The sequence below is a fragment of the Pseudomonas sp. GW823-FHT02C05 genome (genome assembly GCF_058797595.1).
In genome coordinates, this window is sequence record NZ_JBXAJU010000004.1 from 57210 (window position 1) to 114880 (window position 57671).

General features: G+C 62.2%; 46 protein-coding genes and 1 tRNA gene (2 of these 47 cut by a window edge). 27 read left to right on the forward strand and 20 right to left on the reverse strand.

Features of this window, described 5'->3' with window-relative positions; all coding sequences use genetic code 11:
- Positions 1-451, forward strand: the 3' portion of a protein-coding gene (plsY, locus tag AC1RGE_RS21650) for a glycerol-3-phosphate 1-O-acyltransferase PlsY (RefSeq protein WP_019094979.1). It extends 119 nt beyond the left edge of the window; the window shows 451 of its 570 coding nt (coding positions 120-570); its start codon lies off the left edge, out of view; it ends in the stop codon at positions 449-451.
- Between the two features lie 45 nt (positions 452-496).
- On the opposite strand, the gene tsaD is transcribed toward plsY, so the two are convergent.
- Positions 497-1522 (reverse strand): tRNA (adenosine(37)-N6)-threonylcarbamoyltransferase complex transferase subunit TsaD, encoded by a 1026-nt coding sequence (gene tsaD, locus AC1RGE_RS21655; protein WP_011063838.1) that lies wholly within the window; start codon positions 1520-1522, stop codon positions 497-499.
- A gap of 200 nt (positions 1523-1722) precedes the next feature.
- Between tsaD and rpsU the strand changes: the two genes are divergently transcribed.
- The 5 genes from rpsU to AC1RGE_RS21680 all read left to right on the forward strand — a co-directional run bounded on the left by rpsU (position 1723) and on the right by AC1RGE_RS21680 (position 10262).
- A complete protein-coding gene (gene rpsU, locus AC1RGE_RS21660; RefSeq protein ID WP_002551877.1) occupies positions 1723-1938 on the forward strand; it encodes a 30S ribosomal protein S21 in 216 nt (71 codons plus the stop codon).
- Positions 1939-2421: 483 nt separating this feature from the next.
- Positions 2422-4395: a DNA primase gene (dnaG, locus tag AC1RGE_RS21665; RefSeq protein ID WP_019094980.1), complete on the forward strand. Its 1974-nt coding sequence runs from the start codon at positions 2422-2424 to the stop codon at positions 4393-4395.
- Positions 4396-4462: 67 nt separating this feature from the next.
- Positions 4463-6310, forward strand: coding sequence for an RNA polymerase sigma factor RpoD (gene rpoD, locus AC1RGE_RS21670; RefSeq protein WP_011063840.1), 1848 nt, complete (start codon positions 4463-4465; stop codon positions 6308-6310).
- Positions 6311-6426: 116 nt separating this feature from the next.
- Positions 6427-10170: a bifunctional diguanylate cyclase/phosphodiesterase gene (locus tag AC1RGE_RS21675; protein WP_492585003.1), complete on the forward strand. Its 3744-nt coding sequence runs from the start codon at positions 6427-6429 to the stop codon at positions 10168-10170.
- 15 nt (positions 10171-10185) lie between these two features.
- Positions 10186-10262 (forward strand) — tRNA-Ile (locus AC1RGE_RS21680).
- An 861-nt stretch (positions 10263-11123) separates the two neighbouring features.
- Here AC1RGE_RS21680 and AC1RGE_RS21685 read toward each other — a convergent pair.
- From AC1RGE_RS21685 to AC1RGE_RS21695, 3 genes are all read right to left on the reverse strand, one after another.
- Positions 11124-12161, reverse strand: coding sequence for a fimbrial protein (locus AC1RGE_RS21685; protein ID WP_492585005.1), 1038 nt, complete (start codon positions 12159-12161; stop codon positions 11124-11126).
- A 520-nt stretch (positions 12162-12681) separates the two neighbouring features.
- Positions 12682-12987 carry a hypothetical protein gene (locus AC1RGE_RS21690; protein ID WP_492585007.1) on the reverse strand — a complete coding sequence of 102 codons (306 nt, stop codon included), beginning with the start codon at positions 12985-12987 and terminating at the stop codon, positions 12682-12684.
- 219 nt (positions 12988-13206) lie between these two features.
- A complete protein-coding gene (locus AC1RGE_RS21695; RefSeq protein ID WP_492585009.1) occupies positions 13207-15582 on the reverse strand; it encodes a glucose/quinate/shikimate family membrane-bound PQQ-dependent dehydrogenase in 2376 nt (791 codons plus the stop codon).
- A 208-nt stretch (positions 15583-15790) separates the two neighbouring features.
- On the opposite strand from AC1RGE_RS21695, the gene AC1RGE_RS21700 reads away from it, so the two are divergent.
- The 10 genes from AC1RGE_RS21700 (at position 15791) to AC1RGE_RS21745 (ending at position 26823) form a co-directional block, all read left to right on the forward strand.
- The gene (locus AC1RGE_RS21700) at positions 15791-16252 is read left to right on the forward strand and encodes an Lrp/AsnC family transcriptional regulator (protein ID WP_011063845.1); all 462 of its coding nucleotides are present in this window, start codon (positions 15791-15793) and stop codon (positions 16250-16252) included.
- Positions 16253-16420: 168 nt separating this feature from the next.
- A complete protein-coding gene (locus AC1RGE_RS21705; protein ID WP_492585011.1) occupies positions 16421-18103 on the forward strand; it encodes a flavin monoamine oxidase family protein in 1683 nt (560 codons plus the stop codon).
- 111 nt (positions 18104-18214) lie between these two features.
- Complete coding sequence (locus AC1RGE_RS21710; RefSeq protein ID WP_492585013.1) at positions 18215-19009, forward strand: carbon-nitrogen hydrolase family protein; 795 nt, start codon at positions 18215-18217, stop codon at positions 19007-19009.
- Positions 19010-19057: 48 nt separating this feature from the next.
- Positions 19058-21520: a pyrroloquinoline quinone biosynthesis protein PqqF gene (pqqF, locus tag AC1RGE_RS21715; protein ID WP_492585015.1), complete on the forward strand. Its 2463-nt coding sequence runs from the start codon at positions 19058-19060 to the stop codon at positions 21518-21520.
- A gap of 156 nt (positions 21521-21676) precedes the next feature.
- Positions 21677-21751 carry a pyrroloquinoline quinone precursor peptide PqqA gene (pqqA, locus tag AC1RGE_RS21720; RefSeq protein WP_003194766.1) on the forward strand — a complete coding sequence of 25 codons (75 nt, stop codon included), beginning with the start codon at positions 21677-21679 and terminating at the stop codon, positions 21749-21751.
- Positions 21752-21855: 104 nt separating this feature from the next.
- Positions 21856-22767 (forward strand): pyrroloquinoline quinone biosynthesis protein PqqB, encoded by a 912-nt coding sequence (gene pqqB, locus AC1RGE_RS21725; RefSeq protein ID WP_492585017.1) that lies wholly within the window; start codon positions 21856-21858, stop codon positions 22765-22767.
- A gap of 92 nt (positions 22768-22859) precedes the next feature.
- Entirely contained in the window at positions 22860-23612 is a 753-nt protein-coding gene (pqqC, locus tag AC1RGE_RS21730; RefSeq protein ID WP_011063850.1) for a pyrroloquinoline-quinone synthase PqqC, read from the forward strand.
- On the forward strand, positions 23609-23884 hold the full coding sequence (gene pqqD / locus AC1RGE_RS21735) for a pyrroloquinoline quinone biosynthesis peptide chaperone PqqD (RefSeq protein WP_011063851.1): 276 nt from the start codon (positions 23609-23611) through the stop codon (positions 23882-23884). The genes pqqC and pqqD overlap by 4 nt, the downstream gene beginning before the upstream one ends.
- The gene (pqqE, locus tag AC1RGE_RS21740; RefSeq protein WP_019094523.1) at positions 23856-25025 is read left to right on the forward strand and encodes a pyrroloquinoline quinone biosynthesis protein PqqE; all 1170 of its coding nucleotides are present in this window, start codon (positions 23856-23858) and stop codon (positions 25023-25025) included. The genes pqqD and pqqE overlap by 29 nt, the downstream gene beginning before the upstream one ends.
- Positions 24991-26823 (forward strand): S9 family peptidase, encoded by a 1833-nt coding sequence (locus tag AC1RGE_RS21745; protein ID WP_258611245.1) that lies wholly within the window; start codon positions 24991-24993, stop codon positions 26821-26823. Before pqqE ends, AC1RGE_RS21745 begins: the two co-directional genes overlap by 35 nt.
- Positions 26824-26859: 36 nt before the next feature.
- On the opposite strand, the gene AC1RGE_RS21750 is transcribed toward AC1RGE_RS21745, so the two are convergent.
- The 4 genes from AC1RGE_RS21750 to AC1RGE_RS21765 all read right to left on the reverse strand — a co-directional run bounded on the left by AC1RGE_RS21750 (position 26860) and on the right by AC1RGE_RS21765 (position 30022).
- Complete coding sequence (locus AC1RGE_RS21750; RefSeq protein ID WP_011063854.1) at positions 26860-27018, reverse strand: YqaE/Pmp3 family membrane protein; 159 nt, start codon at positions 27016-27018, stop codon at positions 26860-26862.
- 300 nt (positions 27019-27318) lie between these two features.
- Positions 27319-28044 (reverse strand): type 1 glutamine amidotransferase, encoded by a 726-nt coding sequence (locus AC1RGE_RS21755; RefSeq protein WP_103290310.1) that lies wholly within the window; start codon positions 28042-28044, stop codon positions 27319-27321.
- Entirely contained in the window at positions 28044-29327 is a 1284-nt protein-coding gene (locus AC1RGE_RS21760) for an aspartate aminotransferase family protein (protein WP_103290312.1), read from the reverse strand. The genes AC1RGE_RS21755 and AC1RGE_RS21760 overlap by 1 nt, the downstream gene beginning before the upstream one ends.
- The gene (locus tag AC1RGE_RS21765; RefSeq protein ID WP_492585019.1) at positions 29324-30022 is read right to left on the reverse strand and encodes an MOSC domain-containing protein; all 699 of its coding nucleotides are present in this window, start codon (positions 30020-30022) and stop codon (positions 29324-29326) included. Before AC1RGE_RS21765 ends, AC1RGE_RS21760 begins: the two co-directional genes overlap by 4 nt.
- Before the next feature lie 102 nt (positions 30023-30124).
- Here AC1RGE_RS21765 and AC1RGE_RS21770 point away from each other — a divergent pair, with 102 nt between their 5' ends.
- Positions 30125-31054: a LysR family transcriptional regulator gene (locus AC1RGE_RS21770; RefSeq protein WP_346624733.1), complete on the forward strand. Its 930-nt coding sequence runs from the start codon at positions 30125-30127 to the stop codon at positions 31052-31054.
- A 237-nt stretch (positions 31055-31291) separates the two neighbouring features.
- Here AC1RGE_RS21770 and AC1RGE_RS21775 read toward each other — a convergent pair whose 3' ends face one another.
- The 10 genes from AC1RGE_RS21775 to bioB form a co-directional block, all read right to left on the reverse strand.
- Positions 31292-33070 (reverse strand): acyl-CoA dehydrogenase C-terminal domain-containing protein, encoded by a 1779-nt coding sequence (locus tag AC1RGE_RS21775; protein WP_019094528.1) that lies wholly within the window; start codon positions 33068-33070, stop codon positions 31292-31294.
- A gap of 183 nt (positions 33071-33253) precedes the next feature.
- Entirely contained in the window at positions 33254-35050 is a 1797-nt protein-coding gene (locus tag AC1RGE_RS21780; RefSeq protein WP_236203613.1) for an acyl-CoA dehydrogenase C-terminal domain-containing protein, read from the reverse strand.
- Between the two features lie 91 nt (positions 35051-35141).
- A complete protein-coding gene (locus tag AC1RGE_RS21785; RefSeq protein WP_492585021.1) occupies positions 35142-36434 on the reverse strand; it encodes a GGDEF domain-containing protein in 1293 nt (430 codons plus the stop codon).
- A gap of 220 nt (positions 36435-36654) precedes the next feature.
- Positions 36655-38460, reverse strand: coding sequence for a phenylacyl-CoA dehydrogenase (locus AC1RGE_RS21790; RefSeq protein ID WP_011063862.1), 1806 nt, complete (start codon positions 38458-38460; stop codon positions 36655-36657).
- Positions 38461-38756: 296 nt separating this feature from the next.
- A complete protein-coding gene (locus tag AC1RGE_RS21795; protein WP_011063863.1) occupies positions 38757-39053 on the reverse strand; it encodes a hypothetical protein in 297 nt (98 codons plus the stop codon).
- Positions 39054-39160: 107 nt separating this feature from the next.
- Positions 39161-39841, reverse strand: a complete 681-nt coding sequence (gene bioD / locus AC1RGE_RS21800) for a dethiobiotin synthase (RefSeq protein ID WP_011063864.1) — start codon at positions 39839-39841, stop codon at positions 39161-39163.
- Positions 39838-40650 carry a malonyl-ACP O-methyltransferase BioC gene (gene bioC / locus AC1RGE_RS21805; RefSeq protein ID WP_492585023.1) on the reverse strand — a complete coding sequence of 271 codons (813 nt, stop codon included), beginning with the start codon at positions 40648-40650 and terminating at the stop codon, positions 39838-39840. The genes bioD and bioC overlap by 4 nt, the downstream gene beginning before the upstream one ends.
- Positions 40643-41374: an alpha/beta fold hydrolase gene (locus AC1RGE_RS21810; protein ID WP_041120124.1), complete on the reverse strand. Its 732-nt coding sequence runs from the start codon at positions 41372-41374 to the stop codon at positions 40643-40645. Before AC1RGE_RS21810 ends, bioC begins: the two co-directional genes overlap by 8 nt.
- The gene (bioF, locus tag AC1RGE_RS21815; RefSeq protein ID WP_011063867.1) at positions 41367-42545 is read right to left on the reverse strand and encodes an 8-amino-7-oxononanoate synthase; all 1179 of its coding nucleotides are present in this window, start codon (positions 42543-42545) and stop codon (positions 41367-41369) included. Before bioF ends, AC1RGE_RS21810 begins: the two co-directional genes overlap by 8 nt.
- A gap of 123 nt (positions 42546-42668) precedes the next feature.
- Positions 42669-43724: a biotin synthase BioB gene (gene bioB, locus AC1RGE_RS21820; RefSeq protein ID WP_011063868.1), complete on the reverse strand. Its 1056-nt coding sequence runs from the start codon at positions 43722-43724 to the stop codon at positions 42669-42671.
- A gap of 90 nt (positions 43725-43814) precedes the next feature.
- On the opposite strand from bioB, the gene AC1RGE_RS21825 reads away from it, so the two are divergent.
- The 5 genes from AC1RGE_RS21825 to rarD all read left to right on the forward strand — a co-directional run bounded on the left by AC1RGE_RS21825 (position 43815) and on the right by rarD (position 49634).
- Positions 43815-44555, forward strand: a complete 741-nt coding sequence (locus tag AC1RGE_RS21825; RefSeq protein WP_492585025.1) for a ComFC family protein — start codon at positions 43815-43817, stop codon at positions 44553-44555.
- A 65-nt stretch (positions 44556-44620) separates the two neighbouring features.
- Positions 44621-45385 carry a TOBE domain-containing protein gene (locus tag AC1RGE_RS21830; RefSeq protein ID WP_011063870.1) on the forward strand — a complete coding sequence of 255 codons (765 nt, stop codon included), beginning with the start codon at positions 44621-44623 and terminating at the stop codon, positions 45383-45385.
- An 84-nt stretch (positions 45386-45469) separates the two neighbouring features.
- On the forward strand, positions 45470-47374 hold the full coding sequence (locus tag AC1RGE_RS21835) for a PhoX family protein (protein WP_019094533.1): 1905 nt from the start codon (positions 45470-45472) through the stop codon (positions 47372-47374).
- A gap of 158 nt (positions 47375-47532) precedes the next feature.
- Positions 47533-48507 (forward strand): serine/threonine protein kinase, encoded by a 975-nt coding sequence (locus AC1RGE_RS21840; protein WP_492585027.1) that lies wholly within the window; start codon positions 47533-47535, stop codon positions 48505-48507.
- Positions 48508-48746: 239 nt separating this feature from the next.
- Positions 48747-49634 (forward strand): EamA family transporter RarD, encoded by an 888-nt coding sequence (gene rarD, locus AC1RGE_RS21845; protein ID WP_011063873.1) that lies wholly within the window; start codon positions 48747-48749, stop codon positions 49632-49634.
- Between the two features lie 222 nt (positions 49635-49856).
- Here rarD and AC1RGE_RS21850 read toward each other — a convergent pair whose 3' ends face one another.
- The gene (locus AC1RGE_RS21850) at positions 49857-50375 is read right to left on the reverse strand and encodes a glycine cleavage system transcriptional repressor (protein WP_492585029.1); all 519 of its coding nucleotides are present in this window, start codon (positions 50373-50375) and stop codon (positions 49857-49859) included.
- Positions 50376-50919: 544 nt separating this feature from the next.
- On the opposite strand from AC1RGE_RS21850, the gene AC1RGE_RS21855 reads away from it, so the two are divergent.
- Entirely contained in the window at positions 50920-53097 is a 2178-nt protein-coding gene (locus AC1RGE_RS21855; RefSeq protein WP_011063875.1) for a malate synthase G, read from the forward strand.
- Positions 53098-53175: 78 nt separating this feature from the next.
- On the opposite strand, the gene AC1RGE_RS21860 is transcribed toward AC1RGE_RS21855, so the two are convergent.
- The gene (locus tag AC1RGE_RS21860; protein ID WP_015637278.1) at positions 53176-53622 is read right to left on the reverse strand and encodes a response regulator; all 447 of its coding nucleotides are present in this window, start codon (positions 53620-53622) and stop codon (positions 53176-53178) included.
- Positions 53623-53880: 258 nt separating this feature from the next.
- On the opposite strand from AC1RGE_RS21860, the gene AC1RGE_RS21865 reads away from it, so the two are divergent.
- The 4 genes from AC1RGE_RS21865 to AC1RGE_RS21880 all read left to right on the forward strand — a co-directional run.
- Entirely contained in the window at positions 53881-55815 is a 1935-nt protein-coding gene (locus tag AC1RGE_RS21865) for a putative nucleotidyltransferase substrate binding domain-containing protein (protein ID WP_015637279.1), read from the forward strand.
- Entirely contained in the window at positions 55812-56519 is a 708-nt protein-coding gene (locus AC1RGE_RS21870) for a 3'-5' exonuclease (RefSeq protein ID WP_011063878.1), read from the forward strand. The genes AC1RGE_RS21865 and AC1RGE_RS21870 overlap by 4 nt, the downstream gene beginning before the upstream one ends.
- A 268-nt stretch (positions 56520-56787) precedes the next feature.
- Positions 56788-57306: an RNA polymerase sigma factor gene (locus tag AC1RGE_RS21875; RefSeq protein WP_011063879.1), complete on the forward strand. Its 519-nt coding sequence runs from the start codon at positions 56788-56790 to the stop codon at positions 57304-57306.
- Positions 57303-57671 carry the start of a FecR domain-containing protein gene (locus AC1RGE_RS21880; RefSeq protein WP_065365119.1) on the forward strand. 609 nt of this gene lie beyond the right edge of the window, so the window shows 369 of its 978 coding nt (coding positions 1-369); the start codon lies at positions 57303-57305; its stop codon lies off the right edge, out of view. Before AC1RGE_RS21875 ends, AC1RGE_RS21880 begins: the two co-directional genes overlap by 4 nt.

Below are 57671 nucleotides of genomic sequence, written 5' to 3' on the forward strand. Positions count from 1 at the left end.
CACCAATATGCTGCGCTTGGCCGGCAAGAAGCTCGCAGTCCTGACCCTGCTGGGAGATCTGTGCAAAGGCCTGGTGCCTGTGCTGATCGCCCACCTCGCGGGCTTGTCCCTGCAACAACAGGCCTGGGTGGGGCTCTATGCCGTCCTCGGCCATCTGTTTCCACTGTACTTCCGCTTCCGCGGCGGCAAGGGTGTCGCCACCGCCGCCGGCATGCTGCTGGGGCTCTACCCCCCGGCCGCGCTGCTGGCCATCGCCGCCTGGGCGCTGACCTTCTATCTCACTCGTACCAGTTCACTGGCCGCACTGATCGCCACCCCCCTGACCTTGCCACTGCTGGCCTGGCAGGAACCGGAGGCGCTATTGCCGATGAGCGTGCTGACACTGCTGATCGTCTGGCGCCACCGCGGCAATTTACGCGACCTGTTTGCCGGGCGCGAACGGCATTTTTGAATCCCTCAGATGAAAAGGCCTCAGCCCGAGCCTCCCCGCATGAAATCAGAGAGCTGACAACTGCTCCATCGGCCAACGCGCCTGTACGCTGATCGCCAGGCTTTCCTGCTGCCCGGCCTGCAAACGCTGGCAACCGGCAAAGGCGATCATCGCTCCGTTGTCGGTGCAGAACTCGGGACGGGCGTAGAACACATTGCCCTTCATTTCAGCCAGCATCTTTTCCAGCGAAGCGCGCAATGCCTTGTTGGCACTTACACCTCCCGCAATAACCAGACGTTTGAGACCGGTCTGCTTCAAGGCACGCTTGCATTTGATGGTCAGAGTCTCCACCACCGCCTGCTGGAACGCGAGGGAGATGTCGCAACGGGTTTGCTCGCCGTCGTCTCCAGCGCTGACGCACTGCTGCCAGGTGTTCAAGGCGAAGGTTTTCAAGCCGCTGAAGCTGAAATCCAGCCCCGGGCGATCGGTCATCGGCCGCGGAAAGACAAAGCGCCCCGCTACGCCCTGAGTCGCCAGGCGCGCAATCTCGGGGCCGCCCGGATAATTCAGGCCGATCATCTTCGCCGTCTTGTCGAATGCCTCGCCTGCGGCGTCATCCAGGGTCTCGCCCAACAACTCGTATTGGCCGATACCATCGACCCGAACCAACTGGGTATGACCACCGGACACCAACAAAGCGACGAACGGGAATTGCGGAGGTTGCTCCTCCAGCATCGGCGCCAGCAGGTGGCCCTCCATATGGTGCACGCCCAGCGCTGGAATGCCCCAGGCAAAGGCCAGCGCCTGGGCGCAGGAAGCCCCCACCAGCAAGGCACCGACAAGGCCGGGGCCAGCGGTGTAGGCAATCGCGTCGATCTCGGTAGGCACGCAGTCGGCCTCGGCCAGCACCTGGCGGATCAAGGGCAGCATGCGCTTGACGTGATCCCGGGAGGCCAGCTCCGGCACCACGCCACCGTAGGCGCGATGCAGGTCGATCTGGCTGAACAGCGCATCGGCCAGCAGGCCCCGCTCACTGTCGTATAACGCGACGCCGGTTTCGTCGCAGGACGTTTCTAATCCCAGTACTAGCATGGGTTTGCGCCTTGTAGAGGCTGAATTCGAAGGCGCGCATAATAGTCGCCACTCCCGCGCCCGACCAGCGGTTTTCGATCAGAGGCTTTGCATTCCGAGCGTTGAGGGGTTAACATCCGCAACCCTTAAAAACCGACGACCTCAGCCGCGATTTTTGCGACGAGAACGTTGACCCCGGTAATGAATGAAGGTAGCTCTGGATGCCAGCCGTCAAAGTTAAAGAGAACGAACCCTTCGACGTAGCTCTGCGTCGTTTCAAGCGCTCCTGCGAAAAAGCCGGTGTTCTGGCTGAAGTTCGTAGCCGCGAATTTTACGAGAAGCCGACTTCTGAGCGTAAGCGCAAAGCAGCTGCTGCTGTTAAGCGTCACGCCAAGAAAGTTCAGCGCGAACAGCGCCGCGCCGTACGTCTGTACTAATACACAGACGTTCGTTGCAAGCTTCTGCCAAGCCCGGCCCTCAGCCGGGCTAATGGCATTTGCGGAATACGCTTGATGCTTCACCGTCGAAGCCGCCCATGCGACCCAGACGATTCTGCTTCACCACGTCAGACCTGGCTTCTTGCCAGCGGTGCACGTCTTTTCTGACGAGCCTTCCAAGGCTACTGACGAGCACACCCTTATCTGATTCCTACAGACGATCAGCCCAAGGCGCCCTTCTCCAGCGCCCGCTTAATGAGCTATCCGAGGCCAGCCCAAAGCCACTGTCGGACTCAGCGCAACACCTTCAAATAGTCGAATACTGATTGAAACTAACGTCAGTGGACGTTCGGCAGATACACTTCCCGACTGCGATCACGCCGAAAACCAGGGTCGAGCCGCGTAACCTCACGCTTGGCCGCCACCTGAGCTTTCGACAGTGTCGCCAGGGCTATCTTTGCGCGCAGTGATGACGAGAACGCCATGGCCGGGCTTATTCCCCAGAGCTTTATTGACGACCTTCTGAACCGCACCGACATCGTCGATGTCGTCAGTTCGCGCCTGCAAATCAAGAAAGCCGGCAAGAACTACACCGCCTGCTGCCCCTTCCACAAGGAAAAGACCCCCTCCTTCAGCGTCAGCCCCGACAAGCAGTTCTACTACTGCTTCGGCTGCGGCGCAGGCGGGAACGCCCTCGGCTTCATCATGGACCACGACAACCTGGACTTTCCCCAGGCCGTCGAGGAACTGGCGAAGGCGGCTGGCATGGAAATCCCCCGCGAAGAGAGCAGCCGCGGCCAGCGCAAGCCTCGGCAACCCACCGACTCACCGCTGTATCCGCTGCTCACCGCCGCCGCCGACTACTACCGCCAGGCCCTGAAAAGCCATCCAGCGCGCAAGGCTGCGGTCGACTATCTGAAGGGGCGCGGCCTTACCGGCGAGATCGCCCGGGACTTCGGCCTGGGCTTCGCTCCGCCTGGCTGGGACAACCTGTTCAAACACCTGAGCAGCGACACCCTGCAGCAGAAAGCCATGATCGATGCCGGCCTGCTGATCGAGAACGCCGAGACCGGCAAGCGCTATGACCGCTTTCGCGACCGGGTAATGTTCCCGATCCGCGACACTCGCGGTCGGATCATCGCCTTCGGCGGCCGGGTTCTGGGGGACGACAAGCCCAAATACCTGAACTCTCCGGAGACCCCGGTCTTTCACAAGGGCCAGGAACTCTACGGCCTGTTTGAAGCCCGCAAGAACAACCGCAACCTCGACGAAATCATCGTTGTCGAGGGCTACATGGACGTCATCGCCCTGGCCCAGCAAGGCCTGCGCAATGCCGTGGCCACCCTGGGTACCGCCACCAGCGAAGAACACCTCAAGCGCCTGTTCCGCATCGTACCCAACGTACTGTTCTGCTTCGACGGTGACCAGGCTGGACGCAAGGCCGCCTGGCGCGCCCTGGAGGCGACCCTGACCTGCTTGCAGGACGGGCGCCGCGCGCGCTTTCTGTTCCTTCCCGAAGGCGAAGATCCGGATACCCTGGTCCGCTCCGAAGGCACCGATGCCTTCCGCGCTCGAATCAACCAGCATGCACAACCGCTGGCCGATTACTTTTTCCAGCAACTGATCGATGAAGCCGACCCGCGCTCACTGGAAGGCAAGGCCCATCTGGCGACCCTGGCCGCGCCCCTGATCGAGAAAATCCCCGGGGCCAACCTGCGCACCCTGATGCGCCAGCGCCTGAGCGAAATCACCGGCCTGACCAACGAAACGGTCAACCAACTGGCCCACAGCGCACCGCCCGAAGCGCCACCCGCGTACGACGCAGGCATCGATTACGACGCGATGCCGGATTATGCCGACTACCATGAGCCGCACCAGGAGGCGTACGCCCCACAACAAGAGTGGACGCCGAAGAAAAATGCCGGCGGCAAGAAATGGGAAAACAAACCCTGGGACAAGAACGGCAAGGGCAAGCGCCAGGGCGATCGCGACCAGCCACGCGGCCCGCGCATTCCCGCTGCAGTGGAACCGCCGACCCTTTCAGCCTTGCGCACTTTGCTGCATCACCCGCAATTGGCAGAAAAAGTTGAAGATGCCGGGCATTTTGCCGATGACGACAACACCAATACCCAGTTGCTGGTGGCTCTGATCGAAGCCGTGCAGAAAAATCCTAAGCTACGCTCTATTCATCAATTGATGGCGCGCTGGCACGGCACCCAGCAAGGGCATCTGCTCACCGCACTGGCGGAAAAAGAATGGCTGATCGACGGAGATAACCTTGAACAACAGTTTTTCGACACCATTAATAGTTTGTCAGCTCGCCAACGCGAGCGTGTTTTAGAGCAACTTCTCAGGAAATCGCGTCAAAGCGAGCTCAGCAGCGAAGAGAAAAAACAGCTGGTTGAGCTTCTAAAACGCAATGTTCCCGCATCAAACCCGACCTCAACTGGCGCGTGAGGTCATAGCTCGGGTATAATCCTCGGCTTGTTTTTTGCCCGCCAAGACCTTCAGTGGATAGGGTGTTATGTCCGGAAAAGCGCAACAGCAGTCTCGCCTCAAAGAGTTGATCAGCCGTGGACGTGAGCAGGGTTACCTGACTTACGCGGAGGTCAACGACCACCTGCCGGAGGATATTTCAGATCCGGAACAGGTGGAAGACATCATCCGCATGATCAACGACATGGGGATCAACGTATTCGAGAGTGCTCCGGATGCGGATGCCCTTTTGTTGGCCGAAGCCGATACCGACGAAGCAGCAGCTGAAGAAGCCGCCGCAGCGTTGGCGGCTGTGGAAACCGACATTGGTCGCACTACCGACCCAGTGCGCATGTACATGCGCGAAATGGGCACGGTAGAGCTGCTCACACGTGAAGGCGAAATCGAAATCGCCAAGCGTATCGAAGAGGGTATCCGTGAAGTGATGGGCGCAATCGCGCACTTCCCTGGCACGGTTGATCACATCCTCTCCGAGTACACTCGCGTCACCACCGAAGGTGGACGCCTGTCCGACGTTCTCAGCGGGTACATCGACCCGGATGACGGCATTACGCCGCCTGCCGCCGAAGTGCCGCCGCCTGTCGACACCAAGACCGCGAAAGCGGATGACGACAGCGAAGACGAAGAAGCGGAAGCGACCGAAGACGAAGAAGAAGCCGAAAGCGGTCCGGATCCGGTCATCGCCGCACAGCGCTTTGGCGCCGTCGCCGACCAGATGGAAGTCACCCGCAAGGCGCTGAAGAAACACGGCCGCGAGAACAAGCAAGCCATCGCCGAAATGCTGGCCCTGGCTGAACTGTTCATGCCGATCAAACTGGTTCCGAAGCAATTCGAAGGCCTGGTTGAACGTGTACGCAGTGCCCTGGATCGCCTGCGCCAGCAGGAACGCGCCATCATGCAGCTCTGCGTGCGTGATGCCCGCATGCCACGTGCCGACTTCCTGCGCCAGTTCCCGGGCAACGAAGTGGATGAAAGCTGGACCGACGCCCTGGCCAAAGGCAAGAGCAAGTACGCCGAAGCCATCGCCCGCCTGCAGCCGGACATCATCCGTTGCCAGCAGAAGCTGACCGCTCTTGAAGTCGAAACCGGCTTGAAGATCGCCGAGATCAAGGACATCAACCGTCGCATGTCGATCGGTGAGGCCAAGGCCCGCCGCGCGAAGAAAGAGATGGTTGAAGCCAACCTGCGTCTGGTGATCTCCATTGCCAAGAAGTACACCAACCGTGGCCTGCAGTTCCTCGACCTGATCCAGGAAGGCAACATCGGCTTGATGAAGGCGGTGGACAAGTTCGAATACCGTCGCGGCTACAAGTTCTCGACTTATGCCACCTGGTGGATCCGTCAGGCGATCACTCGCTCGATCGCCGACCAGGCCCGCACCATCCGTATTCCGGTGCACATGATCGAGACGATCAACAAGCTCAACCGTATTTCCCGGCAGATGCTGCAGGAAATGGGTCGCGAACCGACTCCGGAAGAGCTGGGCGAACGCATGGAAATGCCTGAGGACAAGATCCGCAAGGTATTGAAGATCGCCAAAGAGCCGATCTCCATGGAAACCCCGATCGGTGATGACGAAGACTCCCATCTGGGCGACTTCATCGAAGACTCGACCATGCAGTCGCCAATCGATGTCGCCACGGTTGAGAGCCTCAAGGAAGCAACTCGCGAAGTACTCTCCGGCCTCACTGCCCGTGAAGCCAAGGTACTGCGCATGCGCTTCGGCATCGACATGAATACCGACCATACCCTCGAGGAAGTCGGTAAGCAGTTCGATGTGACCCGTGAGCGGATCCGCCAGATCGAAGCCAAGGCGCTGCGCAAGCTGCGCCACCCGACGCGAAGCGAGCATCTGCGCTCCTTCCTCGACGAGTAAGCCCAAGACCCCCAGCCCAGCTGGGGGTTTTGCTTTTTGCAGCCCATCCTTCTTTCCTTCCCCGCCCCATAGCCGGTCTACACTCGAAACATTCCCCGTGCCATAACGAGACGGTTATGCCCAGACTGTCGGCCATGCTCCTGCTGGCGCTGCTCACCTGGACCGCAACGGCTGGCGCGCTGACTCTCACCGACGAAGAACGTAGCTGGCTCAAGACTCACCCGGAACTGCGCCTGGGTGTGGACGCTTCATGGCCGCCTTTCGAGTATCGGGATGAAGAAGGCCGCTATCAGGGCCTGGCCGCGGACTACATCCACCTGATCCAGGAACGCCTGTCCGTAAACCTCAAGCCCGTCGAGCCCGCCAGCTGGACCGCGGTGCTAGAGGACGCCAAGCAGGGCAAGCTGGACCTGCTGCCCGGGATCATGTCGACCCCCGAACGCCAGAGCTACATGGCCTTCACCCGGCCTTACCTGGACTTCCCCATCGTCATCCTCGCCCATGAAGGCGGCGCGCAACCCCACAACCTCAAGGAACTGTACGGACTCAAGATAGCGGTGGTGGAAAACTACGCCCCTCACGAACTGTTGCGCACCCACCACCCGGACCTGAACCTGGTGGCCATGCCCAATGTCAGCTCGGCGCTGCAGGCCCTGGCCACCGACGAAGTGGACGCCGTGGTCGGCGACCTCGCCTCCAGTGTCTGGAGCCTGCGTCAGCTCAAGCTCGACGGTCTCTACGTCAGCGGCGAAACCCCCTATCGCTATCAGTTGGCGATGGGCGTCCCGCGGGAAAACAAGGTCCTGGTAAGCATTCTCGACAAGGTGCTCGCCGACCTCAGCCCCGAGGAAATCAGCACCATCCAGCAACACTGGGTGGGCAGCGTGCTCGACCACAGGACCTTCTGGTCGGATGTCCTGATGTATGGCCTGCCCGGTCTACTGCTGCTGGTGACCGTGCTGGCGGTGGTGATCCGTATCAACCGCCGCTTGAGCTCGGAAATTTCCCGGCGGGTCGCCCTGGAACAGGAACTGCGCAGCAGCGAATACCACTACCGCAGCCTAGTGGAAAGCCTGTCCGCGATTGCCTGGGAAGCGCGCATCAGCGACTTTACCTACAGCTATGTCTCGCCCCATGCCGAAGCCCTGCTTGGCTATCCCCTGGCCCATTGGCTGATTCCCGGTTTCTGGCGCAACATCATCCACCCCGCGGACCTGACCCGGGCCCAGGCCTTCTGCGACCACGAAGTGCAGGCCGGGCGGGATCACAGCCTCGATTACCGGGTGATCGCCGCCGACGGTCGCTGCCTCTGGGTGCGCGACATCGTCAGCCTGATCGAGCATGGCCACGAACCGGTGATGCGCGGGCTGATGATCGACATCAGCGAGACCAAGCACACCGAAGAGGCCCTGCGCCTGTCCGAACAGAAGTTCGCGTCGGTGTTCCAGCAATGTCCGGACATCCTGGTGATTGCCCGGCTGTCCGACGGCTGCCTGCTGGAAGTCAACAAGGCCTTCGAGGAGCAGATCGGCCTGAGCGCGCAAAGCGTGGTTGGCCAGACCGCCACCGAGCTCAATATCTGGGGCATCCCCGGGGTCGGGCCGGGGCTGCTGCAACGCTTGCAGGCCGGCAGCATCCGCAATCTGGAAATGCCCTTTCGCCGGCATAACGGCCAGTTGTTCACCGGCCTGATCTCCGCCGAGCCCTTCGACCTCGACACCACGCCAGCGCTGGTGGTAGTGGTACGCGACATCAGCCAACTCAAGGAGACCCAGCAACAACTGCAGACCTCCGAGGAGAAGTTCGCCAAGGCCTTCCATGCCTCCCCCGATGGCCTGCTGCTGACCCGTCAGCGCGACGGGCTACTGATCGAGGTCAACGAAGGCTTCAGTCGCATCACCGGCTTCAACAGCGCCATGTCGCTGGACCGCTCGACCCTGGACCTGGGCATCTGGGTCAATCTCAATGAGCGCAAGCAGATGCTCGAGCTGCTGCAGCGCGATGGTTTTGTCCGCGACTTCAACTGCCATATCCGGCGCAACGATGGCCAGATCCGCCTCTGCGAGCTGTCGAGCCGGCCACTGCCCATCGGCGGTGACGACTGCATGCTGACCATCGCCCGGGACATCACAGACCGACGCCTGATGCAGGAGAAGCTGCAACAGGCGGCGACCGTATTCGAAAGCACGGCCGAAGGCGTGATGATCACCGATACCCAGCAGCGCATCAGCGCAGTCAATCGCGCCTTCAGCGAAATCACCGGCTACAGCGAACGTGAAGCCCTGGGCCATACTCCGCGCCTGCTTGCCTCGGGCCTGCATGACAGCGCCTTCTACGCCGCGATGTGGCATCAGTTGACCCTGGAGGGCCACTGGCAGGGTGAGATCTCCAACAGGCGCAAGAACGGTGAGCTTTATCCCAACTGGCTGACCATCAATGCGGTGCGCAACCGGGAAAACCAGATCACCCATTTCGTCGCGGTGTTCGCCGATATTTCCAGCCTCAAGCACGCCCAGGCGCGGCTCGACTACCAGGCTCACCACGACCCCCTGACCGGCCTGCCGAATCGCACCCTGTTCGAAAGCCGGCTGCTCAGTGCCCTCAATAGCCAACAGGACAACGGCAGCCAGGGCGCTGTGCTGTTCCTCGACCTGGACCGGTTCAAGCACATCAACGACAGCCTCGGCCACCCGGTGGGCGACCTGCTGCTCAAGGGCATCGCCGTGCGTCTGAAGGAACAGCTGAGGGATATCGACACCGTGGCCCGCCTGGGTGGCGACGAATTCATCATCCTGCTCCCGGGCCTGCACCAGGCCAGCGATGCCGAGCACATCGCCACCAAGCTGCTGAACTGCTTTACCGCCCCCTTCCAGGCCGGCGAACACGAATTCTTCATCAGCGCCAGCATCGGCACCAGCCTGTACCCCAAGGACGGCTGCGATGTCGCCACCCTGATCAAGAACGCAGACGCCGCCATGTATCGCTCCAAGGCCAAGGGCCGAAACCGCGTGGAGCGTTACACCCGCGACCTGACCGCCCAGGCCAGCGAGCGGGTAGCCCTGGAGCACGAGCTGCGGCGAGCCATAGAACGCAACGAGCTGTCGTTGTATTTCCAACCCAAGATCAGCCTCAGCAACCACGAGCTGGTGGGCGCCGAAGCCCTCATCCGCTGGCATCACCCCACTTTCGGCGACGTCCCCCCCGAGCACTTCATTCCACTGGCCGAAGAAAACGGCATGATCCTGCTGATCGGCGACTGGGTATTGGAACAGGCCTGCCTGCAACTCAACAACTGGAACCGGCGCTTTGAGGGTTTCGGCCCGCTGTCGGTGAACCTCGCCGGCGCCCAGTTGCGCCAGCCCAACCTGCTGGGGCGCATCGAGCAGCTGCTGCGCGACTATGACCTGCAGCCCGGAATGCTACAGCTGGAGATCACCGAGAATTTCATCATGAGCCAGGCCGAAGAAGCCCTGGAAGTACTGCACCAGCTCAAGCGCCTGGGCGTGCAACTGGCCATCGACGACTTCGGCACCGGCTATTCCTCCCTCAGCTACCTCAAACGCCTGCCCCTGGACTTTCTCAAGATCGACCAGTCCTTTGTCCGGGGGCTGCCGGACGACTCCCACGACGTGGCGATTGTCCGCGCCATCATCGCCCTGGGGCGCAGCATGCAGTTCACGGTGATTGCCGAAGGCGTGGAAAACCAGGAGCAGCAGACCTTCCTCACCCTGGAAGGCTGCGAACAGATCCAGGGTTATATCGTCAGCCTGCCCCTTGAAGCCGAGGAGTTCTGTACGACCTTCCTGCGAATCCGAGTTTCCGATTTTTCGGATAGCACAGCCGAGAAACCATCGCTATAATCCGGCGCCTACTGAGGGCCTATAGCTCAGTTGGTTAGAGCAGAGGACTCATAATCCTTTGGTCCACGGTTCAAGTCCGTGTGGGCCCACCAAACCAGAAAGCCGCGCAATGCGCGGCTTTCGCGTTTCTGAATCGCTCAAGTAACAGCGCCCCTTTCCGCCCATACAAGCTCAGCCAATGCTGAACAGGAGAGGTAGGGGTTCTGCCCCATCAGCGACTACCGATACATACAGCCAATCTCTACGGCTATGCGGTACCTGGAGTAGCGCTATGCCTACAAGGCTCACACCCACCAATTGACCCTTCATCCTCAGCTCTAAACCTGAGGCACGTCGCGCTGTGGGAGGTCCAAATTCTGGCGCATGGCCAGAGCCTGCACTGCATGCCAAAAGGTGACCAGGGGTGGCAGCACCACGAGACTTGCCAGCAACGCGCAGATGCCGACGGCCACTGGCTATGCGAGATCGGCGAGAGGATCCTGAATAAGAATTGAGCGCAAAGTGATGAGGCTAGGCCAAGGGCGCGCTCAATCCGCTTTCAGGCGGGCCTGTCAGCCTAAAAGCCATGAGCCACCCGCCCCAGGACACCGGCCTATGATCGGAACCTGTTGACCGGAAAAAGCAAAACACCATGGAGGGGGACGACATAGGCGGCGCCTGCAAGCGTCAAACAGCTAGACACAGTCTGCGGACGTGAATTTACTCTGGATTGCTTGCAACAGGCTCAACAGCGTGGAGGGTATGAACATTCAACTTGCCGAGCATACTCACGAGCTGCCCCCGCCGAGTATTGTTAATGCATTCAAATATGCTGCCGCGAAACCCGAACTTGAAAAAATCTCAAACTGACAGGGAAATACCACCCGTAAAAGAGCCTCAACAAAAACCCCAACCAACTAACACCCTATAATCTACCATTCAAGCACCAGCATACTCACATAAAACTTTCACAATCAGAGCGTACTTATTATCAGCGTGAGCGCCGACTGAATCCTTCCCGCTTCAATATTTTTAAAATCGCGCTCTAACTTTGCCAAAAAGTGGTGCGTTATGTTTTGTCCGCTCAACTCATAGTCCCCATCCCTCATCCAATAAGCTTTATTCAAATCAATCATCTTACCCTTAGCATTTGCCACTGTGATCAATACGCCTTTGGCGCAACCCTCACATTGATCATTCTCCAGCCTCCCATCTGTTCGTATATTGCTCGACTGAAAACGGAAACTGGCAACATTATTAAATTCTTCGGCTGCGCTTTGACTGCCACAACTCCCAAGCCTAAGATCAAATTTCTTTTCTACCACGCCGCCATCTGCAAGGTAATATGGATTCACTCCTCCGAAATTGACTGTGTTGTTAGTTTCAACCATTCGGCAGTCTGCTACCAGTAGTTTTGCGGTTGAGAAAAAACTATAATGCCCCCAAGTATCGCTAACGGTTATACCTTTCCAGTAGGAGTAAATATAGCTACTCGGAGGCAGTAATAGCTCGTGCAACCCTGGCCCAAGAGAGGTTCTCGGCTTGGTTTTAATGAACTCCACTGCTTGATCCAATGAGACCGCGTACTGCCCACCTTTTCTTGGCTGAACCATGAAAACTTCATCCCAATGGTCACATGGTATGGCTCTACCATAAGCCGATCTATATCGCACTCCAACTCCATCAATCGGCGTGCTGCAAATGACACCAGGCTCGCCTGTGCCAGGAACAATCTGTAGGCTAAAACCCAACTTTCCGTAAGGTTCCTCTTCAGCGCTACATTTCAGGGTACCCACCAGCGCTGCAGTCCCGAGAACACCTCCAACTTCCACCTCAGAAAAAGGACGCAGGTATCCAAGTTTGAAAGATATAGAGTTACTACCGAGCTTTGCTCCGGAATTACAGTAATTATTTCGATAATCCGCACTTACAAAACCGGAATAGATTACACAAACAAGAAATAGTACAAGATAGTTCCGAAAAAATCTGTAACCGCTTGAATAGCTAATCATGACTTTATCGCCTTAGTCGCCGGGAAAGCTCACCTCATTAAATTCTATTTCATTCAAATCAGTCACGATCTAAGGCGATTCTTAAAAAGCACATCTAAAGACAGAATTGCGGAGACAGGACATACCTCGAGCAAGTTAAATTCTTATCGAGTGATACGACACCCTGAAAAAAATTAAGCGTCCAAAAACTCGTATCTACTGACAAGAACGCAGTTACTTAATGACGGAGAGGTAGTAGTGGGCGATAAACCTCCGGCGGCAAGCCTCCGCCCTCCGATGGACACTTTTTAAAGCAGCTACCGGTGATAATCCCTATACGTATAAATTCTTAACCATACATAAATCGGATGTAGAAAGCACTCCCCCACCCGCCGACGAGTTCTGCATCCACTTTTTTGCCCATCTCAAGATGGCGGTGCATACCGACTGCAGAGGCGGCGAGGCGTATGTCGCTAAGCCCACCAAACACAAAATCCATGCAATGCGCAGCTCTGTGTTATTGCTTGAAAAGCAACCCTCATCAAGTCCTGGTCCGATAGCGCTCTTTCAACATGGGGCGAATTTTCAGGCGATCTTCCGGCGCCCACTCCCACACGGTTTCCAGTTCTTCGGTGACGGTTTGCACACTGATTCCCGGAAGCAGGACGACGAAGGTATTCCTTTGCAGGCAGTGCAATTCTGCACGGCCAGCGCCAGGTGCATCCCCCTCCCTCTCCTGAAGGCTTTCATAGAAGTCCAGGGCCTCGACCACCGTGTGGAAATGCTCAACCGCATCCTGAAAGCCTGAAAGAGACAGCCTGTACGTCATGCCGACATCCTTATTCATTCCCACTATTTCGGGATCTGGAAAAGGCGGCTTTTTTAGCAAAATGCCCACAAACAGTATCTAAGACATTTCTTATTTACACTCCCCAGCAGTCCACTACCAACGCCCTCCCAGGACATGCCCCACCTTCCCCACATCGCAAGGGGCTGAAGCCCATTGCCTGCGCCCATGAAAAAGCCGCGCATTGCGCGGCTTTTTCATGGTGCTGCCAGGCTGCGCTTATTTCTTGGGCAACGCGTAGGCGATCACGTAGTCGCCACGATCCGTCGACTGCCGCGCACCGCCAGCGGTAAGCAGAATGTACTGGCGACCGGTCTTGGGCGACACGTAGGTCATGGGGCCCGACTGGCTGCCCACGGGCAGGCGCGCCTTCCAGATCTCATTGCCATTGCCGGTATCGAAGGCCCGCAGGTAGAAATCCTGGGTACCGGCGAAGAACAGCAGGCCGGATTGGGTAGCCAGGGACGCGCCCAGGGTCGGCATGCCAATCGGGATCGGCAGGTGCATGCGGATCCCCAGCGGGCCGGTGTCCTGCACGGTACCCACCGGCACTTGCCACACCAGCTTGCGGGTCTTCAGGTCGATGGCCGACATGGTGCCGAACGGCGGCTTCTGGCAGGGAATGCCCGCCGCCGAGAGGAAGCGCTGGCGCATGGCGCCGAACGGCGTGCCTTCCTGGGGCACCACGCCCATCTCGATGCCACTGGCACCGGCGGCGATCTGGTCCCGGGGAATCATGTAGTTGGCCAGGCCCAGGCGCATGTCGTTGACGAACATGTAGTTGCTGGTGGGATCTACCGACACGCTGCCCCAGTTCATGCCGCCCAGGGAGCCCGGAAACTGCAACGCATGATCCAGGCCCGGCGGGGTGTACACACCCTCATGGCGCATGCCCTTGAACTGGATACGGCACATCAGCTGGTCGAAGGGGGTCGCGCCCCACATGTCGGACTCGGTCAGGGTCTGGTTGCCGATCGACGGCATTTCCACCGAGAACGGCTGGGTCGGCGAATACCGCTCGCCCGGCACGTTGCCCTGGGGCACGGGGCGCTCTTCCACCCGGGCAATCGGCTTGCCGGTCTCACGGTTGAGCAGGAATATCTCGCCCTGCTTGGTGACCTGGGCCAGCGCCGGTTGCACACCGCCCTTGTCGTCCGGAATGTCGTACAGCAGCGGCTGTGCCGGCAGGTCGAAGTCCCAGAGGTCGTGATGGGTGGTCTGGAAGTGCCAGCGAACCTGGCCGGTCTTCACGTCGATGGCGACGATGGAGGAGTTCCACTTGTCGTCGAACTCGGTGCGCTGGCCGCCGAAGAAATCCGGGGTGGCGTTGCCAGTGGGCAGGTACACCAGGCCCAGCTTGGCGTCATAGGACATTGCCGACCAGACGTTGGGCGTGCCACGGGTGTAGGTTTCACCCGCCGGCGGGCGCTTGGTGGTGGCCGGGTTGCCCGGGTCCCAGGCCCACATCAGCTCGCCGCTGCGCACATCGAAAGCCCGAACCACGCCCGGCGGTTCGCCGGTGGAGAAGTTGTCCGCCACCCGGCCGCCGACGATCACCACGGTGCCCGCCACCAACGGTGTCGAAGTCTGCTGGTAGTAGCCCGGCTTGATCTCGCCCATGTCGGTTTTCAGATCGACCGTGCCCTGGTTGCCAAAGTCTTCACAGGGCTTGCCGGTTTCAGCGTTGATCGCGATCAGGCGCGCATCACCGGTCGGCAGGAACAGGCGCTTGGTGCAGGCCGCCGGAGCAGCAGGCGCCGAAGCATCGGCTACCGGGGTGGCAGAGGCGTCGAAATAACCCAGGCCGCGGCAGCGCTGCCAGTTTGGCGCGTAGCCCTGAGGGTCGAACTTCCAGCGCTCGGCGCCGGTGTCGGCGTCCAGGGCGAACACCTTGCCGTAGGCGGTGCAGGTGTAGACGGTATCGCCGATCTGCAGGGGTGTGTTCTGGTCTTCGGCACCAGCGCCATTGCTTTCGGGCAGGTCACCGGTGCGGAAGGTCCAGGCCACCTGCAACTGGTCGATGTTGCCCTTGTTGATCTGGTCCAGTGCGGCGAAGCGGTTGCCCGCAGTGGTATTGCCCCAGTGGGCCCAGTCTTTCTGTTCCGTCCCGGGAGCCACCGGCTGGACCGCTGGCACCTTGTCCGCCTTGACCACATGGGTCGGCACGAACATGTAGGCCAGGGTCGCGACCACACCGATCCCCAACAGCCCAGCCAGGCCATAGGCACCGCGCCCGGCATGGGCTCCGGAGGCACGCACCAGGGTCGGGTAGATCAGCGCCACCACCTGGCCGATCACGGCGAAGGTCAGTACCCGCGAGACCAGCGGCCAGTATTCCAGGCCCGCATCCCAGACCGCCCAGATCGCCGTCAGCACCAGGGCCACCCCATACAGCCAGGCACCACGCGGGTTGCGCCGCGCGATCAGCAGCCCGGACACCAGCATCGCCAGGCCCATCAACAGGAAATAGGCACTGCCGCCCAGGCTCAGGAGGTAACCCCCGCCTGCGGCCAGGCCCAGCCCGATCAGGGCAATCAGGATACCCAGCCCCCCGAGCAACCATTTGCTGCCGGCGGCAGCCCCCGTGTTTTTCATCTTAAAAACTCTCCCATCTTCAAAACCTGACGGCGAGAATGTACTAACCAGTTACTTATGACAATCTGTCGCAGGTCATTTGTTTCAAAAAAATTCCCGACTTGCAGAACGTAGCTGTCGCTTGCGCCATGTTCTCCGGGAGCTGCGGCGGGTGTTCACGGGAGCCTGTAACATGTGCGCTCCCCCGATAGCCGTGCTGGAGCCCACCTTGTCCGATAGCCGCCCTCCCGTTCTTGACGAAGTCGACCGTCAATTGATCGCAGCCTTGCAGATCAACGCCCGCGAAAGCGTGGCGATGCTGGCCCGGCAGTTGGGTATCGCCCGCACCACCGTGACCTCGCGCCTGGCCCGCCTGGAAAAGACCCGGGTCATTACCGGATATGGCGTGCGTCTGGGGCAGCGGGTAGTCGATGGCGGCTTGCAGGCGTATGTCGGCATCAAGGTCCAGCCGCGCTCTGGCAAGGAAGTGCTGCGGCGCCTGAGCGGCATGGCGCAGGTCCAGCAACTGTGTGCGGTCAGCGGCGAATTCGACTATGTGGCCTGGCTGCGCACCGACTCACCGGAACAGCTGGACCAGTTGCTGGACCAGATCGGCAGCGTTGACGGCGTGGAGAAAACCACCACCTCGATCATCCTCAGCAGCAAGATCGATCGCGGGCACGCGCTGTAAGGCGCGCCCTGCCAATCAGTCAATCTGACGCACAAATTCGTCATATCGATAAATAACCGAGCATAACGACGACAGTTTGCGTCTTATTTACGTGTTTCACCCTCTCTAGAATGGCTGCCATCTTTTCCTATACTCAGCACTCTGCTGAGCCGCCCGCCAAGGTCAGCCATGAACAAGAACAATCGCCATCCTGCAGACGGTAAGAAGCCGATCACCATTTTCGGCCCGGACTTCCCTTTCGCCTTCGACGACTGGATCGAGCATCCGGCCGGCCTGGGCAGCATTCCCCAGGCACGGCACGGCACCGAAGTGGCGATTGTCGGCGCCGGTATCGCCGGCCTGGTGGCGGCCTACGAGCTGATGAAGCTGGGCCTCAAGCCAGTGGTCTATGAAGCCTCGAAAATGGGCGGCCGCCTGCGCTCCCAGGCCTTTGAGGGAGCCGAAGGGGTCATCGCCGAGCTGGGTGGCATGCGCTTTCCGGTGTCGTCCACGGCCTTCTACCATTACGTCGACAAGCTCGGCCTTGAAACCAAGCCCTTTCCCAACCCGCTGACCCCGGCCTCGGGCAGTACCGTCATCGACCTCGAAGGCCAGACCCACTACGCCCAGAAACTCGCCGACCTGCCGGCGCTGTTCCAGGAAGTCGCCGATGCCTGGGCCGATGCCCTGGAAGATGGTTCGCGCTTCAGCGAAATCCAGCAGGCAATCCGTGACCGCGACGTGCCGCGCCTCAAGGAACTGTGGAACACCCTGGTGCCGCTGTGGGACGACCGCACCTTCTACGACTTCGTCGCCACCTCCAAGGCCTTCGCCAAGCTGTCGTTCCATCACCGTGAGGTGTTCGGCCAGGTGGGCTTCGGCACCGGCGGCTGGGACTCGGACTTCCCCAACTCGATGCTGGAAATCTTCCGCGTGGTCATGACCAACTGCGACGACCACCAGCACCTGGTGGTGGGCGGCGTCGAACAGGTGCCCCTGGGCATCTGGCGCCACGTGCCGGAGCGTTGTGCCCACTGGCCGGCCGGTACCAGCCTCAGCTCGCTGCACCACGGCGCGCCGCGTACCGGGGTCAAGCGCATTGCCCGGGCCGCCGATGGCCGTTTCAGCGTCACCGACAACTGGGGCGACACCCGGGAATACGCCGCGGTGCTGACCACCTGCCAGAGCTGGCTGCTGACCACCCAGATCGAATGCGAGGAATCGCTGTTCTCGCAAAAGATGTGGATGGCCCTGGACCGCACCCGCTACATGCAGTCGTCGAAGACCTTCGTCATGGTCGACCGGCCGTTCTGGAAGGACAAGGATCCGGAAACCGGTCGCGATCTGATGAGCATGACCCTCACCGACCGCCTGACCCGCGGCACCTACCTGTTCGACAACGGCGACGACAAGCCGGGGGTGATCTGCCTGTCCTACTCGTGGATGAGCGATGCCCTGAAGATGCTCCCGCAGCCGGTGGAAAAACGCGTGAAGCTGGCCCTGGATGCGCTGAAGAAGATCTACCCCAAGGTGGACATCGCCAGCCGTATCATCGGCGACCCGATCACCGTCTCCTGGGAGGCCGACCCGCATTTCCTCGGTGCCTTCAAGGGCGCGCTGCCGGGCCACTACCGCTACAACCAGCGGATGTACGCGCACTTCATGCAGGACGACATGCCCGCCGAGCAGCGCGGTATCTTCATCGCTGGTGACGATGTCTCCTGGACTCCGGCCTGGGTCGAGGGTGCGGTGCAGACCTCGCTGAACGCGGTGTGGGGGATCATGAAGCACTTCGATGGCGCTACCCACGCCGAGAACCCGGGCCCGGGGGATGTGTTCCACGAGATCGGGCCGATTGCCCTGGCCGACTGAAACCGGCGGCCGGGCAGGCGCTCGTTCCCGCAGGCTCGCCCTGCGGGGATGTCGTACGAACCTGCGACAGCGGCTACAGTGGCCGGTCTGTCAGTGAGTGGAGTGAAGACCATGCGCGTCGCCCTGTATCAGTGCCCGCCACGGCCGCTGGATGTGGCCGGCAACCTGCAACGCCTGCATCAGGTGGCCATGGAGGCCACCGATGCCGATCTGTTGGTGCTGCCGGAGATGTTTCTCAGCGGCTACAACATCGGCCTGGAAGCGGTGGGCGCTCTGGCCGAGGCCCAGGACGGCCCTTCGGCCCAGCGCATCGCCGCCATCGCCCAGGCCGCCCGCACGGCGATCCTCTATGGCTACCCGGAGCGCAGTGTCGACGGCCAGATCTACAACGCCGTGCAGTTGATCGACGCCCAGGGGCAGCGCCTGTGCAACTACCGCAAGACCCACCTGTTCGGTGACCTCGACCATTCGATGTTCAGCGCCGGCGAAGATGACTTTCCCCTGGTGGAACTGGACGGCTGGAAACTCGGCTTTCTGATCTGCTACGACATCGAGTTCCCGGAGAATGCACGACGCCTGGCCCTGGCAGGCGCGGAGCTGATTCTGGTGCCGACCGCCAACATGATCCCCTACGACTTCGTCGCCGACGTGACGATCCGTGCCCGGGCCTTCGAGAACCAGTGCTACGTGGCCTATGCCAACTACTGTGGCCATGAAGAACAGATCCGCTATTGCGGCCAGAGCAGCATCGCCGCCCCCGACGGCAGCCGGATTGCCCTGGCCGGTCTCGACGAAGCCCTGATCATCGGCACCCTGGACCGCCAACTGATGGGCGAATCCCGGGCACTCAACCGCTACCTGTCCGATCGCCGCCCCGAGCTTTACGACGACCTGAGCAAGCGCTGATCCGGGGATATCCGCTAGCATGAGCGCTTCTCTGTTCTGGAAGTGCTCATGCCCGCGCCGAATCACCCTCTGCCCCCACTGGAGACCCTGGCCAACGGCCTGCGGGTTTCCCTGCGTCATGCTCCCCATTTGAAACGCTGCGCCGCGACATTGCGCGTCGCCGCCGGCAGCCACGATGTGCCGCTGGCCTGGCCGGGCCTGGCGCACTTTCTGGAACACCTGCTGTTTCTCGGGACCGAGCGCTTTCCTGTCGAACAGGGGCTGATGGCCTATGTACGGGCCCAGGGCGGGCAACTGAACGCGCGAACCTGCGAACGTGCCACCGAGTTCTTTTTCGAGCTGCCGGCCAGCGCCTTTGCCGGTGGCCTGGAACGTCTGTGCGAGATGCTCGCTCAACCGCGCATGAGCCTGGAGGACCAACACCGGGAGCGGGAAGTCCTACACGCGGAGTTCATCGCCTGGTCCCGGGATGCGACAGCGCAGCGTCAGTTCGCACTGTTTGACGGTCTTCATGCCGCGCACCCGCTAAGGGCCTTCCATGCCGGCAACCGCTACAGCCTGAACCTGCCCAATAACGCCTTCCAGCAGGCCTTGCAGCAGTTCCATCGCGAGTATTACCAGGCCGGGCAAATGGTCTTGAGCCTCGCCGGCCCGCAGCCACTGGAGGAGCTCCGAGCCCTGGCGGAACGCTACGGCAGTTGCCTGCCGAGCGGTCAACACCTTGAGCAGACAGCGCCTCCCGCCCTAATGACCACGGGCAACCAGACTTACCAACAACTCAGCGGCCAGCGGCTGGACCTGCTGTTTGCTCTAGAGCGGCTGCCCGCGGGCGCTACTGCCGCTGTGGATTTTCTCTGCACCTGGCTGCAATCGGCCAAGCCCGGCGGGTTGCTGGCGGAACTCCAGCAGCGCCAACTGGCTCACAGCCTCAAGGCAACGCTCCTGTATGAGTTCGCCGGCCAGGCCCTGCTGCACCTGGAGTTCGATCTGACCAGCGTGGCGGCATCAGCCCCGGTTCAGGTACGCGAGCTGCTGACAGAGTGGCTGGGGTTCTTCAGTGCCCAGGCCGACTGGGCACCGTTGCGCGAAGAATATGCCTTGCTGCAACAGCGCCAGATCGAAGTTGCCAGCGCCCTGGAACTGTCCCGACGCGACAGCCGCCAAGCTGCCGATGGGCTGGATGAGTCGGGGCTGGCCGCCCTCAAGCAGGTGCTCAAGCAGTTGCAACCCCAGGCTGTGGAGCACTTCAGCCACGACTGGCGCCTGCCTCCTGCCAACCCCTTTCTGCGCAGCACGATCGAGGCACCACGGGCCGGGTTGATTCGTGGGCAGACCAGCGCTCATCGCGGGCTGCGCACCTTTGCCCAGGATCGCTCCCGGGGCCGCAAGGAAAGCTCGGCCCTGAGCTTCAGCCAGGCGCTGCCAGCAGATCCTTCTGGTAGCGCCCTGACTCTGCGCTGGCAACTGGCCTCGCCTGCCCCGATGGGCTTGCATGCCCGGTTGCTGCGCAGCCTGGCGACATTGCGCGACGATGCCCGCCAGGCCGGCGTAGAGCTGAACTTCACCTCTTGTGGCAAAGACTGGCTGCTGAAACTGCACGGTTTGCCGTCCCCCATGCCCGCAGTGCTACTGCAAGCATTGAAAGCCCTGGGACGACCTGCCGAGTCGTTCTGGCAGGAGCAGGCAAGCGTCAATGCTGAAGCGCCCCTGCTGCCGATCCGCCAATTGCTCAAGGCATTCAGCGAACAGCCACAGCCCGACAGCCCGGCCCAGCCCGACCCAGAGGCCTTGCAAGCACTCTGGGCCAGCGCTCGCTGGGACGGACTGGGCCTGGCGCTGCCAGCCGCCATCCAGGAAGCCTTGAGCCGAACCCTGCAACAGATGCCCGGCACAGCGGACGCCACCCTCTGCCGGCCGGTGCCAGCAGGCACCGGCCAGCAGTGGCAGAACCTGCCCGGGAGTGCCGGTGAGCATGCCCTGCTGCTGTTCTATCCCGTGCCCAGCGCCAGCCTTGCCGATGAAGCCGCATGGCGCCTACTCGGCCAGCTCTGCCAGACCCCGTTCTATCAGCGCCTGCGGGTGGAGCTGCAACTGGGTTATGGCGTCTTCAGTGCCGTTCGCCAGCGCAACGGCCGGACGGGTCTGTTGTTCGGCGTGCAATCCCCCGGCGCGACAGTCACCGAGATACTTCAGCACATCGCACAATTCCTTGAGCACCTGCCCGAACAACTCCAGGCACTCGACGAGCCCAGCTGGAATGATCAGCGACAGGCCCTGGCTCAACAGTTGCAGCCCGCGACCCTGCCCCTGGACCAGGCCATGGATTTGTTGTGGCAGGCAAAACTGGCCGGCCACTCGTCGGATTACCTGCCGCAGTTGCAAGGCTGCATAGAGGCCCTGACGCCCGCCATCGTGATCCAGGCCGCCCGCCAACTCAGAGAGGCTGCCGGCGGCTGCAGCGCGCTGGCCAACAGGTCGTGCCCGGGTGCACCCTGGCAAGTGGCAGAATGATCATTACCAGCGCTGCAATGAGCTTTCTTCAGAATTGCGGGCAACCTTCAGCGGGAATTTAGTAAGATAGCCTCCTAAGCATCTGAACATCTCCCGCCGGAGGTGGACTATATGTATAGGCAACCCCCGTCCCACCCACCTCAAAGGAGCAATTTTATGACCTGGTCCAAACCTGCTTACACCGACCTGCGTATCGGCTTCGAAGTCACCATGTACTTCGCCAGCCGCTAATTTCTGCCTCTGGCCAGAAACGCAGCGCAACGCCTCGGCCCGTCCGGGGCGTTTTTATTTTCAGTTCTCCGTCCTTTTTTCAGTCTTGAGCCCAGGGAGCGTCCATGTTTGTCCAGATTCTAGGTTCCGCCGCCGGCGGTGGTTTTCCGCAGTGGAACTGCAACTGTGTGAACTGCGCCGGATTTCGCGACGGTAGCCTGCGGGCCCAGGTGCGCACTCAATCGTCCATCGCGATTTCCGATGACGGGGTGAACTGGGTGCTGTGCAACGCCTCTCCGGATATCCGCGCGCAGTTGCAAAGCTTCGCCCCCATGCAACCGGGCCGCGCACTGCGGGACACCGGCATCGGCGCCATCATCCTCATGGACAGCCAGATCGACCACACCACCGGCCTGCTCAGCCTGCGTGAAGGCTGCCCGCACCAGGTCTGGTGCACCGACATGGTCCATGAAGACCTGAGCACCGGTTTCCCGCTGTTCAAGATGCTCAGCCACTGGAACGGCGGCCTGAGCTGGAACCGCATCGAGCTGGACCAGAGCTTCAGCATCCCCGCCTGCCCCAACCTGCGCTTCACGCCGCTGCCCCTGCGCAGCGCAGCGCCACCCTATTCGCCCCACCGTTTCGACCCGCACCCGGGGGACAACATCGGCCTGATCGTCGAAGACCTGCGCAGCGGCGGCAAACTCTTCTACGCGCCGGGCCTGGGCAAGGTCGACGCGCCACTCCTGGAGATCATGGCCGCCAGTGATGTGCTGCTGGTGGACGGCACCCTGTGGGAAGACGATGAAATGCAGCGTCGTGGCGTGGGCACCCGTACCGGCCGGGAAATGGGCCACCTGGCGCAGAACGGCCCCGGCGGCATGCTCGAAGTGCTGGAACAGTTGCCCCGCCAGCGCAAGGTGCTGATACATATCAACAACACCAACCCGATCCTCGATGAAGACTCCGCCGAACGTGCCGAACTGGTACGCCGAAAGGTGGAAGTGGCTTACGACGGAATGAGTATTGAGCTGTAGGGCGAATCGCCCACAAGCTCGCCCCACGAGCCTTGGCCCTTTTGCGTAGGAGCGGGCTTGCCCGCGAAAGGGCTGCCCCCCGGAGAACACACATGACCGACACCCCGCTGTCCGCCGCCGAATTCGAGCAGGCACTGCGCGCCAAAGGCGCCTACTACCACATCCATCACCCTTATCACGTGGCGATGTATGAAGGCCGGGCGACCCGCGAGCAGATCCAGGGCTGGGTCGCCAACCGCTTCTATTACCAGGTGAACATCCCCATGAAGGACGCGGCGATCCTCGCCAACTGTCCGGACCGGGAGATTCGCCGCGAATGGATCCAGCGCCTGCTGGACCATGACGGCGCCCCGGGCGAGGACGGCGGCATCGAGGCCTGGCTGCGCCTGGGCCAGGCCGTGGGCCTGGACCCGGACCAGTTGCGCTCCCAGGAACTGGTGCTGCCCGGTGTGCGCTTTGCCGTGGACGCCTATGTCAATTTTGCTCGCCGGGCCAGTTGGCAGGAGGCGGCCAGCAGCTCGCTGACCGAACTGTTCGCGCCGCAAATCCACCAGTCGCGCCTGGACAGCTGGCCCCAGCATTACCCATGGATCGACCCCACTGGCTACGAGTACTTCCGCACCCGCCTGGGCCAGGCCCGCCGCGATGTCGAGCACGGCCTGGCGATCACCCTGCAGCACTACACCACCCGTGCCGGCCAGGAACGCATGCTGGAAATTCTCCAGTTCAAACTGGACATCCTTTGGAGCATGCTCGACGCCATGAGCATGGCCTATGAACTGAACCGCCCGCCCTATCACAGCGTCACCGATCAGCGGGTCTGGCATAAGGGGATCACCCTATGAGTTTCGACCGCAGTAAAACCCCACGCTGGCGCCCCGGCTACCGCTTCCAGTATGAACCGGCGCAAAAGGGCCACGTCCTGCTGTACCCCGAGGGCATGATCAAGCTCAACGACAGTGCCGCCCTGATTGGCGGCCTGATCGATGGCGAACGTGACGTGGCGGCGATCATCAGCGAGCTGGAAATCCAGTTCCCGGGGGTGGCCGAGCTCGGTGAAGATATCGAGCAGTTCATGGAGGTCGCCCGTGCTCAGCACTGGATCGAACTCGCCTGAACCGGCGGTTCTGCCCGGCAAACCGGAAGTTGGCCTGCCGCTGTGGCTGCTGGCCGAGCTGACCTACCGCTGCCCGCTGCAGTGCCCCTACTGCTCCAACCCCCTGGACTTCGCCGAGCAGGGCAAGGAGCTGAGCACCGAGCAGTGGATCAAGGTATTTCGCGAAGCGCGGGAAATGGGTGCAGCGCAGCTGGGTTTCTCCGGCGGCGAGCCGCTGGTGCGCCAGGACCTGGCCGAACTGATCGGCGAGGCGCGCAAGCTGGGCTTCTATACCAACCTGATCACCTCCGGCATCGGCCTCACCGAGCAGAAGATCAGCGACTTCAAGAAAGCCGGCCTGGACCATATCCAGATCAGCTTCCAGGCCAGCGACGAACAGGTGAACAACCTGCTGGCCGGTTCGAAAAAAGCCTTCGCGCAGAAGCTGGAAATGGCCCGTGCGGTCAAGGCCCACGGCTATCCGATGGTGCTGAACTTCGTCACCCACCGGCACAACATCGACAAGATCGACCGCATCATCGAGCTGTGCATCGCACTGGAAGCCGATTTCGTCGAGCTCGCCACCTGCCAGTTCTACGGCTGGGCCCAGCTCAACCGCGTGGGCCTGCTGCCGACCAAGGAGCAACTGGTGCGCGCCGAGCGCATCACCAACGAATACCGCGCCAGGCTGGAAGCCCAAGGGCATCCCTGCAAGCTGATCTTCGTCACTCCGGACTACTACGAGGAGCGCCCCAAGGCCTGCATGAATGGCTGGGGCAGCATCTTCCTCACCGTGACTCCGGACGGCACCGCACTGCCTTGCCACGGCGCGCGGCAGATGCCGGTGCAGTTCCCCAATGTGCGCGACCACAGCATGCAGCACATCTGGTACGACTCATTCGGTTTCAACCGCTTTCGCGGGTACGACTGGATGCCCGAACCCTGCCGCTCCTGCGACGAGAAGGAAAAGGACTTCGGCGGCTGCCGCTGCCAGGCCTTCATGCTCACCGGAGATGCCAGCAATGCCGATCCGGTGTGCAGCAAATCGCCACACCATGGGATGATCCTCCAGGCCCGTGAAGAATCTGAAACGGCCACCCACACCATCGAGCAACTGGCTTTTCGCAATGAACGAAACTCCCGCCTCATCGCCAAGGGTTGAGCCCTTCAGCGCCAGCCAGGCCACTACGGCCGGGGTCGATTTTGCCGAACTGCAACTGACGACCCACGGCCTGTTCTGGAATGAATATCGTCCCGAGGACGGCCGCTGCCGAATCTGGCAACGGCATCAGGGCCAGGCCCAGTGCCTGACGCCAACCGGCTTCAGCGTGCGCAGCAGGGTCTATGAATACGGTGGTGGCGCCTTCTGCCTCAGCGATGATGCCCTGCTGTTCGTCAACGAGGCGGACCAGCAGCTGTATCGCCAGCCCCTGGCCGGTGGAGCGCCCAGCGCCTTGACTCAAGGCACGTGCCGCTACGGTGACCTGCGATGCCACGCTGGCCAGGTGCTGGCCGTTGAGGAGTGTGCCGAACAACACCAACTGGTGAGCATTGACAGCATCACCGGTCAACGCCGGCTACTGGCTGCCGGGGCCGACTTCTATGCCGCTCCTACCCTCAGCCCCAATGGTCTGCGCCTGGCCTGGATCGAGTGGGACCGGCCCCATCAACCTTGGACCAGCACCCGCCTGATGCTTGCTGAGCGCCTGGGCAACGGGACCTGGGGGGATCCCCGCTGCGTGGCGGGCGATGGCGAGCCAGAGTCACTGCAACAGCCGCGCTTCGACCAGCACGATCATCTGTATTGTCTCAGCGATCGCGGCGGTTTCTGGCAACCCTGGACCGAGTCGAGCGATGGTTTGCGGCCGTTGCCCAGCACCGCCGCGGACCATGCCCCGGCGCCTTGGCAACTGGGAAGTTGCACCTGGCTGCCCCTGGGCGGCGATGCCTGGTTTGGCAGCTGGACCGAGCAGGGTTTTGGCCGCCTCGGGCTGCGTCAGGACGACGGTTTCCAGCAGGACTTTAGCGGCAACTACAGCCGCTTCCGCAGCCTGGCGCTGGACCAGCACTACCTGTACTGCATCGCGGCCTCGCCTGTCAGCCCCTCGGCCGTTATCGCCATAGACCGCAAGACCCGGCAGGTCCAAGTCCTGGCGGGAGGGATTGCCCCTCTGCCGGCGGAACGCATCAGCCGCCCGCAGACCCTGTGCTACCCCAGCGGCGACGGCCAGGCCCACGGTTTCTTCTACCCGGCCATGAACGGTGTCAACCGGCCGCCCCTGGTGGTATTCATCCACGGCGGCCCGACTTCGGCCTGTTACCCGATACTCGACCCGCGTATCCAGTTCTGGACCCAGCGCGGCTTTGCCGTGGCCGACCTGAACTACCGCGGCAGCACCGGATATGGCCGGGCCTATCGCCAGGCCCTGCACCTGCGCTGGGGCGAGGTGGATGTGCAAGACGCCTGCGCCGTGGTGGCCCACCTGGATGAGCAGGGGCTGATCGATCCGCAACAGGCATTCATACGCGGCGGCAGCTCGGGGGGCTACACCACCCTCTGCGCCCTGGCCTTCGCCAAGGTCTTCTGCGCCGGAGCCAGCCTCTACGGAGTCAGCGATCCGATCAGCCTGGCCCGCGCCACCCACAAGTTCGAAGGCGACTACCTGGACTGGCTGATCGGCGATCCTGAACGCGACAGCGAACGTTATCTGGCCCGTACTCCCCTGGCCCACGCCAGCAGCATCGGTGTGCCGGTGGTGTTTTTCCAGGGCGAGCAGGATGCGGTGGTGGTGCCCAAGCAGACTCGCGACATGCTCAAGGCACTACAGGACCAGGGCATCGCCGCCGAGGCCCACTACTATCCCGATGAGCGCCACGGCTTTCGCAAGGCCAGCAACCAGGCCCACGCCCTGGAGCAGGAGTGGCGGTTTTACCGCCGAGTGTTGCAGGCACAGCACTGATCAGCTACTGCCCGTTCCCCTGGAACGGGCAGACCATCAGCGTTTGGCGATGATGTACACCGCATGCACGATCCCCGGAATGTAGCCGCACAGGGTCAGCAGGATGTTCAGCCAGAAAGCGCCGCCAAACCCCACTTGCAGGAAGACCCCCAGGGGCGGCAAGAGAATGGCGAAGATGATGCGGATCAAGTCCATGGGCAGCTCCTGATAACAATCGGCTCGAATGAGCCTTACCTGCAATCGACCTTGGCTATACGCCAGGGTTCAGAGCGAATTCGAGGCCGCGCAGCCACTCGGGCGAGGATCTGGAGGCCATGTTCCTGCACCACGCTCAACAGCTTGAGGGCCATGGCGCCCGTACAACGAGCCGGTACTTGAAGGAGGTTGCAAGAACAAAGAGGGGGGGGTTGAAAAAGCTGGAGATAAAAAAACGCCCCGTGCGAAAAATCGGACACGGGGCGATGCGTTATACCGCGAGACGGTTCAGGAAGTCAGTCAACGTAAGGTCGCATGTGGCCCGGAAAGGTAATCCAGCACCCGGAACAGAGTGGGTGCCAGACCACTGCAATGCGGGATTCCGGCGAGAATCGCCTGTTGATCCTCGACGCTATCGGGCTCGGCGCTGTGTTCAGCGCTCAGCCAACCGTTGGGGCGCGCCTGCAAAAGTGCCTCGATGCTGTGCAAGTCGCTCTGCAACAGGCATTGCAAGCCGATGGCCCGCTCCTGCCAGATAAAGCCCTGATGATCGCAGGCCGCCGAGCGATAGAGCGGCAACGCGCCCTTGGGCAGATCGAAGCTTTCGCCGTGCCAATGAAAGGCCATCAGACGTTCCGGCAAGGCCAGCCCCAGAGGCGAGTCCTGGGCATTGGGGTACTTTTCCACAGGCCACCAGCCAATCTCCCGCGCTGCACTGGGGCGAACCTGCGCCCCCAGCGCCTGCGCCAGGAGCTGGCCACCCAGGCCGATGCCCAGCACGCGCTTGCCGGCAGACACGGCCTTGCGCAACAGGCGTTTTTCCGCGGCCAGCCACGGAGTCTGGGCCTCGTCGTGCACACTCATGGGCCCACCCAGAGCGATCAGCAGGTCGAAACTGTCGAGCCGCGGCAAACGTGCCTGGGCGTACAGATGGCAGATATGCACGGCGCTCGCCCGCTCCAGCAGCCACTGGTTAATCCGCCCCGGCCCGGAGGCAGGCGAATGTTGCAGGATCAGTACACGCATCAGACGGCCACTCCCTTGCGACACTGCAATTGCGCCGTGCGCACCCGGGAAAAAGCCCGGGCCAGGCGCAGGAGCATCTCGTCGATATTGCCTTTGCTGACACTCAATGCCGGGGTAAAACGCAGGCAGTCCGGTTGCGGCGCGCTGAGCAGCAAGCCTTCATGCAAGGCGGCCTTGACCACCGCGCCGGCGGACTCATCCGCCAGGGTCATGCCCCAGAACAAACCCTGCCCCCGCACTTGGCCCTGTGCATACCGGCTCGCCAGGCGGGTCAGTTCCTGCCCCAGATACTGGCCGTTATGGCGCGCCTGCTGAAGAAAGCCATGCTCCTGCAAGCTGTCCAGAACCGCCAGGCCGGCCGAGGTCATCAGCGCATTGCCATGGTGAGTACCATCCAGCTCGCCCGCCTCGAAACAGCAGGCCTTGCCCCGTGCCAGCAGCGCCGCCAGTGGCACGCCACCGCCGAGCCCCTTGCCCAGAGCGATGATGTCGGCACGCACGCCATACAGCTGTTCGGCCAGCAGGGTGCCGCAGCGGCCGATGCCAGTCTGGACCTCATCGAGAATCAGCAGGATGCCCAGTTCACGGCACAGGCGCTCGACACCCTTGAGGTAATGCTCGGTCGCCGGAATGACACCAGCCTCACTCTGGATCGGCTCCAGCATGATCGCCACGGTTTGCGCATCCACCGCCGCGTGCAAGGCCGGCAGATCGTTGAACGGCACCTGGCTGAAACCCGGCAGCCCGGGGCCGAAACGATTGCCCGGAGCGCCGCTGCCAGCCGCCGACAACGCAGCAAAGCCACGACCATGGCAGCTCTGGCTGGCGGTGATGATGCCAGCCGCGCCGCCACGATGCAGTTGCCCCCATTTACGCGCCAGCTTGATTGCGGCCTCGCAAGCTTCAGTGCCGCTGCTCAGCAGGTAGGCCTGGTCGCTGCCGGTGCTGCGGCACAGGCGATCGGCCAGCTTGAGCATCCCACGGTTGTAGAACCCGGAACCCGGGTTGATCAGCGACTGCGCCTGCTCGGCAAGCGCGGCGACCAGGACCGACGGGCTGTGGCCAAGACTGTTGGCGGCCCCGGCCTGGGTGAAGTCCAGGTAAGTACGGTCTTCACTGTCCCATAGCCAAGAGCCCTGGCCGCGCACGAAGACCGGTTGGGGACGCTGCACACTGGGCATCAGGCACTCGTTGGAAAAGGCCGGGGCCGAAGCGTTTGCATAGGGCTCGGCGGCCAGATCTTCCAGGCTCGGCACAGTGCGGCGCAGGTTGAACAGATTCATGCCCGCAGGCCCTCCAGCGGCAGCCCCAGCAGGCGCGCGGACCAGTCTTCAACCCGGCCAGTACGCATGCGCTTGATAGCGATATCACGCCAGCGCGAGGAAAGCGCCGGGCAATCAATGAGGGTTTTCAAGCCAGCATGCTCCAGAGGTTCCTGGAAAAAACAGCGCAGGGCCCAGGCCACGGTGAGGCCGGGGTAACTGCGCTGAATCAGTTCAAAGGGTTCATCCGCTTGTACGAAACCTGGCTTGAGGACCCGGTAAAACCAGCCGCAACGACCATTGTCCTGGGCCTGTTGCGGCAGATTGGCCAGGCCCCAGCGATGGCTCAGGCGATAGCAGGGCGAACGCGGCTGGCTGACCTGCAATAGCGCACCGCCCCAGCGAAACAGATCGCCCAGGCACACCTGTTCTTCGGTGAGGCCATGGGTGGACAGGTTTTCACCGAAGGCCGGCGCGCACCAGTCGAACTGTGGGTAACGTTTGCGCCAGTGGTCATAGTGTTCAGCGGGGTAATGATGCAAGGCGCGCTCGGGACCGGTGTGAAAGCGCGGATCGCCGTGCTCATCGCTGCCCAGGCCTTGTGGCCACAACCAGAGTCGGTTGGCAACCGGGTACTTGTCAGTGTCGCTGACCAGACCCTGGCCGAGATTTTTTGCCTTGCCTATGTAAACACCATCGACGTAAACGGTATTCATCGCCCTTCGTGGCCCTGTAAGCCTTGTGAATAGGCGCTAGACTAGGCCCCTCCGGGGCTTCGGGCCATTTCGTTTTTTAAGCTTTTTCGATAAGAAATACTTATGGATTTTAAGCAACTGCGTTATTTCGTCGCGGTGTATGAAGAAGGTCATGTGGGACGTGCCGCCGAACGGCTGTCGATCTCGCAACCGGCGCTTTCCCAGCAGATCCGCCAGCTGGAACAGAACCTCGACGTCAGCCTGTTCGAGCGCAGCAGTAAACGCCTGTTGCCGACACTGGCAGCGCATACGCTGTACAACCACGCCCTGCCCCTGCTCGACGGCTTGCAACAGGCCCGCGAAGCCTTGCGCAACTTCAAGGGCCAGGCGCTGCGCACCTTGGCGATCGGCGTACTGCAAACCGTGCATACCAGCCTGGTGCCGCAGATGCTTGAGCGTGTACGCAAGGCCCAGCCCCATCTTGTGGTGCAGATCTATGAATTGACCGGCCTGGAGATCGAAAGGCGCCTGCTCAATGGCTCGCTGGATATCGGCATCAGCTACCTGCCGCCACGCCAGCCAGGTCTGCATGGGGTACCGCTGTACGAAGATGAACTGACTCTGGTCATCCCGGAGCAGCATCCGCTGCGCGAGTTCAAGAAGGTCTCCATGAGCCAGGCAGCAGAGTTGCCGATGCTGTTGTTGGGAGAGGAGTTCCAGATCCGCCAGATCTGGCAGGCTCAACTGGCCAATCTGGGGCGGCGCCCGCAGGTGCAGGCGGAGCTGAACAACATGGCCGGGATTCTCGACAGCCTGCCCCATACACGGCTGGCCACCGTGCTTCCCGGACGCTCCCAACAGCAGCACGGCAACAAGGAACTGTTGTGGAAACCGCTGAGCGAGCCCAGGGTGCCGCTAAAGGTGGGGTTGGTCTGCCGGGATCTGCAGCGTCAGCAAGGGACGCTGGAGCTGCTGCGCAGTTTGTTGGAAGACTCGATGAATGCGCAGGAACCGCGCCTGGGGGGAACTTCCGCCGTGGATGTGCCGGGATAAGCCTGCCAAAATAAAAAACCCGGACAAAAGAAAACCCCGCCGAAGCGGGGCTTTGCAGACTGTTTCCCTGACATCCTTTTCACTCCACCATCCTGGCGGAATCCTACGTGTCCGTGTTGTTGCTTTGCGCTTCCTGCGCGACGTCCATGTGAAGTAGATTAGCTTCAGCCGTCATCTACCGATATGGACGATCAGCAGCACGTTATGTAAGAGATGACTTACAAACGCCCTTGCTGGTTAAAACTGCTCAGCCTGCAACAGGAACAGCGATTCGCTACCGGCCTTGACCGAGGCGCTAAGCGAGTGGATACGCGGCAGCAGGCGGGCGAAGTAGAACCGCGCCGTCCCCAGTTTGCTGGCATAGAAGTCGTCTTCCTGCTCCTTGCCCAACGCAGCCTTGGCCATCAGTGCCCACATGTAGGCGTAGGCGGTGTAGCCAAATACCTGCAGGTATTCCACCGACGCTGCCCCGATTTCGTTGGGGTTGCTGGCGGACCGGTCCAATACCCAGGCGGTCAGCTCATCCAGATTGTCCAGCGCCGCGTTCAGCGGGCGGGTGAACTCCCCCCATTGCTCATCCGCCGTAGCAGTGAAATGGCGGATCTCGTCGGCAAACAGCTTATAGAACGCACCGCCGCTCCCGACGATCTTGCGTCCCACCAGATCCAGAGCCTGGATACCGTTGGTGCCCTCGTAGATCTGGGTAATCCGTACATCGCGCACCAGTTGTTCCTGGCCCCACTCACGGATATAGCCATGGCCGCCGAAGATCTGCTGGCCATGAACCGTGGTTTCCAGACCCAGGTCGGTCAGGAAAGCCTTGGCCACCGGGGTCAGCAATGCCACCAGGCTTTCCGCGCGCTTGCGGGTATCCGGATCTTCGCTGAACTTGGCGGTATCCAATTGCATCGCCACATAGGTGGAAAATGCCCGGCCGCCTTCGTTTGCAGCCTTCATGGTCAGCAGCATGCGCCGCACATCCGGGTGCACAATGATCGGGTCGGCTACCTTGTCCTTGGCTTGCGGGCCGGTAGGCGAGCGGCTCTGCAGGCGATCACGGGCATATTCAATAGCGTTCTGGTAGGAACGCTCGCCAGTGGCCAGCCCCTGGATACCTACCCCCAAACGCTCGTAGTTCATCATGGTGAACATGGCCGCCAGGCCCTTGTTCGGTTCACCCACCAGGTAACCGATGGCCTGATCGAAGTTCATCACGCACGTGGCCGAAGCCTGGATGCCCATCTTGTGCTCGATCGAACCACAGGTCACCGGGTTGCGCTCGCCCAGGCTGCCATCGGCATTGACCATGAACTTGGGCACCAGGAACAGGGAAATCCCCTTGGGACCAGCCGGCGCATCCGGCAGCTTGGCCAGCACCAGGTGAATGATGTTTTCCGTCAGGTCGTGCTCACCACCGGTAATGAAGATCTTGGTTCCGCTGATGGCATAGGAACCGTCGGCCCGAGGCTCGGCCTTGGTGCGGATAATCCCCAGATCGGTACCGGCATGGGGCTCGGTCAGGCACATGGAGCCTGCCCAGACACCGGCATACATGTTCGGCAGGTAGGTGGCTTTCAGCTCTTCGCTGGCATGGGCGTTGATCGACAGGCAGGCCCCGGCAGTCAGCATCGGGTACAGACCAAAGGCCAGGCTCGCGGAGTTGACCATTTCCTCGACCTGGGCCGATACCGCCTTGGGCATGCCCATGCCGCCGAACTCGGGATCGCCACCCACGCCGACCCAGCCACCTTCGGCGTAGGTCTGATAGGCCTGTGGAAAACCTTCAGGGGTGGTCACCACGGTGTTGTCCCAGTGGCAACCTTCCTCGTCGGCACCGCGACTCAGCGGAGCAATGCTTCTGGCGGTGACTTTGCCCGCTTCCTCCAGAATCGCCTCGACCGTCTCGACATCCACAGTCTCAGCCAGAGCCGGCAACTGGGCCCAGAGTTTGGCGACCTCGAAAACTTCATTGAGGACGAAGCGCATATCGCGCAAGGGCGCTTTGTAGTCAGCCATGGCAAACCTCGCAAGAACTAAAAAAGCGGGCCGAAACGGACCCATTTAGAAAACCAGAGTGTACCCGAACAACTTTTGCGACACATAGGGTCAATTAGTGACCTTTATGTAATTTTTAGTCACAGATATTCCCAAGCACGAAAAAACCCGCAGCAGCGGGCTTTGTTCGTGCCGCCCTAGCAGTTACAAGGCGAACAACTGCGCGGGAAGCTTCATCAGGCAATCACTGCCGGCCTCGATGGCCGCCCGATGAGCCCCCGTACGGGGCAGCAGGCGCTTGAAATAGAACTCGCAGGTGATCAGCTTGGCGGTGGCGAAGTCCTGGTCGCCCTGCCCGGCGTCCAGTTGCTGCTGGGCGACCAGAGCCATGCGCAACCAGAAATAGGCCAGGACGATGTAGCCGCTGTACATCAGGTAATCCAAGGCCGCGCCCCCCACTTCGTCGGGGTTGTTCATGGCTGCCATGCCGACCTTGGTGGTCAACTCGCCCCACTGACGGTTCAAGGCATCGAGTTGCGCGACATAAGCCTGGAGCTGCGGATGCTCGGCATGCGCGCTGCAGAACTTGTGCACAATCCGGGTAAAGCCCAGCAGCAGCTTGCCCTGGCTGCCCAGCACTTTGCGGCCCAGCAGGTCCAGGGCCTGGATGCCATTGGTACCTTCATAGATCGGCGCAATGCGGCAATCACGTACCAACTGCTCCATGCCCCATTCGCGAATAAACCCATGACCGCCGAACACCTGCATGCCGTGGTTGGTCACTTCCAGCCCGGTCTCGGTCATGAAGGCCTTGCAGATCGGGGTGAGGAACGCCAGGAGGTTCTCGGCGTCCTGGCGCTGGGCTTCATCGCGGCTCAGATGCGCCACATCCAGCAACTGGGCGGTGAAGTAGGCCAGGGCCCGGTTGCCTTCGTTGAACGCCTTCATGGTCAGCAGCATGCGCCGCACATCAGGGTGGACGATGATCGGGTCCGCCGCCTTGTCCGGAGACTTGGGGCCGGTCAGCGACCGCATCTGCAAACGATCGTTGGCGTATCTGATCGCCCCCTGGAAGCTGGTTTCACCCAGACACAGGCCCTGCATTCCGGTCCCCAGGCGGGCGTGGTTCATCATGGTGAACATGCAGTTCAGGCCTTTGTTGGCCTGACCAATCAGAAAGCCCCTGGCACCGTCGAAGTTCAGTACACAGGTCGCGGACGCCTTGATCCCCATCTTGTGCTCGATGGAGCCGCAGCTCACGCCATTGCGCTCGCCGGCCTCACCTGCCGCATCCGGCAGGAACTTGGGCACGATGAACAGCGAAATACCCTTGGTTCCGGCCGGCGCGTCCGGCAGCTTGGCCAACACCAGGTGAACGATGTTCTCGCTCATGTCGTGCTCGCCGGCGGAGATGAAGATCTTGCTCCCCGTCACCGCATAGCTGCCGTCTGCCTGGGGCACCGCGCGAGTCTTGATGATGCCAAGATCAGTGCCGCAATGGGCTTCGGTCAGGCACATGGTGCCGGTCCATTGCCCGGCGGTGAGCTTGCCCAGGTACAACTGCTTCTGTTCCGCGCTGCCATGGGCATGAATAGCCGACATGGCACCGTGCGTCAGGCCCGGGTACATGCCCCAGGAGGTGTTGCTGGAGCCCACCATCTCGCTGATCACCAGCCCCAGCGAGTGGGGCAGTCCCTGGCCGCCATAGGCCGGATCGGCGGCCAACCCGTGCCAGCCGCCTTCAACGTACTGGGCGAAAGCCTGCTTGAAGCCCTTGGGCGTGGTGACCACGCCGTTATCAAAGTGGCAACCTTCCTCGTCACCGGAACGGTTCAACGGGGCCAGGACGTTTTCGCAGAATTTCGCGCCTTCCTCGAGGATGGCACTGACCATGTCCGGGCTGGCGTCAGTGGCCCCCAACGCCGCGTAACTGGCATGAAAGTCGAAGACGTGATCGATCAGAAAGCGCATGTCGCGCAAGGGGGCTTGATACTCGGGCATGGTGGTTTCTCCGGCAGCAGATCAGACCAACCTACTGCCGCCGCCCTCAGCCTGCCAATGACTGTGCAGGCGCTGAATGCGCCATCATCACTCAACCCGCAGCTGTATCCATGCGCACCGCACCGCGGCGGTTCTGCCCGAATGCAATGACACAGTTACGCCCCGCCCCCTTGGCGCTGTAGAGCGCCTGGTCTGCAGCCTTGAGCACTTCCTCCGGAGTCCGGTGCTCTGCCAGCCGCTCGGCGACGCCGATACTGATGGTCACCGAGACACTGGACGCGGCAGCGACACCGCGACGCTGGCGACCCTGCTGGTCGTCCTGAGGGCGGTTGTCCTGATTACGCAGTTGAATGTTGTAGGTGGCGATGATCTCGCGAATCATCTCCAGATGCGGCATGCATTCGTCCATGGTCTTGCCGACGAACACCACGGCAAACTCCTCGCCTCCGTAACGGTAGGCCCGGCCGCCCCCGGTAACTTTCGAGAGCTTGCTGGCCACCAGGCGCAACACCTGGTCGCCCACATCGTGCCCGTGGGTGTCATTGAATTTCTTGAAGTGATCGACGTCGGTCATCGCCAGCACATAGTTGCGCCCCAGGCGCTGCATGCGCTCGTTAAGCGCGCGGCGCCCCGGCAGGCCGGTCAGCTCGTCGCGGAACGCCATCTGGTAGGCCTCGTGGGCGACAGCAGCAGCGATCATCAGCATCACCTGGCTGCACATGATGTTCAGGGTGAACGGCAGGATGAAGGTCTTGGGCAGCATCCAGAACAGCCCCAGGAGCCCCACCAGTTGCGCCGCGTGCAGCGGACGCGGGCTGCGCCAGTACTGGATCGCCAGCAGCAGGAAGGCTGCGAAGAACACTGGATACGACAACTGGATCAAACTCATCCAACTGCCATGCAGGGCCGGCCAGCGGATCTCCGCCAACCAGTTCAGCAGAGCCTGCGGGTAACTCTGCTCGAGCCCCAGAGCCACACTGCCGAAGGCCAGCAGCACGGCAAAACGCGCCACCATGTCCTGGAACAGGTGCGTGCGCTCCTGCCAGGCAGCGAACAGGCCGAACAACAGGGGCAGCAACAGGCAGCAGAGATGGAACACCACCGCCGCGTCTTCCCGGACCCTGCCGTTGTCCCGGTAGTAGTCGGTCTGGGTGTCCAGCAGGAAATAGGCGATGTACACGGTGACCATCAAGAACAGTTCGCGCTGACGCCGATACACCGCGCAATACGCCCCGCCCAGCAACAGCACCAAGGTTGGCAGCACGTTGAACAGCGAGGTGAAGAAGACGTTGAGGTCCTTGACGTAGGCGGCCGCCAGCCCCGCAAGCAGAAGCAGTAAAGACGGTACAAAGTGACTGAAACGTACAGCGAAAGAACGCGGCAAGGGTAAAACTCCGACCCGGCTGATCAATGAATGGCATTGTGCCTTCATTTGTTGAAGTTAAGCACACGCGGTGTGATGGACATCACATTGCCATCTCTTTAACGGCAGGAAATCGCTTCTGCTTAGCGATTTAGTCGGGAATTTTCATGAAGATTCTGCGGGCATAAAAAAACCGCTCGCCCCAAGGGGCGAACGGCTTTTCGAACCACTGCGGTCGGGCTTAGTAAGCCAGGCCGAAGTCTTCTTCCTTCATGTCCATCAGGTTGTTGGCACCCGAAAGCATGGTTGCAACGTGAGTGCGGGTACGCGGCAGGATGCGCTGGAAGTAGAAACGCGCAGTCTGCAGCTTGGCGGTGTAGAACGCCTCTTCGGTGGTGCCGGCTGCCAGCTTTTCAGCCGCCAGGCGTGCCATGTCGGCCCAGAAGTAGGCCAGGCAGGCATAACCGGAGTACATCAGGTAGTCCACGGAGGCCGCGCCGACTTCTTCGCGATCTTTCATGGCAGCCATACCGACCTTCATGGTCAGCTCGCCCCATTCTTTGTTCAGTGCAGCCAGGGGTGCGACGAATTCCTTGACGGCTTCGTTGCCTTCGTTGTTCTGGCAGAACTTGTGGACGATCTTGGTAAAGCCTTTCAGAGCCTCGCCCTGAGTCATCAGCACTTTACGGCCCAGCAGGTCGAGTGCCTGGATACCGGTGGTGCCTTCGTACAGCATCGAGATACGGCTGTCGCGAACGTTCTGCTCCATGCCCCACTCGGCGATGAAGCCGTGGCCGCCATAGATCTGCACACCGTGGTTGGCGGATTCAAAACCAACTTCAGTCATGAACGCCTTGGCGATCGGAGTCATGAACGCCAGCAGTGCGTCGGCTTTCTTCTTCTCTTCTTCATCCACACCGTACTTGACGATATCGACCTGCTTGGCAGTGAAGTAGACCATTGCCCGGTTGCCTTCGGCGAAGGCCTTCATGGTCAGCAGCATGCGGCGCACGTCAGGGTGCACGATGATCGGGTCGGCAGCCTTGTCCGGCGCTTTCGGGCCAGTCAGGGAGCGCATTTGCAGACGATCGCGAGCGTACTTCAGGCCGCCCTGGAAGCCGATTTCGGCATGGGCCAGGCCTTGCAGAGCGGTACCCAGGCGCGCGGTGTTCATGAAGGTGAACATGCAGTTCAGGCCTTTGTTCGCCGGGCCGATGAGGAAACCGGTGGCCGCGTCGAAGTTCATCACGCAGGTGGCGTTGCCGTGGATCCCCATCTTGTGTTCCAGGGAACCACAGCTCACGGCGTTGCGCTGACCTACGCTGCCATCAGCGTTAGGCAGGAACTTGGGCACGATGAACAGCGAAATACCCTTGGTACCGGCCGGTGCGTCCGGCAGGCGGGCCAGAACGATGTGGACGATGTTGTCGGCCATATCGTGTTCACCGGCAGAGATGAAGATCTTGGTGCCAGTGACTTTGTAGGAACCATCGGCCTGAGGTTCGGCCTTGGTGCGCAGCATGCCCAGGTCGGTGCCGCAGTGCGGCTCGGTCAGGCACATGGTGCCGGTCCATTCGCCGGACACCAGCTTGGTCAGGTAGGCCTCTTGCTGCTCGGCAGTACCGTGCTCGGAAATGGTGTTCATCGCGCCATGGGACAGGCCAGGGTACATGCCCCACGACCAGTTGGCTTCGCCAACCATTTCGCTGACCGCCAGGCCCAGGGATTCAGGCAGGCCCTGACCACCGTGCTCAACGTCGTGAGCCAGGCTTGGCCAGCCGCCTTCGACGAATTGCTTGTAGGCTTCCTTGAAGCCTGTAGGGGTCTTAACGCCGGATTCACTCCAGGTGCAACCTTCCTGGTCGCCCACACGGTTCAGCGGAGCCAGCACCTGCTCACAAAACTTGGCACCTTCCTCGAGAATGGCGTCAACCATGTCCGGAGTGGCGTCCTGGCAAGCCGGGAGGCTCTGATAATGCGCCTCATAGCCGAGCAGCTCGTCACGAACGAAGCGAATATCACGCAAGGGGGCCTTGTAGTCAGGCATAGCGATAAACCTCTGCTGATGTAACCGGGAATGAACAACCGCGTTGAGTTTTTATAGCGGTCAAACAGTTGTTTGAAACATACGTTTACGCCCAAATCTTGTCAAGCGTCGCGCCAATGCCTTTCGTCATCGAAACAAAATGCATACGCAGGCGAACACCCACGGCACTGCCATGAAGTGTAGGAGCCGACGCACCGGCAATCAGTCAGGGAAAGGAATCAGCGAGAGCCGCTATCAACAGAAAAGGCATGAAAAAGCCCAGTCTCTCTGGGAGGCCGGGCTTTTGCAGAGGGTAATCAGGCGTAGGTATCGATCAGGGTGCCGAGGACTTCATCCGAGGCCTTGGCGACATTGACGCCCAGTTCTGCCTGGATCTTGCCCATGGACATCTCCACCATGCTGCTGGCCAGATCCGATTCCTGGCTGCGATCCACAGCGCGCAGGCGGTCAACCTGAACATCCGACGACTGGCTGCCGGCAGAGCGTTCAACTGCAGTGCTGGCAATCTGGCCGGCGGCTTGATCGACGCGATTCTGCCCGGTCTGGATAGCGTTCAGCCCGGCGTAGAAAGCGGTGTTCCCGGAGATTTGCATGGGAGAACTCGACCTTGAGAATGAGTGACAGGTGTCATTGAAGCAGACCCGTCAAGAAAACACCCGTCAAAAACACTAATGGCAATATGCCTTGCAATAGGCAAAATCTAGTCCAGCAGATCCAGTTGCAAATGCTCGGCCACCGCCTCGGCGCTGGCCGGCTTGAGTTTCGGCACCCTGCCCAGGCACGGGGCCGGCAAGCGCTCGGCCAGGGTTGCGAGGTTTTCCTCCAGACGAGAGGTCTTTGGATCGATGATATTGGCCACCCACCCCGCCAGTTGCAGGCCGTCCTGAGCGATGGCTTCGGCCGTCAGCAACGCATGATTGATGCAACCCAGACGCACGCCCACCACCAGGATCACCGGCAACCCCAGCGCCATGGCCAGATCCGACAGATTGTCCTGGTCTGCCAGGGGTACCCGCCAACCACCCGCGCCTTCGATCAGCGTGAAGTCCGCGCCCTTGGCCAGCAGATGGCGCATGGGCGTCAACAGCGACTGCACGGTCAGCGCCACCCCGGCCTCTCGCGCTGCCAGATGAGGGGCGATGGCCGGTTCGAAGGCAACCGGATTCACTTCTGCATAGGCCAACGGCAACGAAGACTGCGCCTGCAATGCCAGGGCATCGGCGTTGCGCAGGCCCTTGGCCGTCAGCTCGCAACCCGAAGCCACCGGCTTGCCCGCAGCAGTACTCAGGCCGGCCAGACGCGCCGCATGCAGCAAGCCGGCCGCAATGGTGGTTTTCCCCACATCGGTATCGGTACCCGTAATGAAGTAGGCAGGGCTCATAGCGGTTTCTCCAGCACGGCATAGACCACTTGATAAGTCGCCGGCAGGCCCTTGGCCTGTCGGAAACCCTCGTAGGCATCGATCAACCCGGCGATCCGCGCCCGTCCGGTCAAGCCGCCCGGGCGTCCAGGATTGAGGTTGTGCGCGCCCAGGGCTTTCAACTCATGGGTCAGGCTGCGCACATCCGGGTAATACAGGACATGGGGCGCCTTTTCCAGACTGCGCACTTGCAAGCCACTGGCTTCACACAGCTGTCGATAACGTTCGAACTCACGGAAGCGATTGACGTGAACCTGGCCATCGACCTGCGCCCAACTATCGCGCAGTTCCTGCAAAGTACCCACGCACAGGCTGGCAAAAGCCAGCACGCCGCCCGGCTTGAGCACCCGCATCGCTTCACTGAGCACGGCAGAGAAATCGTCGCACCACTGCACCGCCAGGCTGGAGAAGATCAATTGGCAACTGTCGCCTTGCAACGGCAGGCGTTCAGCATCCCCGGCGATGAAATGGTCCGCGCCACCCAAAGGCCGGGCGTGATTGAGCATGCCCTCGGCAATATCCAGGGCCAGCCCCTGGGCAGCACTGAAACGCTGCCCCAGCACCCGGCTGAAATGCCCGGTGCCGCAGCCCAGGTCCAGCCAGCACCGTGGATCAAGGCCTGGGGGCAGACGGCTGAGCAATTGTTGCCCGACCGCACGCTGCAGCTCCGCAACACTGTCGTAGCTGGCCGCCGCGCGGGAGAACGAAGCCGCGACCTGGCGCTTGTCAGGCAGGCGACCGGGAAAGGCAGTCAGAGAAAGGTCAGTCATCACCGGACTCATGCAAGAAAGCCTGGATCGCTCCCGCCACTCCATGGGGGTCCTCCAGGAGAAATCCGTGGCTGGCGTGTTCAATCAGGCCAACTTCAATATCCGGCAGCAAGGCCAGCAATTCACCGGCCGCCTCGGCAGGCACCAGAGCATCGAGCCCGGCAAACAAGTGCAACTGCGGCCCGCGAAAGCCTTGCAAGGCTTCGCGGGTATCCAACTGCGCCAGCAACTCCAGCCCGGCCATCAGCACCGCCGGCGCCGTGGTCGGCGCGCCGCTCAGGAGCAACCGCGACAGGCCTCGCGTGTCCGCGGCGCCCTGGGCGCAGAGCAAGGCAAAACGCTTGAGGGTGGTTCGCGGATCGGCCGCGCAGCCGGCCAGGAAGCCGTCGAAGGTTTCCCCGGCCATGGCACTGGCCCATTGTTCATGGGCGACAAAACTGGGATTGCTGGCCAGGGTCAGCAGGCCGCAGCAGCGCTCACCACGGCGCGCCGCCAGTTCCGAAGCCAGCATGCCGCCGAGGGACCAGCCACCCAGCCAGGCATTGTCCGGCACGGCGTCATCGAGTTCGTCCAGCCAGTCCTGCGGGTCGCTGGAGGTCAACTCCGGCAAGGGCTCGATCTCCACCCGCAAGTGTTCATCCAGCCCCTGCAAGGCCGCCGCCAGAGGTTCCAGCGGCGACACGCCCAAGCCCCAGCCCGGCAACAGAATCAGTCGATCACGCATGGCTCGGCTCCGCTTGCAGTTCTCTGAAACAGTCTGCCAACGCGCTTAACAATAGCTGCACCTGAGCTTCGCTGTGGGCCGCGGACAAGGTCACCCGCAGCCGCGCGCTGCCGGCCGGCACGGTAGGCGGGCGAATGGCGCTGACCATGATTCCCCGTTCACGCAGCATCTGCGACAGGCGCACGGCCCGAGCACTGTCGCCCACCAGGATCGGCTGGATCGGGGTGAAACTGTCCATCAGTTGCAGGCCGATCTGCTCGGCGCCCTGGCGGAATTGACGGATCAAGGCCGCCAGGTGCTCGCGCCGCCAATGCTCGCTGCGTAGCAGCTCCAGGCTTTTCAGGGTGGCGCAGGCCAGGGCTGGGGGCTGGCTGGTGGTGTAGATATAAGGCCGGGCAAACTGGATCAGGCTTTCGATCAGATCCTCGCTGCCGGCGACAAAGGCTCCGGCGGTGCCGAAAGCCTTGCCCAGGGTGCCCACCAGTACCGGCACCTCATCCAGCCCCAGGCCGAAATGCTCCACCAGCCCGCCGCCATTGGCCCCCAGCGGCCCGAAACCATGGGCATCATCCACCATCAGCCAGGCGCCACGGGCCTTGGTTGCCCGAGCCAGGGCCGGCAGGTCGGCGACATCGCCGTCCATGCTGAACACCCCATCGGTGACCACCAGGGTATTGCCGGTGGCCTTTTCCAGACGCTTGGCCAGGCTGTGCGCATCGTTGTGCAGATAGCGGTTGAAGCGCGCACCGGAAAGCAGCCCCGCATCGAGCAACGACGCGTGGTTGAGACGATCCTCCAGCACCGTATCGCCCTGCCCCACCAGCGCCGTCACCGCCCCTAGGTTGGCCATGTAGCCGGTGGTAAACAACAGCGCCCGAGGGCGGCCAGTGAGTTCGGCCAGCGCCTCTTCCAGGGCGTGATGGGGCGTGCTGTGGCCGATCACCAGATGGGAAGCACCACCGCCCACGCCCCAGCGGCTGGCACCGGAACGCCAGGCTTCGATCACTTGCGGATGGTTGGCCAGGCCCAGGTAGTCGTTGTTACAAAAGGCCAGCAATGGCTGACCGTCGACCACCACTTGCGGCCCCTGGGGGCTCTGCAGCAGCGGGCGCTGGCGATAGAGGTGTTCGGCACGGCGGGCAGCAAGGCGCGCGGCGAGATCAAAAGACATGCAGGCCTCGATGTTGGCTTACGGACAGTTCATCGCCAGGAGCTGGCTTGCCGGCGAAGCAGGCGACGCGAAATCCATGAGGCTCGCGAGATTCGCCGGCAAGCCGGCTCCTACGGCAGAAGGTCAGACGGCGGCGTTGTAGAACTGCTCGCTGCTTTTCTGCTCCACCAGGGCCTGTTCGATGGCGGCCTGGTGCACCTCGTCGGCGTGTTCTTCGCGGGCTTCGGGCTGGATGCCCAGGCGCGCGAACAACTGCATGTCCTTGTCGGCCTGCGGGTTGGCGGTGGTCAGCAACTTGTCGCCATAGAAAATCGAGTTGGCGCCGGCGAAGAACGCCAGGGCCTGCATCTGCTCATTCATCGCCTCACGGCCGGCCGATAGCCGCACATGGGATTGCGGCATGAGAATCCGCGCCACCGCGAGCATGCGGATAAAGTCGAAGGGGTCTACCTCTTCGGCATTTTCCAGCGGCGTACCCGCCACCTTCACCAGCATGTTGATCGGCACCGACTCCGGATGCTCCGGCAGGTTGGCCAGCTGGATCAGCAGGCCGGCGCGGTCATCCAGGGATTCGCCCATGCCGAGAATGCCGCCGGAACAGATCTTCATGCCCGCGTCACGCACATAGGCCAGGGTCTGCAGGCGCTCGCTGTAGGTGCGGGTGGTGATGATGTTGCCGTAGAACTCCGGCGAGGTATCGAGGTTGTGGTTGTAGTAGTCCAGGCCGGCCTTGGCCAGCGCCTCGGTCTGGTCCTGATCGAGACGGCCCAGGGTCATGCAGGTTTCCAGGCCCATGGCCTTCACGCCTTTGACCATCTCCAGCACATAGGGCATGTCCTTGGCCGAAGGGTGCTTCCAGGCCGCGCCCATGCAGAAACGGGTAGAACCGATGGCCTTGGCCCGGGCGGCCTCTTCCAGGACCTTCTGCACCTCAAGGAGCTTTTCCTTTTCCAGGCCGGTGTTGTAGTGACCGGACTGCGGACAATATTTGCAATCTTCCGGGCAGGCGCCGGTCTTGATCGACAGCAGCGTGGAAACCTGGACCCGATTGGCGTCGAAATGCGCGCGGTGCACCGTCTGCGCCTGGAACAGCAAGTCATTGAAGGGCTGGACGAACAGGGCTTTGACTTCAGCCAAAGTCCAGTCATGACGCAGGGTGGCGGTGGTGCTGGCGCTCATGGGCGATTCCTTGATTATGCTTGGCAAGCGGCGCAGGACAGGAAAGCCCACAGCCGCGACACGGATGTTGGGCATATTTAAGGAAGAGCCATGCACTGTCAACCCAGATACGAAGGACCGGTTTACATCTGGTTAAAAAACAATCAGACATGTTTATTGTGTGACGAACCCAGCTATTCGGCCCTGGCCCTGTGTGCTCCCTGCCTGGACGAGCTGCCCTGGCTCGGCGCCCAGTGTTCAGTCTGCGCCCTGCCCCTGCCTGGGCCCGGCTTCACCTGTGGCCAGTGCCTGCAAGAGCCGCCGGCGTTTCAGCGGGTGATCGCACCCTGGCGCTACGATTTCCCGGTGGACAGCCTGATCAGTCGTTTCAAGCACCATGAAAAATGGCCTTTTGGCCGGCTGATGGCCGAACTTCTCGGCCAGTTCCTCCACTATCGCTTCGATGAAGGCCTGCCACGGCCTGATTGCCTGCTGCCGGTGCCACTGTCCCGCAGGCGGCTGCGCCAGCGCGGCTTCAATCAGGCAGGCATGCTGGCCCAGTGGCTGGGCGCTTCGTTGCAATTGGTGGTGCAACCCAAGCTCCTCCTGCGCACCCAAGACACCCCCGCCCAGCAGGGCCTGGATGCCCGGGCCCGCCAGCGCAACCTGCGCCAGGCCTTCGCCCTTGCAGATCAGGCCCAGGTTGCAGGACGACACCTGGCCCTGGTGGACGATGTCCTGACCACCGGAGCCACCGCCCAGGCCCTTGCCCGTTTGCTGATCAACGCCGGTGCCCGTCGGGTGGATATCTACTGCCTGGCCAGGACCCCAAGCCCCGGCACCGGCGACTGACTTGACTCTCGTCGCCCAAGCCGCAAACTCCCAGTCCACCCCCAGTGTTCAAAGCGCCCCCCGCCATGTCCTTGCCCACTCTGTTGACCCAGCACATCGTCCGCCGCCCGCAACGCATTGCCTTGCTGCAACACATCGCCGAACAAGGCTCCATCACCCGCGCGGCAAAAAGCGCCGGCCTGAGCTACAAGGCAGCCTGGGATGCCATCGACGAACTGAACAACCTGGCCCAGAGCCCGCTGGTGGAGCGCAGCGTCGGCGGCAAGGGCGGCGGCGGCGCCAAGCTGTCCGCCGAGGGCGAGCGAGTGCTGCGTCTTTACCAGCGCCTGCAAGCTCTGCAGGCCCAGGTACTGGAAGCGGCGGAAGACACCAGCGACCTCGACTTGCTCAGCCGCCTGATGCTGCGCACCAGCGCGCGCAATCAGTTGCATGGCAAGGTCCGGGCTGTCGAAAGCCAGGGCTGCAACGACCTGATCGTCCTGGAACTGCCCGAGGGCCTGCAACTCCAGGCGCAGATCACCCACGACAGCACCCTGCGCCTGGAACTGCTGCCGGGGACCGAAGTGGTGGCACTGATCAAGGCTGGCTGGCTGGACGTACAAGCCGCGGGCGCCCAAGTAACAACTGGACACAATTGCCTGAGGGGCACGATCGAGCAGATTCTCGACGCCGAGGACGGCCCCTGCGAGGTGCGAATTGCCCTGCCCAATGGTCAGACGTTGTGCGCCCTGGCCGAGCCGTTGCTGCTCAAGACCCTGGAGTTGAAGGAGTCCTCGACCGTCCAGGTGCAGTTCTCACCGTCCCACGTGCTGATCGGAACCCCGCTCTGACCAAGGCTCCACCGCCATTTCACTGCAACATATTCGTCATGGGGGCTCATTAAGGTGGCTGCAAAAACCTGCAGGGAGCCTGATATGAGCCTGTTACTAGAAGAAGACCAACCCACCGACCTGGAACAGCTGGTCGGCCTCAGCCGCCGCGGTTTCATCGGTGCCGGCGCCCTGTGCGGTGCAGCGCTGTTCCTGGGCGGCAACCTGTTGAGCCGCAGCGCCCTGGCCGCCAGCGTCAGCGCCGGCACCAGCCAGTTGCTGGGCTTTGCCGGCATCCCTGCCGCCACCAGCGACAGCATCACCTTGCCACCTGGCTACAAGTCCTCGGTACTGATCAGTTGGGGCCAGCCCCTGGCCAAGAACGGCCCGGCCTTCGACCCCAGCGGCAATGGCACCGCCCGGGCCCAGGAAGTGCAGTTTGGCGACAACAACGACGGCATGAGCCTGTTCGCCTTCCCGGACGACCGCCACCGCGCGCTGATGGCCATCAATAACGAATACACCAACTACCGCTACCTCTACCCCCATGGCGGCTTGCCGCAATCCGCCGAAGACGTGCGCAAGGCCCAGGCCAGCGAAGGCGTGTCGGTGATTGAAGTGCAGCGCAAGAATGGCCAGTGGCAGTTCGTCCAGGGCTCGCGCTACAACCGACGGATCCATGGCAACACGCCGATCCGCCTGAGTGGTCCCGCAGCCGGTCACGATCTGCTCAAGACCAGCGCCGACCCCAAGGGCAGGAAAGTCCTCGGCACCTTCCAGAACTGCGCCAACGGCAAGACCCCATGGGGCACCTACCTGACCTGCGAAGAGAACTTCACCGACTGCTTCGGCAGCAGCAACGCCGAGCAGAAATTCGACGCCGCGCAGAAGCGCTACGGCGCCGTGGTGGCCAGCAAGGAGATCAACTGGCACCTGCACGATCCGCGGTTCGACCTGGCGAAGAACCCCAACGAACTCAACCGTCACGGCTGGGTGGTGGAAATCGATCCGTTCGACCCGCAATCGACCCCGGTCAAGCGCACCGCCCTGGGTCGCTTCAAGCACGAAAACGCCGCCCTGGCCGAAACCCGCGACGGCCGCGCCGTGGTCTACATGGGTGACGACGAGCGTGGCGAATTCATCTACAAGTTCATCAGCCGCGACAAGATCAACCACCGCAACCCCAAGGCCAACCGCGACCTGCTGGACCACGGCACCCTTTACGTGGCGCGCTTCGATGCCGGCGACGGCAACCCGGACCACCCCAAGGGCCAGGGCCAGTGGATCGAGCTGACCCACGGCAAGAACGGCATCGACGCCAGCAGCGGCTTCGCCGACCAGGCCCAGGTGCTGATCCAGGCTCGCCTGGCCGCCAGCGTGGTCCAGGCCACGCGCATGGACCGCCCGGAATGGATAGTGGTCAGCCCCAAGGACGGCCAGGTCTATTGCACCCTGACCAACAACTCCAAGCGTGGCGAGGACGGCCAGCCGGTAGGCGGCCCCAACCCGCGGGAGAAGAACGTCTACGGGCAGATCCTGCGCTGGCGCACCGGCGGCGACGACCATGGTGCCATGAGTTTTTCCTGGGACCTGTTCGTAGTGGCCGGCAACCCGGGGGTGCACGCCGGCCAACCCAAGGGTGGGTCGTCCAACATCACCCCGCAGAATATGTTCAACAGCCCCGACGGGCTGGGTTTCGACAAGGCCGGGCGCCTGTGGATCCTCACCGACGGCGACTACAGCAACAGCGGCGACTTCGCCGGCATGGGCAACAACCAGATGCTCTGCGCCGACCCGGACAGCGGTGAGATCCGCCGTTTCATGGTCGGGCCGGTGGGTTGCGAAGTCACCGGCATCGCCTTCGCCCCGGACCAGAAGACCCTGTTCGTGGGTATCCAGCACCCTGGGGAAAACGGCGGTTCGACCTTCCCCGAACACCTGCCCAACGGCAAGCCACGCTCCTCGGTCATGGCCATCACCCGGGAAGACGGCGGCGTCATCGGCGCCTGACCCCGCCTCGCGCCCGGCCGGCTTCTGCACCCGCAGGAACCGGCTGGGCGGCGAACCCGACGCACGGCCGAACCACCGGCAAACCCTCCCCCGCTGGCTCCCCGTCTGCGTTACCATGCTTGGCCGGACGCGGCAGCCTGCTGCGCGCAGGAGTAAGCATGTCGCACCCGTTTGAAACACTGACCCCCGATCTGGTCCTGGACGCCGTTGAAAGCATCGGCTTTCTCAGCGACGCCCGCGTGCTGGCGCTCAACAGCTACGAAAATCGCGTCTATCAAGTCGGCATCGACGAAAGCGAGCCACTGATCGCCAAGTTCTACCGGCCCCAGCGCTGGACCAACGAAGCGATCCTGGAAGAACACCGCTTCACCTTCGAACTCGCCGAATGCGACGTGCCGGTGGTGGCGCCGATCATTCACGACGGCGCCAGCCTGTTCGAACACGCGAGCTTTCGTTTCGCCCTGTTTCCCCGCCGCGGCGGGCGCGCCCCGGAGCCAGGCAACCTGGACCAGCTCTACCGTCTCGGCCAGTTGTTGGGCCGCCTGCACGCGGTGGGTGCCACCCGCCCGTTCGAACACCGCGAAGCCCTGGGGGTGAAGAACTTCGGTCACGATTCCCTGGCAACCCTGCTGCAGGGCAACTTCATCCCCAAGAGCCTGCTGCCAGCCTACGAGTCGGTGGCCCGGGACCTGCTCAAGCGGGTGGAAGAGGTCTACCAGGCCACGCCACACCAGAACATCCGGATGCACGGCGACTGCCACCCCGGCAACATGATGTGCCGCGACGAGATGTTCCATATCGTCGACCTGGATGACTGCCGCATGGGCCCGGCGGTGCAGGACCTGTGGATGATGCTCGCCGGCAACCGCCAGGAATGCCTGGGCCAGTTGTCCGAGTTGATGGATGGCTACAGCGAGTTCCATGATTTCGACCCGCGGGAGCTGGCCCTGATCGAACCACTGCGAGCCTTGCGCCTGATGCACTACAGCGCCTGGCTGGCACGACGCTGGGACGACCCGGCGTTCCCCCACAGTTTCCCCTGGTTCGGCAGCGAACGTTATTGGGGCGATCAGGTGCTGGCCTTGCGCGAACAGCTGGCGGCCCTCAACGAAGAACCCCTCAAGCTGTTCTGACCCGGCCTGCAGGAGCCGGCTTGCCAGCGAAGGGGGCCCGAGAAACCGCCTTCGCCGACAAGCCGGTACCCACACAAGGGCGCCAGCCGTAGGAGCTGGCTTGCCAGCGAAAGGGCCCGAGAGATTGCCCTCGTCGGCAAGCCGGCGTCCACAGTGGGCAGCGGGGTAAAAGTCAGGACAGGTCTAGACAATTGTCCTTACAATTGCGGCTTTGTTAGCTGCCTAAGCAAGGATTCTGCATGCAAGCCGCCAACCCGCGCCGCGGGTACATCCTGGGTCTGACCGCCTACATCATCTGGGGTCTGTTCCCGCTCTATTTCAAAGCTATCGCCAGCGTTCCCGCGGTCGAGATCATCATCCACCGGGTGCTCTGGTCGGCGCTGTTCGGCGCCCTGCTGCTGATGGTGTGGAAGCACCCCGGCTGGTGGCGCGAACTGCGGGACAACCCCAGGCGCCTGGCGATCCTGGCCCTGAGCGGCACCCTGATCGCCGCCAACTGGCTGACCTACGTCTGGTCGGTGAACAACGGGCGCATGCTCGAAGCCAGCCTGGGCTACTACATCAACCCACTGGTCAACGTGCTGCTGGGCATGCTGATTCTTGGCGAACGCCTGCGGCGCATGCAGTGGCTGGCGGTGATCCTGGCGGCGGTGGGCGTGGCCCAGCAAGTGTGGCAGGTAGGCAGCCTGCCCTGGGTCTCGCTGATGCTGGCGCTGAGCTTCGGCTTCTACGGGCTGATCCGCAAGCAGGCGCCGGTCAAGGCCCTGCCCGGCCTGGTGGTGGAAACCTGGATGCTGGTGCCCATCGCTCTGGGTTGGCTGCTGCTGCACCCCGATGCCAGCAGTGCCCATGCCGAGTTCTGGAGCAGTTCCCAGGCCTGGTGGCTGGTGGCTGCCGGCCCGGTGACCCTGGTACCTCTGGTGTGCTTCAACGCTGCCGCGCGGGACCTGCCCTACACCACCCTGGGTTTCCTCCAGTACCTGGCTCCCACCCTGGTGCTGCTGCAGGCCGTGCTGCTGTTCGACGAGCACCTGTCCTCCAGCACCTTGCTGGCCTTCATGTTTATCTGGGCCGGCCTGGCGGTATACAGCGTGGATGCCTGGCTCAGCCTGCGCGGGCGTCGCTGATCAATAAACGTACAAAGCCCTGCAGGCCACGTTCTTCGTGGCTTGCAGCGGTTCTTCCCAAGGTTATCCACAACCTGATCCCCGTCCTTTGTGCACAAGCCCTTGAAACTGCTGGTTTTTTGATCAACTGGCGCAACGCCGCGCTGGCTCTGGGCCAGGGCCTGGTCTCTACAGGTTATCCACAGGCACATGCACGGTTTACTGGGATAACCCTCACAAGGCTCAGGGCTCGCTGCGCAGGACCAATTCCACCATCAAGTCGTCCGCCAGGGTTTCCAGGCGCGCCTGCAGCACTTCCAGGGACAGGGTCAGGGGCACCGCAAGGATCGCCTCGGCGTGGAACAGCGGCTCGCTGCTCATGGGCGCTGGGCGCACCTCGGTCACCAAGCGCTCCAGGTTCACCCCCTGCTCGGCCAGCAGCCGGGTGATGTCGCGCACGATTCCCGGGCGGTCGTTGCCCACCAGTTCCATGGCGATGGGTTTCCAGGTGCAGGACTGCTCCACGCCGCCTTCGGCGATCAACACGCGAATGCCCTGGGCCGACAAGCCTTGCAGGGCATCCACCAGTTCATCGTAGGCTTCGGCCGGCACTGCCACCCGCAGGATCCCGGCGAACTGCCCGGCCATGCGTGACAGGCGGCTTTCCAGCCAGTTGCCGCCATGCTCGGCGATGCACTGGGCAATGCGCTCGACCTGGCCGGCCTTGTCCGGGGCGAATACCGTGAGAACGAGATGGTCCATGGCGCAGCCCTCTTTGAGCAATGAAAGATCCAGTATAGGCAGCCTCATTCCCCGCGCCTTCCAGCCCATATGGCAGTAGCTTGTGCAGGACAGCGAATGCGCCCGCAAGGCCGACGCAAACCCCGAAGGCCCATTCGCCGGCAAGCCGGCTCCTACGAGGGTGCGCAAGGCAAAACACAAATCGTGTACAACTTTTTGTATTTATATGGAACAATCCACCGGCTTTTTGAGAACATCGCATTCCCCTGCGTGACCGCACTGCACTTTAAAGTCGCGGAACGACGCTTTTAGTCTAATTTTCACAACCGCAGTTCATCATGTAGTATGCCGCAGCGCGCACTACATAACGTTGGAACGATGTCCGCCAAGGCCTGATCGCAACCCCCGCAACAGCCCGTCAGCAAGGCTCCGCCGTTGATTGGAAGGACCCAGCCGCCAGCGATGGCATGTACTGGAGAACAGGGTTGTGCTTTAAATGGCCGCCGGCTTCATTGTTAATTTGAAGAGCTGAAAAGCGAAATAGCTGAGCAGAGTGAGGCAAGCAATGACTGAGCACGTTCAAGTCGGTGGCCTGCAGGTCGCCAGAGTCCTGTTCGACTTCGTGAACAACGAAGCCATTCCCGGTACCGGCCTCACCGCCGACTCGTTCTGGGCCGGTGCAGACAAGGTCATTCACGACCTGGCGCCGAAGAACAAAGCCCTACTCGCCAAACGCGATGACTTCCAGGCACGTATCGATGCCTGGCACCAGTCCCGTGCCGGCCAGGCGCATGACGCTGTGGCTTATAAAGCCTTCTTGCAAGACATCGGTTACCTGCTGCCAGAAGCGGCGGATTTCCAGGCCACGACGCAAAACGTCGATGAAGAGATCGCCCACATGGCCGGCCCGCAGTTGGTGGTGCCGGTGATGAATGCGCGCTTCGCCCTCAACGCTTCCAACGCTCGCTGGGGCTCGCTGTACGACGCCCTGTACGGCACCGATGCCATCAGCGAAGCCGATGGTGCGGAAAAAGGCAAAGGCTACAACAAGGTCCGCGGCGACAAGGTCATCGCCTTCGCCCGCGCCTTCCTCGATGAATCCGCGCCGCTGACTGCCGGCTCCCACGTGGACTCGGTGAGCTACAAGATCGTCGGCGGCAAGCTGGTGGTCGGCCTCAAGGGTGGCAGCAACAGCGGCCTGCGCAACGACGCGCAACTGATCGGCTACCAGGGCGACGCTGCGGCCCCTACCGCGATCCTGCTCAAGCACAACGGCCTGCACTTCGAGATCCAGATCGACGCCACAAGCCCGGTCGGCCAGACCGACGCCGCCGGGGTCAAGGACCTGCTGATGGAAGCGGCCCTGACCACCATCATGGACTGCGAAGACTCGGTCGCCGCAGTGGATGCCGACGACAAGGTGGTGATCTACCGCAACTGGCTCGGCCTGATGAAGGGCGACCTGGCGGAAGAAGTTTCCAAGGGCGGCAAGTCCTTCACCCGCACCATGAACGCCGACCGCGAATACACCGGGGTCAATGGCGAGCCGGTGAAACTGCACGGTCGTTCGCTGCTGTTCGTGCGCAACGTCGGCCACCTGATGACCATCGATGCGATCCTCGACAAGGATGGCAACGAAGTGCCGGAAGGCATCCTCGACGGCCTGGTCACCAGCCTGGCGTCGATCCACAACCTCAACGGCAACACGTCGCGCAAGAACAGCCGCACCGGCTCGATGTACATCGTCAAGCCGAAGATGCACGGCCCTGAAGAAGCGGCGTTCACCAACGAGCTGTTCGGCCGCATCGAAGAGGTGCTGAACCTGCCGCGCAACACCCTGAAAGTCGGGATCATGGACGAGGAGCGCCGCACCACGGTCAACCTCAAGGCCTGCATCAAGGCGGCCAGCGAGCGCGTGGTGTTCATCAACACCGGCTTCCTCGACCGCACCGGCGACGAAATCCACACCTCCATGGAGGCCGGCGCCATGGTGCGCAAGGCCGACATGAAGGCCGAGAAATGGATCGGCGCCTACGAGAACTGGAACGTCGATATCGGCCTGAGCACCGGCCTGCAAGGTCGCGCGCAAATCGGCAAGGGCATGTGGGCGATGCCGGACCTGATGGCAGCGATGCTCGAACAGAAAATCGCTCACCCACTGGCCGGCGCCAACACTGCCTGGGTTCCATCCCCGACCGCCGCTGCGCTGCACGCGCTGCACTATCACAAGGTCGACGTATTCGCCCGCCAGGCCGAACTGGCCAAGCGTGCCCGCGCCTCGGTGGATGACATCCTGACCATCCCGCTGGCGGTCAACCCGAGCTGGACGCCGGAGCAGATCAAGAACGAACTGGACAACAACGCCCAGGGCATTCTCGGTTACGTGGTGCGCTGGATCGACCAGGGCGTGGGCTGTTCGAAAGTGCCGGACATCAATGACGTCGGCCTGATGGAAGACCGCGCCACCCTGCGTATCTCCAGCCAGCACATCGCCAACTGGCTGCGCCACGGCGTGGTCACCCAGGAGCAGGTGCTCGAAAGCCTCAAGCGCATGGCTCCGGTGGTTGACCGGCAGAACGCTAGCGACCCGCTGTACCGCCCCCTGGCACCGGACTTCGACAGCAACATCGCCTTCCAGGCCGCCCTGGAACTGGTGATCGAAGGCACCAAGCAGCCAAACGGCTACACCGAGCCGGTCCTGCACCGCCGGCGTCGCGAGTTCAAGGCCAAGAACGGTCTGTAAGCCCGCGTAACCAGCAGTAATGAAAAAGCCCCGGTCGCAAGGCCGGGGCTTTTTTTCGCCTGTGTGGCAAGGGATCGGCTAGAGCACCACGCCCAGCTCGTGCTTGACCAGGGCCAGCAGCTTGGTGGTGTCGATCGGCTTGAGCAGGAAGTCCACCACGCTCAGGTGCATGGCGGCGATGGCATCGCGGACATCGGCGTCGCCGGAAATGATGATGATCGGCAGCGCCGCCCGCTCCGATTCACGCACCTGGCGGATCAGGTCCAGGCCATTGCAGGGCGCCATGCGCAGATCGGTGATCAACAGGCCGATGGATTTATTCGATTCAAGCAACTCAAGTGCGGCCTTGCCACTGGCCGCCGTGATGCAACGGATGCCATCCAGGCCAAGAATCTCCGCAAGCAGCTCCCGTGCATCCTTGTCGTCATCGGCGATCAGCACCCGCTGGGGCGGCAGATCCGGTTCCAGCATGACCGCACTCAGGGCCTCGCGCTCGGCGTCACTCAAAATATCGTGGTCGGGCATACATTTCTCTACATGAACAGATCAATCCCCTAGCACAGTGGTCAGACATCGCTAAGCAGGCCTCCAATGTGCACTTCGTCGGAAAAATTGCCAAGAGTCTTGATCAGAGCTTTTTCGCATTGATTGCCGACGCTTCAAAGCCAAATGTCCGGCCCCTAGGGCGCTACCTAGACTTACGTCCAATGGGCACCCCAGACGTTGCAGCCGACCATGCCGTGATCCGACCACAACAAATCCAAAAAGACTGCGGTAATCGTTATGAGTAAAGCGGACGCCTTCACCCAGGCCGGGAAGACCGCGGTGTTGCAGAACATCCAGGGGACCGTGCAGTTCCTGCAACGGTTCCCGCCGTTCAACCAGATGGAGCAGCTGCATCTGGCCTACCTGGTAGAACAATGCCAACTGCGCTTCTACGGCCCCGGCGACAGCATCATCAAGCCGGCCGACGGCCCGGTCGAGCACTTCTATATCGTCAAGCAGGGCCGCGTGGTGGGCGAACGCACACACGCCGCCAAGGGCAGCACCGAGACCACCTTCGAAATCACTTCCGGCGAGTGTTTCCCCCTGGCCGCGCTGCTGGGCGAGCGCGCGACCCGCACCGAGCATCGCGCCGCCGAAGATACGTTCTGCCTGCAACTGAACAAGGGCGCTTTCATCAAGCTGTTCGCCCTGTCCGCGGAGTTTCGCGACTTCGCCCTGCGTGGAGTCAGCAGCCTGCTGGACCAGGTCAACCAGCAAGTCAAACAGAAAGCCGTGGAAACCCTCGGCACCCAGTATTCGCTGAACACCCGCCTGGGCGAGCTGGCCATGCGTCATCCGGTGGCCTGTTCACCGCAGACGCCGCTGCGCGAAGCCGTGGCGCTGATGCATGAGCAGCAGGTCGGCAGCATCGTCGTGGTGGACGAACGCAAGGCCCCGCTGGGGATCTTCACCCTGCGCGACCTGCGCCAGGTGGTGGCCGACGGCACCCAGGACCTCAACCAGCCCATCGAACAGCACATGACCCAGGCGCCGTTCTTCCTCAGCCCGGACCACAGCGCCTTCGACGCCGCCATCGCCATGACCGAGCGGCATATCGCCCACGTCTGCCTGGTGAAAGAACAGCGCCTGTGCGGGGTGGTTTCCGAGCGCGATCTGTTTTCCCTGCAGCGGGTCGACCTGGTGCACCTGGCGCGGACCATCCGCAACGCGCCCCGGGTCGAACACCTGGTGGCGCTGCGGGGCGAGATCGGCCAGTTGGTGGAGCGCATGCTGGCCCACGGTGCCTCCTCGACCCAGATCACCCATATCATCACCCTGCTCAACGATCACACCGTGTGCCGGGTCATCGAACTGACCCTGGCCGACAAGGGCGACCCCGGCGTGCCTTTCAGCTGGCTGTGCTTTGGCAGTGAAGGCCGACGCGAACAGACCCTGCACACCGATCAGGACAACGGCATCCTGTTCGAGGCCCGGGACGCGGCCCACGCGGCAGAAATCCGCGGCAAGCTGCTACCCATCGCCCAGCAGATCAACCAGAGCCTGGCCATGTGCGGTTTCACCCTGTGCAAGGGCAACATCATGGCCGGCAACCCCGAGCTGTGCCTGTCCCGTGCTGAATGGGCCCGGCGCTTCGCGGCCTTCATCCGCGAGGCCACCCCGGAAAACCTGCTGGGTTCGAGCATCTATTTCGACCTGCGGGTGGTCTGGGGCGATGAACAGAGCGCCGAACAACTGCGTCGGGGCATCCTCGACCAGGTGGCGGACAACCGTCTGTTCCAACGCATGATGGCGGAAAACGCCCTGCGCCAGCGCCCGCCCGTGGGGCGTTTTCGCGAGTTCGTGCTGGCCAGGAAAAATGGCGAAAAGGCCACCCTGGACCTCAAGGTCCAGGGCCTCACCCCCTTCGTCGACGGTGCCCGGTTGCTGGCCCTGGCCAACGGCATCGGCGCGATCAATACCCTGGAGCGCCTGCGCCAGCTGGTGTCCAAACAAGTGATCGAGCCCCTGGACGGCGCCGCCTATGAAGAGGCCTATCACTTCATCCAGCAGACCCGCATGCAGCAGCACCAGCGCCAGACCCGGGAGAACCAGCCCTATTCCAACCGGGTCGACCCGGACAGCCTGAACCACCTGGACCGGCGCATCCTGCGTGAATCCCTGCGCCAGGCCCAGCGCCTGCAAAGCAGCCTGGCCTTGCGGTACCAGCTATGAGCCTGTTTGCCTGGTTCCGCCCCGCAGTCAGCCTGCTGAGTGCCGAGCAGCAACAGCGTCGCGATCGGCTACCGGCCTTCACCGAGCTGAATGAAAGCAGCCTGCGAGAGCAGCGCTGGGTAGTGGTGGACGTGGAAACCACCGGCCTCAACCTCAACCGCGACCAGGTGCTGTCCATTGGCGCGGTGGTGATCGAAGACGGTGCCATCGACTTCAGCCAGCAGTTCGAGCGCACCCTGCAACGCCAGGGCCACAAGCTCAGCCCCAGCGTACTGATCCACGGCCTGGGGCCCAGCGCCATCGCCGCCGGCTGTGATCCGGTGGAGGCCCTGCTGGATTTCATGGAGTTCGTCGGCGATAGCCCGCTGCTGGCCTTTCATGCCCCGTTCGACCAGCACATGCTCGGCCGGGCGCTGAAGGACAGCCTCGGCTACCGCCTGCAACACAGCTTCCTCGATGTAGCGGACATGGCGCCGTTGCTGTGCCCCCAGGCCCAGATCCGCGAAGCCGGGCTGGACGACTGGGTGCGCTGGTTCAACCTGCAAGTGGTGGAGCGGCATAACGCGGCAGCCGATGCCCTGGCCACCGCGGAGCTGGCGCTGATCCTGTTCAACCGCGCCCGCCAGCAGCAGATCCACAGCCCGCTGAACCTGCAACAGCGCCTGGGCCAGTGGAAACGCCGGCAGCAGGCACCTTCGTTCTGAGCAGCCGCACTGTGGCGAGGGAGCTTGCTCCCGCTCGGCCGCGCCGCGGCCGTAGAACCTGAGTCCTGGATCTAACAGATACAACGCCTTGGGCGTGCTGCGCACGCCAACGGGAGCCAGTTACCTCGACACAACTGGTTCCTTGCCTTGGGCACCCGCCCTCTCCAGCCACAAGGCAGCCGACCAGCGTCAATTGCGCCACTGTTTCGCCTCTGCCACAATCGCGAATAATTCTCGTTAGTTTAAACTTCTCGATTGGTGAGTTCCGTTGTCGTCAGTCCAAAGCCCTCACAATGAGCTGGTTGGTGCGTTGTATCGCGACCATCGTGGTTGGCTGTTGGCCTGGCTACGGCGCAACGTTGCCTGCAGCCAGCGGGCCGAGGACCTGAGCCAGGACACCTTCGTGCGCCTGCTGGGCCGCGACGAACTCAAGGCGCCCCGGGAGCCGCGGGCGTTTCTGGTGGCCATCGCCAAGGGCCTGCTGTTCGACTATTTCCGGCGCGCCGCGCTGGAACAGGCTTACCTCAGCGAACTGATGCTGATCCCCGAAGGCGAACAACCGTCGCCCGAAGAACAGCAGATGATCCTCGAAGACCTCAAGGCCATCGACCGCCTGCTGGGCAAGCTCTCCAGCAAGGCGCGCATGGCCTTCCTCTATAACCGCCTCGACGGCCTGAGCCACGCCGAGATAGCCGAACGCCTGGGGGTCTCGGTGCCAAGGGTGCGCCAATACCTGGCCCAGGGCATCCGCCAGTGCTACATCGCCCTGTACGGGGAGCCGCTATGACCCCCATGAGTTCCAAGCCGGTGTCGGCCCAGGTGCTGGATGCCGCCATCGCCTGGCAGCTGTCGCTGGATGGCGGCGCCAGTGCCGTGGAGCGCGAAGAGTTTGCCAAGTGGCACGCTGCCCATGAAGAACACGCCCGCGCCTGGCGCCAGCTGGGCATGCTCGACCAGCGCTTTGGCGTGGCCACCGGCCCGGCCCGCAACGCCTTGCTGCAATCGCGCGAAGGCTTGCGCCGGCGGGTACGCAAGCTGGGTCGCGGGGTCGCCAGCGTCGTGCTGTTCGGCGGCCTGGCGCTGTTTGCCGGGGAACGCTACCTGCCGATGGACTACTGGCTGGCAGACCAGCGCACCGCCACCGGCGAGCAG

What these genes read in the sequence shown, in the direction of transcription:
- tsaD (WP_011063838.1), bottom strand. Translation starts at nt 1,522, where the DNA reads ATGCTAGTACTGGGATTAGAAACGTCCTGCGACGAAACCGGCGTCGCG.
- rpsU (WP_002551877.1), top strand. Translation starts at nt 1,723, where the DNA reads ATGCCAGCCGTCAAAGTTAAAGAGAACGAACCCTTCGACGTAGCTCTG.
- dnaG (WP_019094980.1), top strand. Translation starts at nt 2,422, where the DNA reads ATGGCCGGGCTTATTCCCCAGAGCTTTATTGACGACCTTCTGAACCGC.
- rpoD (WP_011063840.1), top strand. Translation starts at nt 4,463, where the DNA reads ATGTCCGGAAAAGCGCAACAGCAGTCTCGCCTCAAAGAGTTGATCAGC.
- AC1RGE_RS21675 (WP_492585003.1), top strand. Translation starts at nt 6,427, where the DNA reads ATGCCCAGACTGTCGGCCATGCTCCTGCTGGCGCTGCTCACCTGGACC.
- AC1RGE_RS21685 (WP_492585005.1), bottom strand. Translation starts at nt 12,161, where the DNA reads ATGATTAGCTATTCAAGCGGTTACAGATTTTTTCGGAACTATCTTGTA.
- AC1RGE_RS21690 (WP_492585007.1), bottom strand. Translation starts at nt 12,987, where the DNA reads ATGAATAAGGATGTCGGCATGACGTACAGGCTGTCTCTTTCAGGCTTT.
- AC1RGE_RS21695 (WP_492585009.1), bottom strand. Translation starts at nt 15,582, where the DNA reads ATGAAAAACACGGGGGCTGCCGCCGGCAGCAAATGGTTGCTCGGGGGG.
- AC1RGE_RS21705 (WP_492585011.1), top strand. Translation starts at nt 16,421, where the DNA reads ATGAACAAGAACAATCGCCATCCTGCAGACGGTAAGAAGCCGATCACC.
- AC1RGE_RS21710 (WP_492585013.1), top strand. Translation starts at nt 18,215, where the DNA reads ATGCGCGTCGCCCTGTATCAGTGCCCGCCACGGCCGCTGGATGTGGCC.
- pqqF (WP_492585015.1), top strand. Translation starts at nt 19,058, where the DNA reads ATGCCCGCGCCGAATCACCCTCTGCCCCCACTGGAGACCCTGGCCAAC.
- pqqB (WP_492585017.1), top strand. Translation starts at nt 21,856, where the DNA reads ATGTTTGTCCAGATTCTAGGTTCCGCCGCCGGCGGTGGTTTTCCGCAG.
- pqqC (WP_011063850.1), top strand. Translation starts at nt 22,860, where the DNA reads ATGACCGACACCCCGCTGTCCGCCGCCGAATTCGAGCAGGCACTGCGC.
- pqqD (WP_011063851.1), top strand. Translation starts at nt 23,609, where the DNA reads ATGAGTTTCGACCGCAGTAAAACCCCACGCTGGCGCCCCGGCTACCGC.
- AC1RGE_RS21745 (WP_258611245.1), top strand. Translation starts at nt 24,991, where the DNA reads ATGAACGAAACTCCCGCCTCATCGCCAAGGGTTGAGCCCTTCAGCGCC.
- AC1RGE_RS21750 (WP_011063854.1), bottom strand. Translation starts at nt 27,018, where the DNA reads ATGGACTTGATCCGCATCATCTTCGCCATTCTCTTGCCGCCCCTGGGG.
- AC1RGE_RS21755 (WP_103290310.1), bottom strand. Translation starts at nt 28,044, where the DNA reads ATGCGTGTACTGATCCTGCAACATTCGCCTGCCTCCGGGCCGGGGCGG.
- AC1RGE_RS21760 (WP_103290312.1), bottom strand. Translation starts at nt 29,327, where the DNA reads ATGAATCTGTTCAACCTGCGCCGCACTGTGCCGAGCCTGGAAGATCTG.
- AC1RGE_RS21765 (WP_492585019.1), bottom strand. Translation starts at nt 30,022, where the DNA reads ATGAATACCGTTTACGTCGATGGTGTTTACATAGGCAAGGCAAAAAAT.
- AC1RGE_RS21770 (WP_346624733.1), top strand. Translation starts at nt 30,125, where the DNA reads ATGGATTTTAAGCAACTGCGTTATTTCGTCGCGGTGTATGAAGAAGGT.
- AC1RGE_RS21775 (WP_019094528.1), bottom strand. Translation starts at nt 33,070, where the DNA reads ATGGCTGACTACAAAGCGCCCTTGCGCGATATGCGCTTCGTCCTCAAT.
- AC1RGE_RS21780 (WP_236203613.1), bottom strand. Translation starts at nt 35,050, where the DNA reads ATGCCCGAGTATCAAGCCCCCTTGCGCGACATGCGCTTTCTGATCGAT.
- AC1RGE_RS21790 (WP_011063862.1), bottom strand. Translation starts at nt 38,460, where the DNA reads ATGCCTGACTACAAGGCCCCCTTGCGTGATATTCGCTTCGTTCGTGAC.
- AC1RGE_RS21795 (WP_011063863.1), bottom strand. Translation starts at nt 39,053, where the DNA reads ATGCAAATCTCCGGGAACACCGCTTTCTACGCCGGGCTGAACGCTATC.
- bioD (WP_011063864.1), bottom strand. Translation starts at nt 39,841, where the DNA reads ATGAGCCCTGCCTACTTCATTACGGGTACCGATACCGATGTGGGGAAA.
- bioC (WP_492585023.1), bottom strand. Translation starts at nt 40,650, where the DNA reads ATGACTGACCTTTCTCTGACTGCCTTTCCCGGTCGCCTGCCTGACAAG.
- AC1RGE_RS21810 (WP_041120124.1), bottom strand. Translation starts at nt 41,374, where the DNA reads ATGCGTGATCGACTGATTCTGTTGCCGGGCTGGGGCTTGGGCGTGTCG.
- bioF (WP_011063867.1), bottom strand. Translation starts at nt 42,545, where the DNA reads ATGTCTTTTGATCTCGCCGCGCGCCTTGCTGCCCGCCGTGCCGAACAC.
- bioB (WP_011063868.1), bottom strand. Translation starts at nt 43,724, where the DNA reads ATGAGCGCCAGCACCACCGCCACCCTGCGTCATGACTGGACTTTGGCT.
- AC1RGE_RS21825 (WP_492585025.1), top strand. Translation starts at nt 43,815, where the DNA reads ATGCACTGTCAACCCAGATACGAAGGACCGGTTTACATCTGGTTAAAA.
- AC1RGE_RS21830 (WP_011063870.1), top strand. Translation starts at nt 44,621, where the DNA reads ATGTCCTTGCCCACTCTGTTGACCCAGCACATCGTCCGCCGCCCGCAA.
- AC1RGE_RS21835 (WP_019094533.1), top strand. Translation starts at nt 45,470, where the DNA reads ATGAGCCTGTTACTAGAAGAAGACCAACCCACCGACCTGGAACAGCTG.
- AC1RGE_RS21840 (WP_492585027.1), top strand. Translation starts at nt 47,533, where the DNA reads ATGTCGCACCCGTTTGAAACACTGACCCCCGATCTGGTCCTGGACGCC.
- rarD (WP_011063873.1), top strand. Translation starts at nt 48,747, where the DNA reads ATGCAAGCCGCCAACCCGCGCCGCGGGTACATCCTGGGTCTGACCGCC.
- AC1RGE_RS21850 (WP_492585029.1), bottom strand. Translation starts at nt 50,375, where the DNA reads ATGGACCATCTCGTTCTCACGGTATTCGCCCCGGACAAGGCCGGCCAG.
- AC1RGE_RS21855 (WP_011063875.1), top strand. Translation starts at nt 50,920, where the DNA reads ATGACTGAGCACGTTCAAGTCGGTGGCCTGCAGGTCGCCAGAGTCCTG.
- AC1RGE_RS21860 (WP_015637278.1), bottom strand. Translation starts at nt 53,622, where the DNA reads ATGCCCGACCACGATATTTTGAGTGACGCCGAGCGCGAGGCCCTGAGT.
- AC1RGE_RS21865 (WP_015637279.1), top strand. Translation starts at nt 53,881, where the DNA reads ATGAGTAAAGCGGACGCCTTCACCCAGGCCGGGAAGACCGCGGTGTTG.
- AC1RGE_RS21870 (WP_011063878.1), top strand. Translation starts at nt 55,812, where the DNA reads ATGAGCCTGTTTGCCTGGTTCCGCCCCGCAGTCAGCCTGCTGAGTGCC.